The sequence below is a fragment of the Streptomyces ortus genome (assembly GCF_026341275.1).
GTDB classification, from domain to species: Bacteria; Actinomycetota; Actinomycetes; order Streptomycetales; family Streptomycetaceae; genus Streptomyces; species Streptomyces ortus.
The window spans coordinates 15,910-72,229 of the sequence record NZ_JAIFZO010000001.1 but is presented as its reverse complement, the minus strand read 5'-3'; the positions used below and the strand labels follow the sequence as shown (position 1 = coordinate 72,229).

Annotated in this window: 55 protein-coding genes, 3 pseudogenes and 1 riboswitch (1 of these 59 cut by a window edge); of the genes and pseudogenes, 35 read left to right on the top strand and 23 right to left on the bottom strand. The window is 71.5% G+C overall.

Annotation, left to right across the window (positions count from 1 at the left end; genetic code table 11):
* The 5 genes from K3769_RS00385 to K3769_RS00365 form a co-directional block, all read left to right on the top strand.
* Positions 1-253 carry the 3' end of an ABC transporter permease gene (locus K3769_RS00385; RefSeq protein WP_267024378.1) on the top strand. Its footprint begins 800 nt before the window's first position, so only the last 253 of its 1,053 coding nucleotides appear in the window; its start codon lies beyond the left edge, outside the window; its stop codon occupies positions 251-253.
* Positions 250-1,275 carry an ABC transporter ATP-binding protein gene (locus K3769_RS00380; protein ID WP_267024377.1) on the top strand — a complete coding sequence of 342 codons (1,026 nt, stop codon included), beginning with the start codon at positions 250-252 and terminating at the stop codon, positions 1,273-1,275. The genes K3769_RS00385 and K3769_RS00380 overlap by 4 nt, the downstream gene beginning before the upstream one ends.
* 7 nt (positions 1,276-1,282) lie before the next feature.
* A complete protein-coding gene (locus K3769_RS00375; RefSeq protein ID WP_282566025.1) occupies positions 1,283-2,332 on the top strand; it encodes an ABC transporter ATP-binding protein in 1,050 nt (349 codons plus the stop codon).
* Positions 2,333-2,431: 99 nt separating this feature from the next.
* Complete coding sequence (locus K3769_RS00370; protein ID WP_267024375.1) at positions 2,432-2,806, top strand: DUF779 domain-containing protein; 375 nt, start codon at positions 2,432-2,434, stop codon at positions 2,804-2,806.
* An 83-nt stretch (positions 2,807-2,889) separates the two neighbouring features.
* Positions 2,890-4,134, top strand: coding sequence for a phosphodiester glycosidase family protein (locus K3769_RS00365; RefSeq protein ID WP_267024374.1), 1,245 nt, complete (start codon positions 2,890-2,892; stop codon positions 4,132-4,134).
* A 40-nt stretch (positions 4,135-4,174) separates the two neighbouring features.
* Here K3769_RS00365 and K3769_RS00360 read toward each other — a convergent pair whose 3' ends face one another.
* The 6 genes from K3769_RS00360 to K3769_RS00335 form a co-directional block, all read right to left on the bottom strand.
* Positions 4,175-4,369 (bottom strand): hypothetical protein, encoded by a 195-nt coding sequence (locus tag K3769_RS00360; RefSeq protein ID WP_267024373.1) that lies wholly within the window; start codon positions 4,367-4,369, stop codon positions 4,175-4,177.
* A 144-nt stretch (positions 4,370-4,513) separates the two neighbouring features.
* Positions 4,514-5,380 (bottom strand): phosphatidylinositol-specific phospholipase C/glycerophosphodiester phosphodiesterase family protein, encoded by an 867-nt coding sequence (locus tag K3769_RS00355; RefSeq protein ID WP_267024372.1) that lies wholly within the window; start codon positions 5,378-5,380, stop codon positions 4,514-4,516.
* A gap of 223 nt (positions 5,381-5,603) precedes the next feature.
* On the bottom strand, positions 5,604-6,713 hold the full coding sequence (locus K3769_RS00350; RefSeq protein ID WP_267024371.1) for an acyl-CoA dehydrogenase family protein: 1,110 nt from the start codon (positions 6,711-6,713) through the stop codon (positions 5,604-5,606).
* Positions 6,710-7,891 (bottom strand): acyl-CoA dehydrogenase family protein, encoded by a 1,182-nt coding sequence (locus K3769_RS00345; protein WP_267024790.1) that lies wholly within the window; start codon positions 7,889-7,891, stop codon positions 6,710-6,712. Before K3769_RS00345 ends, K3769_RS00350 begins: the two co-directional genes overlap by 4 nt.
* Before the next feature lie 23 nt (positions 7,892-7,914).
* On the bottom strand, positions 7,915-8,916 hold the full coding sequence (locus tag K3769_RS00340) for an NADPH:quinone oxidoreductase family protein (RefSeq protein WP_267024370.1): 1,002 nt from the start codon (positions 8,914-8,916) through the stop codon (positions 7,915-7,917).
* A gap of 236 nt (positions 8,917-9,152) precedes the next feature.
* Positions 9,153-9,818: a helix-turn-helix domain-containing protein gene (locus K3769_RS00335; RefSeq protein WP_372514836.1), complete on the bottom strand. Its 666-nt coding sequence runs from the start codon at positions 9,816-9,818 to the stop codon at positions 9,153-9,155.
* Positions 9,819-9,914: 96 nt separating this feature from the next.
* Between K3769_RS00335 and K3769_RS00330 the strand changes: the two genes are divergently transcribed.
* From K3769_RS00330 to K3769_RS00295, 8 genes are all read left to right on the top strand, one after another.
* On the top strand, positions 9,915-10,853 hold the full coding sequence (locus tag K3769_RS00330) for an NAD(P)/FAD-dependent oxidoreductase (protein ID WP_267024368.1): 939 nt from the start codon (positions 9,915-9,917) through the stop codon (positions 10,851-10,853).
* Between the two features lie 94 nt (positions 10,854-10,947).
* Positions 10,948-12,504, top strand: coding sequence for an ATP-dependent DNA ligase (locus K3769_RS00325; RefSeq protein ID WP_267024367.1), 1,557 nt, complete (start codon positions 10,948-10,950; stop codon positions 12,502-12,504).
* Entirely contained in the window at positions 12,501-12,995 is a 495-nt protein-coding gene (locus K3769_RS00320; RefSeq protein WP_267024366.1) for an NUDIX hydrolase, read from the top strand. The genes K3769_RS00325 and K3769_RS00320 overlap by 4 nt, the downstream gene beginning before the upstream one ends.
* Positions 12,996-13,112: 117 nt before the next feature.
* Positions 13,113-14,498: an NADP-dependent succinic semialdehyde dehydrogenase gene (locus tag K3769_RS00315; protein ID WP_267024365.1), complete on the top strand. Its 1,386-nt coding sequence runs from the start codon at positions 13,113-13,115 to the stop codon at positions 14,496-14,498.
* Between the two features lie 25 nt (positions 14,499-14,523).
* Entirely contained in the window at positions 14,524-14,763 is a 240-nt protein-coding gene (locus K3769_RS00310; protein ID WP_107018811.1) for a DUF6213 family protein, read from the top strand.
* A gap of 285 nt (positions 14,764-15,048) precedes the next feature.
* On the top strand, positions 15,049-16,113 hold the full coding sequence (locus tag K3769_RS00305; protein ID WP_267024364.1) for a type III polyketide synthase: 1,065 nt from the start codon (positions 15,049-15,051) through the stop codon (positions 16,111-16,113).
* 1 nt (position 16,114) lies between these two features.
* A complete protein-coding gene (locus tag K3769_RS00300; RefSeq protein ID WP_372514835.1) occupies positions 16,115-17,377 on the top strand; it encodes a cytochrome P450 in 1,263 nt (420 codons plus the stop codon).
* Positions 17,374-17,904, top strand: coding sequence for a cupin domain-containing protein (locus K3769_RS00295; RefSeq protein ID WP_267024363.1), 531 nt, complete (start codon positions 17,374-17,376; stop codon positions 17,902-17,904). The genes K3769_RS00300 and K3769_RS00295 overlap by 4 nt, the downstream gene beginning before the upstream one ends.
* A gap of 115 nt (positions 17,905-18,019) precedes the next feature.
* Here K3769_RS00295 and K3769_RS00290 read toward each other — a convergent pair whose 3' ends face one another.
* On the bottom strand, positions 18,020-19,249 hold the full coding sequence (locus K3769_RS00290) for an acyl-CoA dehydrogenase family protein (RefSeq protein WP_267024362.1): 1,230 nt from the start codon (positions 19,247-19,249) through the stop codon (positions 18,020-18,022).
* Positions 19,250-19,418: 169 nt separating this feature from the next.
* Between K3769_RS00290 and K3769_RS00285 the strand changes: the two genes are divergently transcribed.
* Positions 19,419-20,063 (top strand): TetR/AcrR family transcriptional regulator, encoded by a 645-nt coding sequence (locus tag K3769_RS00285; protein ID WP_267024361.1) that lies wholly within the window; start codon positions 19,419-19,421, stop codon positions 20,061-20,063.
* Positions 20,064-20,277: 214 nt separating this feature from the next.
* On the opposite strand, the gene def is transcribed toward K3769_RS00285, so the two are convergent.
* Positions 20,278-20,817, bottom strand: a complete 540-nt coding sequence (def, locus tag K3769_RS00280; RefSeq protein ID WP_267024360.1) for a peptide deformylase — start codon at positions 20,815-20,817, stop codon at positions 20,278-20,280.
* A 143-nt stretch (positions 20,818-20,960) separates the two neighbouring features.
* Here def and K3769_RS00275 point away from each other — a divergent pair, with 143 nt between their 5' ends.
* The 7 genes from K3769_RS00275 (at position 20,961) to K3769_RS00245 (ending at position 28,744) form a co-directional block, all read left to right on the top strand.
* Positions 20,961-22,199, top strand: a complete 1,239-nt coding sequence (locus tag K3769_RS00275) for a MurT ligase domain-containing protein (protein WP_267024359.1) — start codon at positions 20,961-20,963, stop codon at positions 22,197-22,199.
* Positions 22,200-22,218: 19 nt separating this feature from the next.
* Positions 22,219-22,947 (top strand): type 1 glutamine amidotransferase, encoded by a 729-nt coding sequence (locus tag K3769_RS00270; protein WP_055617073.1) that lies wholly within the window; start codon positions 22,219-22,221, stop codon positions 22,945-22,947.
* A 165-nt stretch (positions 22,948-23,112) separates the two neighbouring features.
* Positions 23,113-24,138: a 6-phosphofructokinase gene (locus K3769_RS00265; protein ID WP_267024358.1), complete on the top strand. Its 1,026-nt coding sequence runs from the start codon at positions 23,113-23,115 to the stop codon at positions 24,136-24,138.
* A 90-nt stretch (positions 24,139-24,228) separates the two neighbouring features.
* Positions 24,229-25,179, top strand: coding sequence for a cytochrome c oxidase assembly protein (locus tag K3769_RS00260; protein ID WP_267024357.1), 951 nt, complete (start codon positions 24,229-24,231; stop codon positions 25,177-25,179).
* A gap of 162 nt (positions 25,180-25,341) precedes the next feature.
* Entirely contained in the window at positions 25,342-26,628 is a 1,287-nt protein-coding gene (locus tag K3769_RS00255) for a DUF6777 domain-containing protein (RefSeq protein ID WP_267024356.1), read from the top strand.
* A gap of 33 nt (positions 26,629-26,661) precedes the next feature.
* Positions 26,662-28,572, top strand: a complete 1,911-nt coding sequence (locus tag K3769_RS00250) for a serine/threonine-protein kinase (protein WP_267024355.1) — start codon at positions 26,662-26,664, stop codon at positions 28,570-28,572.
* A gap of 13 nt (positions 28,573-28,585) precedes the next feature.
* Complete coding sequence (locus tag K3769_RS00245) at positions 28,586-28,744, top strand: hypothetical protein (protein ID WP_267024354.1); 159 nt, start codon at positions 28,586-28,588, stop codon at positions 28,742-28,744.
* 83 nt (positions 28,745-28,827) lie between these two features.
* Here K3769_RS00245 and K3769_RS00240 read toward each other — a convergent pair whose 3' ends face one another.
* From K3769_RS00240 to K3769_RS00225, 4 genes are read right to left on the bottom strand one after another with little or no spacing between them, the layout of a single operon-like run.
* Positions 28,828-30,042 (bottom strand): sensor histidine kinase, encoded by a 1,215-nt coding sequence (locus tag K3769_RS00240; protein ID WP_267024353.1) that lies wholly within the window; start codon positions 30,040-30,042, stop codon positions 28,828-28,830.
* Positions 30,039-31,793 (bottom strand): sodium/solute symporter, encoded by a 1,755-nt coding sequence (locus K3769_RS00235; protein ID WP_267024352.1) that lies wholly within the window; start codon positions 31,791-31,793, stop codon positions 30,039-30,041. Before K3769_RS00235 ends, K3769_RS00240 begins: the two co-directional genes overlap by 4 nt.
* Before the next feature lie 53 nt (positions 31,794-31,846).
* On the bottom strand, positions 31,847-32,221 hold the full coding sequence (locus K3769_RS00230; RefSeq protein ID WP_267024351.1) for a hypothetical protein: 375 nt from the start codon (positions 32,219-32,221) through the stop codon (positions 31,847-31,849).
* Positions 32,222-32,231: 10 nt separating this feature from the next.
* Positions 32,232-32,987, bottom strand: coding sequence for a LytR/AlgR family response regulator transcription factor (locus K3769_RS00225; RefSeq protein WP_267024350.1), 756 nt, complete (start codon positions 32,985-32,987; stop codon positions 32,232-32,234).
* Positions 32,988-33,132: 145 nt separating this feature from the next.
* On the opposite strand from K3769_RS00225, the gene K3769_RS00220 reads away from it, so the two are divergent.
* From K3769_RS00220 to rocD, 3 genes are all read left to right on the top strand, one after another.
* The gene (locus K3769_RS00220) at positions 33,133-33,621 is read left to right on the top strand and encodes an Lrp/AsnC family transcriptional regulator (RefSeq protein WP_267024349.1); all 489 of its coding nucleotides are present in this window, start codon (positions 33,133-33,135) and stop codon (positions 33,619-33,621) included.
* Positions 33,622-33,796: 175 nt separating this feature from the next.
* A complete protein-coding gene (ddaH, locus tag K3769_RS00215; RefSeq protein WP_267024348.1) occupies positions 33,797-34,618 on the top strand; it encodes a dimethylargininase in 822 nt (273 codons plus the stop codon).
* Complete coding sequence (gene rocD, locus K3769_RS00210) at positions 34,615-35,847, top strand: ornithine--oxo-acid transaminase (protein ID WP_267024347.1); 1,233 nt, start codon at positions 34,615-34,617, stop codon at positions 35,845-35,847. Before ddaH ends, rocD begins: the two co-directional genes overlap by 4 nt.
* Positions 35,848-35,990: 143 nt before the next feature.
* On the opposite strand, the gene K3769_RS00205 is transcribed toward rocD, so the two are convergent.
* A complete protein-coding gene (locus K3769_RS00205) occupies positions 35,991-37,175 on the bottom strand; it encodes an alcohol dehydrogenase catalytic domain-containing protein (RefSeq protein WP_267024346.1) in 1,185 nt (394 codons plus the stop codon).
* 187 nt (positions 37,176-37,362) lie between these two features.
* Here K3769_RS00205 and K3769_RS00200 point away from each other — a divergent pair, with 187 nt between their 5' ends.
* Positions 37,363-38,532, top strand: a complete 1,170-nt coding sequence (locus tag K3769_RS00200) for an aromatic acid exporter family protein (RefSeq protein WP_267024345.1) — start codon at positions 37,363-37,365, stop codon at positions 38,530-38,532.
* 223 nt (positions 38,533-38,755) lie between these two features.
* Positions 38,756-39,487: a lysophospholipid acyltransferase family protein gene (locus K3769_RS00195; RefSeq protein WP_267024344.1), complete on the top strand. Its 732-nt coding sequence runs from the start codon at positions 38,756-38,758 to the stop codon at positions 39,485-39,487.
* 101 nt (positions 39,488-39,588) lie between these two features.
* Here K3769_RS00195 and K3769_RS00190 read toward each other — a convergent pair whose 3' ends face one another.
* The 7 genes and pseudogenes from K3769_RS00190 to K3769_RS00160 all read right to left on the bottom strand — a co-directional run bounded on the left by K3769_RS00190 (position 39,589) and on the right by K3769_RS00160 (position 46,090).
* Positions 39,589-41,175: an alpha/beta hydrolase gene (locus K3769_RS00190; protein ID WP_267024343.1), complete on the bottom strand. Its 1,587-nt coding sequence runs from the start codon at positions 41,173-41,175 to the stop codon at positions 39,589-39,591.
* 158 nt (positions 41,176-41,333) lie between these two features.
* On the bottom strand, positions 41,334-42,098 hold the full coding sequence (locus tag K3769_RS00185) for an urease accessory protein UreD (protein WP_267024342.1): 765 nt from the start codon (positions 42,096-42,098) through the stop codon (positions 41,334-41,336).
* Entirely contained in the window at positions 42,086-42,769 is a 684-nt protein-coding gene (gene ureG / locus K3769_RS00180) for an urease accessory protein UreG (protein WP_267024341.1), read from the bottom strand. The genes K3769_RS00185 and ureG overlap by 13 nt, the downstream gene beginning before the upstream one ends.
* Before the next feature lie 215 nt (positions 42,770-42,984).
* Positions 42,985-43,656: pseudogene (locus K3769_RS00175) on the bottom strand (urease accessory protein UreF).
* 89 nt (positions 43,657-43,745) lie between these two features.
* Positions 43,746-45,467 carry an urease subunit alpha gene (locus tag K3769_RS00170; RefSeq protein ID WP_267024340.1) on the bottom strand — a complete coding sequence of 574 codons (1,722 nt, stop codon included), beginning with the start codon at positions 45,465-45,467 and terminating at the stop codon, positions 43,746-43,748.
* Positions 45,460-45,771, bottom strand: a complete 312-nt coding sequence (locus K3769_RS00165; protein ID WP_267024339.1) for an urease subunit beta — start codon at positions 45,769-45,771, stop codon at positions 45,460-45,462. The genes K3769_RS00170 and K3769_RS00165 overlap by 8 nt, the downstream gene beginning before the upstream one ends.
* 16 nt (positions 45,772-45,787) lie before the next feature.
* The gene (locus tag K3769_RS00160; protein ID WP_267024338.1) at positions 45,788-46,090 is read right to left on the bottom strand and encodes an urease subunit gamma; all 303 of its coding nucleotides are present in this window, start codon (positions 46,088-46,090) and stop codon (positions 45,788-45,790) included.
* A gap of 313 nt (positions 46,091-46,403) precedes the next feature.
* Between K3769_RS00160 and K3769_RS00155 the strand changes: the two are divergent.
* Positions 46,404-46,883: pseudogene (locus tag K3769_RS00155) on the top strand (ABC transporter permease); the annotation flags it as partial.
* 279 nt (positions 46,884-47,162) lie between these two features.
* Here K3769_RS00155 and K3769_RS00150 read toward each other — a convergent pair.
* Positions 47,163-47,438, bottom strand: a pseudogene (locus K3769_RS00150) (type II toxin-antitoxin system Phd/YefM family antitoxin); the annotation flags it as partial.
* A 219-nt stretch (positions 47,439-47,657) separates the two neighbouring features.
* On the opposite strand from K3769_RS00150, the gene K3769_RS00145 reads away from it, so the two are divergent.
* The 3 genes from K3769_RS00145 to K3769_RS00135 all read left to right on the top strand — a co-directional run bounded on the left by K3769_RS00145 (position 47,658) and on the right by K3769_RS00135 (position 49,596).
* A complete protein-coding gene (locus tag K3769_RS00145; RefSeq protein ID WP_267024337.1) occupies positions 47,658-47,966 on the top strand; it encodes a hypothetical protein in 309 nt (102 codons plus the stop codon).
* Between the two features lie 378 nt (positions 47,967-48,344).
* Positions 48,345-48,500: riboswitch (cyclic di-AMP (ydaO/yuaA leader) on the top strand.
* Between the two features lie 3 nt (positions 48,501-48,503).
* A complete protein-coding gene (locus K3769_RS00140) occupies positions 48,504-48,977 on the top strand; it encodes a C40 family peptidase (protein WP_267024336.1) in 474 nt (157 codons plus the stop codon).
* A 124-nt stretch (positions 48,978-49,101) separates the two neighbouring features.
* Positions 49,102-49,596, top strand: coding sequence for a DUF6328 family protein (locus tag K3769_RS00135; RefSeq protein WP_267024335.1), 495 nt, complete (start codon positions 49,102-49,104; stop codon positions 49,594-49,596).
* A gap of 38 nt (positions 49,597-49,634) precedes the next feature.
* Here the strand turns inward: K3769_RS00135 and K3769_RS00130 are convergent, their stop codons facing one another.
* On the bottom strand, positions 49,635-50,081 hold the full coding sequence (locus tag K3769_RS00130; protein ID WP_267024334.1) for an ATP-binding protein: 447 nt from the start codon (positions 50,079-50,081) through the stop codon (positions 49,635-49,637).
* A 260-nt stretch (positions 50,082-50,341) separates the two neighbouring features.
* Here K3769_RS00130 and K3769_RS00125 point away from each other — a divergent pair, with 260 nt between their 5' ends.
* Positions 50,342-51,199 carry a helix-turn-helix domain-containing protein gene (locus K3769_RS00125; RefSeq protein ID WP_267024333.1) on the top strand — a complete coding sequence of 286 codons (858 nt, stop codon included), beginning with the start codon at positions 50,342-50,344 and terminating at the stop codon, positions 51,197-51,199.
* 9 nt (positions 51,200-51,208) lie between these two features.
* Positions 51,209-51,445, top strand: a complete 237-nt coding sequence (locus K3769_RS00120) for a DUF397 domain-containing protein (protein ID WP_267024332.1) — start codon at positions 51,209-51,211, stop codon at positions 51,443-51,445.
* On the opposite strand, the gene K3769_RS00115 is transcribed toward K3769_RS00120, so the two are convergent.
* Positions 51,426-52,628, bottom strand: a complete 1,203-nt coding sequence (locus K3769_RS00115) for an 8-amino-7-oxononanoate synthase (RefSeq protein WP_267024331.1) — start codon at positions 52,626-52,628, stop codon at positions 51,426-51,428. The two genes, K3769_RS00120 and K3769_RS00115, sit on opposite strands and share 20 nt — an antisense overlap.
* A 242-nt stretch (positions 52,629-52,870) precedes the next feature.
* Between K3769_RS00115 and bioB the strand changes: the two genes are divergently transcribed.
* Genes bioB through bioD form a run of 3 tightly spaced genes read left to right on the top strand, consistent with a single transcriptional unit; the run spans position 52,871 to position 56,142 of the window.
* Positions 52,871-54,109 carry a biotin synthase BioB gene (gene bioB, locus K3769_RS00110; RefSeq protein ID WP_267024330.1) on the top strand — a complete coding sequence of 413 codons (1,239 nt, stop codon included), beginning with the start codon at positions 52,871-52,873 and terminating at the stop codon, positions 54,107-54,109.
* Entirely contained in the window at positions 54,102-55,421 is a 1,320-nt protein-coding gene (locus tag K3769_RS00105; protein WP_267024329.1) for an adenosylmethionine--8-amino-7-oxononanoate transaminase, read from the top strand. The genes bioB and K3769_RS00105 overlap by 8 nt, the downstream gene beginning before the upstream one ends.
* A 1-nt stretch (position 55,422) precedes the next feature.
* Entirely contained in the window at positions 55,423-56,142 is a 720-nt protein-coding gene (gene bioD / locus K3769_RS00100; RefSeq protein ID WP_267024328.1) for a dethiobiotin synthase, read from the top strand.
* Positions 56,143-56,320: the final 178 nt, after the last annotated feature.

The following is a 56,320-nucleotide window of genomic DNA, read 5'->3' as shown; positions in this document are numbered from 1 at the left end:
CTTCCTGGGCATCGGCATCCAGCCGCCGGACGTCAGCTGGGGCCTGATGGTCGCCCAGGGCCGGCAGTACCTCCAGACCGCCTGGTGGATCACCGTGCTTCCGGGGCTCGCCATCGTGTTCACGACCGTGTCCGCCACGGTGCTCGCGGCCTGGGTCCGCATGGCCACCGACCCCGCGCAGCGCTGGCGACTGACGCTGCCCACGAAGCGCCGCGGTGCCTCCGCCGCCGTACCCCCGGAGCTGATCCCGTGACGACCACCGCCGCGCCCTCGCCGTCCGCCGCCGACACCCCCGACGACTCCCCCGCCCTCGACGTCGAGGGGCTCCGCGTCGACCTGAGCACACCCGCCGGGCGGGTACGCGCCGTCGACGGCGTCAGCTTCAGCGTCCGCCGTGGCCGTACCCTCGCCCTCCTCGGCGAGTCGGGCTGCGGCAAGTCGATGACCGCGCTGTCGGTCGTGGGGCTGCTGGACCCCGCGGCCGAGGTGACCGGAGGTGCCGTCCGGGTCAGGGGCAACGACACCTTGCGGATGAGCCCGGCGGAGCGCAGGAAACTCGCCGGTCCCGTGCTGTCGATCGTGTTCCAGGACGCCCTGACCGCCCTCAATCCGGTGCAGCCGGTCGGCCGGCAGATCGGTGAGCCGTTCCGCATCCACCGCGGGCTCTCCCGGCGCGAGGCACACGAGAAGGCGATCGAGCTGATGACCCGGGTGGGCATCCCGGAGCCGCGGCAGCGGGCCCGTTCCTACCCGCACCAGTTCTCCGGCGGTATGCGGCAGCGGCTGCTGATCGCGATGGCCGTCGCCCTCGATCCCGACGTCCTCATCGCCGACGAACCCACCACCGCGCTCGACGTGACCGTGCAGGCGCAGATCATGCGGCTGCTGCGGGACCTCCAGGACGAGCGGGAGATGGCACTCGTCCTGATCACCCACGACCTGGCCGTGGTGGCGCAGCGCGCGGACGACGTGGTCGTCATGTACGCGGGCACGGTCGTCGAGAACGGCCCGGTGCGCGAGGTCTTCGCCGCTCCCCGCCACCCCTACACCCGAGGGCTGCTCGACTCGGTGCCGGAACACGCCGTGCGCGGGCGTCCGCTGCCCGCCGTGCCCGGCAGCCCGCCCGAACTGAGCGCGGTGCCGGCCGGCTGCGTCTTCCAGGACCGCTGTCCGCTGGTGCGCGAGCGCTGCGTCCGGGAACGGCCGTCCCTGCGCGCGTCGGGCGACGGACGCTCGGCCGCCTGCCATTTCTCCGAGGAGCTCGACCGTGCCTGAACGTCCCATGCCTGAGAGCCGCACGTCCGAAACCCGCGCCACCACTCTCGTCGAGGGCCACCCCGCCGGCCCACCGGAGGAGTCCGCGCCCCTGCTGGAGGTCACTGGGGTCACGAAGACCTTCGGTCACGGCCGCCGCCGGCTGACCGCGCTGGACGGGGTGGACCTCCGGCTCGGCCGGGGCGAGACCCTCGGGCTCGTGGGCGAGTCGGGCTGCGGGAAGTCCACACTCGCCCGGGTGCTGCTCGGCCTGGAACGGCCCGACGCGGGCACCGTACGGTTCGACGGCACCGACCCGTTCGCCCTGCGCGGCAAGGACCTGCTGGCCTGGCGCCGCCGCGTGCAGATGGTCTTCCAGGATCCCTTCGCCTCGCTCAACGCACGGATGTCGGCCGCCGACCTGATCGGGGAGCCCTGGCGCACCCACCGGGACGTCGTACCGGACGCGAAGGCCAGGGAGAAGCGCGTCCGCGAGCTCCTCGCCCTGGTCGGGCTGCGCGCCGGCGACGCCCACCGCTACCCCAACGAGTTCTCCGGCGGACAGCGCCAGCGCATCGGCATCGCCCGCGCACTGGCGCTGGACCCGGACCTCATCGTCTGCGACGAGCCGGTCTCCGCGCTGGACCTGTCGGTGCAGGCCCAGGTCCTGAACGTGCTGTCGGAACTCCGGGAACGCCTCGGCGTGGCCTATGTGTTCATCTCCCACGACCTGTCCGTGGTGCGGTACATCTCCGACCGGGTGACCGTGATGTACCTGGGCAAGGTCATCGAACACGGAGCCACCGACGATGTCTTCGAGCGTCCGCAGCACCCGTACACCGCCGCCCTGATGTCGGCGGCGCCGGTCCTGGACGCGTCCCGGGCCTCCGGTGACCGGGAGATCCAGCTCAAGGGGGAGATCCCCTCGCCCTTCGACATCCCGTCGGGGTGCCGGTTCCGCACGCGGTGCCCGCGGGCCGAGGAGCTGTGCGCGGTGCAGGCGCCGCCGGTGGTCGAGCGGGGCTCCCACACCGCGCTGTGCCACTTTCCCCTGGAGGAGGGCGCCGCGCGGACATGAGCGGGCGGCGCATCGGCTGCGGGCCGGTGGGGGGCACCCGCCCGCGGCCGGCGGTAGGGTCCGCGGCAGTGTCCTCGAAGCGATGAGGAGTGATGCCCGGTGTCCTCGACGACCGACCCCGACTCCGCCCCACACGTGGAACTCACCCCCGCCGCGGCCGAGCTGCTGCGCAAACTGCGGGACGCGCACGGGCCGCTGATGTTCCATCAGTCCGGCGGCTGCTGCGACGGCAGCGCGCCCATGTGCTACCCGGCGGGTGAGTTCAGGACCGGCGACTCCGACGTACTGCTCGCCTCGCTGGCGGTGGAGGGCGTCGAGGAACCGGTCACGTTCTGGATGTCACGCAGTCAGCACGAGGTGTGGAGCCACACCAGGCTGATCATCGACGTGGTGGCGGGGCGGGGCAGCGGCTTCTCGCTGGAGGCACCCGAAGGGGTACGTTTCCTGACGCGTTCGCGCCTCGTCGGCACGTAGTCATCGTCAAGGCACCCGCTCTGTGGTGAACTCCCCTGTGTCCTCGGCCATTTGAGGAGACAGCGGAGAGAGCAGGGGCCACCGTGACACTACGCACCGGACGACTCAGAACCGCACTGACGGTCTTCGCCGCATGGAGCGCGCTGGCCGGTGCCGCCCTCACCGGGGCGGCACCGGCCAGTGGCGCGCCGAGCGGCGGCGCACCCGTCTTCAGCCGGATCGCGCCGGGTGTGCGCTATACGGAGTTCGACATCACGGCCGCGAAGGGTGTGACCCACGCCCATGTGCTCAGCGTCGATCTCGCCAACCCCGCGGTGAGCGTCGACCTGCTCACGCCGGGGGTGGTCGCGGCCCGCGCGACGGTCTCCCGGCTGGCCGACGACCAGGGTGCCGTCGCGGGCGTCAACGGCGACTTCTTCAACATCTCCGAGACCCAGCATCCGGGGGTGGAGGCGACCGGCGCGTCCGTCGGCCCGGCCGTCGCGAAGGGGCACACCCTCAAGGCGGCGGTACCGGACGGCCAGCGCTTCGGTCCCGCTCTGCCGCCGGGCACGAGCACCGAGGACGTACTCGGAGTCGGCACGGACCACCGGGCCCGCCTCGACAGCCTCGCTCTGGAGGGTACGGTCGGGACCACGGGGGCCACCCTGCCGCTCGGCGGTCTCAACCAGTACGCGCTGCCCGTCGGCTCCGTCGGAGCGTTCACCTCGGACTGGGGTCAGGTCTCGCGGGTGCGGGCCATCTGCGGGACGGACACCGACCGGGCCGCGCCCTGCAGCACGGACACCTACGAGGTGACCGTCCGGGACGGCCGCGTCGTGTCGTCGGCCGACACCCCCGGCAGCGGAACCATCGCCTCGGACACCACGGTCCTGGTCGGCCGGGAGGCGGGCGCCCAGCAGCTGCGCAAGCTGTCCGTGGGCGAGCGGGTCGTCGTGCGGCACCGGCTGGTGGCGGGCGCGTCGAAGACCCCGTACCGCTTCGCGATCGGCGGGTATCCGGTCCTGCGGGGCGGGCAGCCGCTCGCGGGGCTCGACGACGTGACGTCGGCGGTACGGACCGCGGCGGGCATCGCCGACGGCGGGAAGCGGCTGTTGCTGCTGGCGCTCGACGGGGCGGCGGAGTTCCGCACCGGCCTCACCATCGCGGAGGTGGCCGGCGAGATGAGGAAGCTGGGGTCGGTGGACGCGTTCAGTCTGGACGGCGGCGGCTCCACCACGCTGGCCGCCCGGGAGCTGGGGTCGGCCACCGCGACCGTACGCAACCACCCCAGCGGCGGGGCCGAACGCCCGGTGCCCAACGGGATCGGCGTGTTCTCCAAGACCTGAGATCCGCCAGAACCTCACGACCGCCGGAGCCTCAGGTCCGCTACGGCCTGAGGCTGCTGACGATGTCGGCCGTCGCCGTGACCCCGTCGTGGATGGTCGGCGCCATGCTGGTGCTCGCCAGATAGAAGCCGAGCAGGACGCAGACCACGGCGTGCGAGAGCTTCAGCGCGCCGTTGCGCAGGAAGACCACCGTCAGAATCACCAGCAGCAGCACCACAGAGATGGAAATAGCCACCGTCAACCTCCTCCGCCACGCCACGCGACACCGCGGCTTTCGGCCGCAAGTGTGGCGTAGCGGGGGGTTCGTCCGTGCGGCTGACGTGTCCGCCGAACGTGTGTTGACTGCGCGTGACGGGGCCGGGCCGGACCCCCGCCCCCGTCATCCCCGCCGGTGGGCGTCCAGGAAGGCTTCCAGGCCCGCGAGGTCGTCGGTGTTGAGGTGATCGACGTCCGCGGCGAGGAGTTCGCTCCAGACCGCGTCCCGGGCGGGGCCCGGCAGGTCCGGGGTGGCCCAGAAGCGGATCTTCTGCCCCCGGGAGTGTGCGGCCAGGATGATTCCGCGCAGCTTCTGCCGCTCGGCCTCGGGGAACGTGCCGACGCCCTGCCAGGTGAAGTTGAGCGTCCAGTTGTCGCTGATCAGCGGGATGAAGGAGGCCGGGGCCGGGGTGGGGGCCAGCAGGTCGAGGAGGCGGCCGTCGTAGAAGGCGTGCCGTACGGTCTGGGCCTCCATGGGCACCCGGGCGGCCCGGTCGCCGGAGATCACGGCGGTCACCGCGCCGGGGTGGACGCGGCCTTGGGCGTACGTCGTGAACAGGTGCCGGTAACGCCGCAGTCGGCGGTCCAGTTCGAGGTACGTGGCCGAGCCCTCGGTCTTGATGTCGATCAGCAGCTGGAGCGGCTTGCGGTAGCCCCGGTACACCGAGCCGCCGTTGGCCTTCACCCGGGCGGCGAGGGGCCTGAGGTAGAGGGATTCGAGGGTGCGGGCCGGGTCCAGCTCCACCGGGTCGTGGGCGACGAGGAGTTGGCCGTCGACGAGGTAGATGTCGGCCTCGACGCTGCCGAAGCGGTGGTCGAGCGCGTCGAAGAGGGGCCGGGGGTGGAGGTAGTCGTTGTGGGCGTGGGCCCGCCACAGCGGGCGCGGACGGTGCCGGTCCTCACTCGCCTGCGCGTAGGCGGGCAGGGCGATCCCGCCCGCGAGTCCGGCGGCGAGGGTGGTGAGGGCTCTGCGACGGGTGGTGAGGGCCATGTCTGCCTCCCTGGGCATGCCGTACGAAGCCGTGGTCCGCCCCGGCCGGGAAGCCGGGACTGGGGAGAGTATGCGGCGTGGACATGCCCAAGGAGCAGGGTCGTGCGGGGAGTTGGCCGGACTGACGTGGCGCGTTCACTTCACCGGCCCACCCGTGGGTCGGTGAGCCGGTGAGCCGGTCGGTCGGTGAGCCGGTCGGTGGAACGGTGGGTCGGTGAGCCGGTCAGGGAGCCTGGAGGTCCACCAGTTCGGCCAGTGCCTGGCGGTGGCTGCCCGCCGTGCCGTACGCGATCGAGTCGGCCTTGGCCCTCTTCAGGTAGAGGTGCACCGGGTGCTCCCAGGTCATACCGATTCCGGCGTGCAACTGGAGCGCCTCCTCGGCGGCATGCACGGCGACCGGCGCCGCGTACGCCTGGGCGAGGGCCACCGCCACGTCCACGTCCGCGTCCGCGCTCGCACCGGCCAGCGCGTCGGCCGCGTTGCGTGCCGCGGCGCGGGTGTGGACGGTCTCCAGCCAGAGCTGGGCGAGCCGGTGCTTGAGCGCCTGGAAGCCGCCGACCGGGCGGTTGAACTGCTTGCGCTCCTTCAGATAGCGGACCGTCTCCGTCAACGACCAGTCGGCGAGGCCGAGTTGCTCGGAGGCGAGCAGTCCGGCACCGGCCCGCAGGGCACGCCGTACGGCGGGGGCGGCCTCGCCGATCCGGCGGGCGGCCACTCCGTCCAGGACGACCTTCGCGACCGGCCGGGTCAGGTCGAGGGACACCTGCGCGGTGACGCTCACGGCGTCCGCGTCGACCGCGTACAGGCCGCCGTCCTCGGCGGGAACGAGCAGCACATCGGCGGCGACGGCGTCCGCGATGCCGGTCAACTCTCCGCGCAGCAGCCCGTTCTCGATCCGTACGCTCCGGTGGGCGCCGCCGGGCGCGGTGTTCAGGGCGACGGCCAGGGCGCCGATACGGCGGCCGGACGCCAGCTCGGCCAGGAGATCGCCGGCGTCGCAGGCCAGCAGCGCCTCGGTGGCGACGACCGCGCTGGTCAGGTACGGCACGGGAGCGACCGCGCGGCCCAGCTCCTCCAGGACGACTGCGGCTTCGCGGTGCGTGGCGCCCTGGCCGCCCAGCGCCTCGGGCACCAGCAGACCCACGAGGCCCATGCCCTCGGCGAGGGCCTTCCACGTCTCGCGGTCGTGCGGCGCGCCGGACTCCGTACGGGCGATCACGGCCGCCGGATCGCAGTGGTCGGCGAGCAGGTCGCGGACGGCGGCGCGCAGCGCCTCTTCCTCCTCCGAGTACAACAGGTCGGGTTCCGCGCGCTGCGTGGTCTGCGCCTTCATCGGGCCAAGTCCTTCCAGGCGACGTCCTTGTCGGTGCGCGGCTCGGAGGGCAGCCCCAGCACACGTTCGGCGACGATGTTCAGCAGGACCTCGCTGGTCCCGCCCTCGATGCTGTTGCCCTTGGAGCGCAGATAGCGGTAGCCGGCGTCACGGCCGGTGAAGTCGACCTTGTCGGGCCTGCGCATCGTCCAGTCCTCGTACAGCAGGCCCTCCTCGCCGAGGAGTTCGACCTCCAGGCCGCTGATCTCCTGGTTGAGGCGGGCGAACGCGAGTTTCATGCCGGAGCCCTCGGGGCCCGGCTGTCCCGCGACCATCTGCTGGCGCAGGCGTTCGCCGGTGAGCCGGGCCACCTCGGCCTCGACCCACAGCTTCAGCAGGCGCTGGTGGAGGTCGTGGGTGCGCAGGTCGGGGCGTTCGCGCCAGGTCCTGGAGACCGGACCGATCATCCCGCCCTCACGCGGGATGCGCATGCCGCCGATGGAGACCCGCTCGTTCATGAGGGTGGTCTGCGCGACCCGCCAGCCGTCGCCGACCTCGCCGAGACGGTGTGCGTCGGGGATACGGACGTCGGTGAGGAAGACCTCGTTGAACTCGGCCTCGCCGGTGATCTGGCGCAGTGGCCGCACCTCGACACCGGGGTCGGTCATGTCACAGACGAAGTAGGTGATGCCGCGGTGCTTGGGGACGTCCGGGTCGGTGCGGGCGATGAGGATGGCCCAGCGCGCGAGGTGGGCGCTGGACGTCCACACCTTCTGCCCGTTGACCACCCAGCTGTCGCCGTCCCGGACCGCGCGCGTGCCGAGGGCCGCCAGGTCGGAGCCCGCGCCGGGCTCGCTGAACAGCTGGCACCAGACCTCCTCGCCGACCCACAGGGGCCGCAGGAAGCGGTTCTTCTGCTCCTCGGTGCCGAAGCCGAGGACCGTCGGCGCGGCCATGCCGAGGCCGATGCCGATGCGCCGCGGGTCGTTGTCGGGAGCGCCCGCGGCCTCCAGTTCGGTGTCGACGACGGCCTGGAGGGAGCGCGGCGCGCCGAGGCCGCCGAGACCTTCCGGATAGTGCACCCAGGCGAGCCCGGCGTCGAAGCGGGCCTTGAGGAAGTCCACCCGGTCCGTCGTGGCGACCGGGTACGCGGCCAGCAACTCCTCGGTGCGGAGGCGCAGTTCGGACGCGTCGACCACTCCGCCCCCGTTCGTGGTGTCCGTCATGCCACGGCTCCGTTCTCACTCGTGCCCTCGGGGGTGGTCCCGAGGGCGGGCAGCACGGCGACGCGGCCCGTGGTGACGCCGTCGGCGACCCGCTGGACGGCGTCGGCGGCACCGGCCAGGGAGACGCGCTCGCTGACCAGCGGCCGGATCGCCCCGCGGGCGGCCAGTTCGGTGAGCTGCTCGTGGCAGCGCAGCACCAGCTTCGGGTCCTTGGTGTTGTAGAGGCCCCAGTGCAGGCCGAGGATCGAGTAGTTCTTCACCAGGGCGTGGTTGAGCGCCGGGCTGGGGATCGTGCCGCTCGCGAAGCCGACGACCACGATGCGGCCCTCGAAGGCGACCAGCTTGGCGGACTGCGTGTAGGCGTCCCCGCCGACGGGGTCGTAGATCACGTCGGCGCCCCGGCCGCCGGTGGCTGCCTTGACGGTGGCGACGACGTCCTCGGCGCGCCGGTCCACGACGAGATCGCAGCCCAGCTCGCGGGCGACGGCGGCCTTGTCCGCGCCGCCCACGACGCCGATGACGGTCGCCCCCGCCGCCTTCCCGAGCTGCACCGCCGCGCTGCCGACCCCTCCTGCGGCAGCGTGCACGAGCAGCGTCTCGCCGGCTTCGAGCCGGGCCCGCCGGTGCAGGCCGAACCAGCCCGTCTGGTAGCCGATGTGCAGCGCGGCGGCCTCGGCGTCGTCCAGCGCCTCGGGCGCGGGCAGCAGGGCGGCGGCGTCCGCGACGGCGTACTCGGCGAAGCCGCCGTACGGCAACGCCGGGTTGGCCATGACCCGCCGGCCGTCCTCGGTCTCGCCGCAGATCTCCACCCCGGGCGTGAACGGCATGGGCGGCCTGACCTGGTACTGCCCGCGGCACATCAGGGCGTCCGGGAAGTTGATGTTCGCCGCGCGCACCTTGAGCAGGACCTGGCCGTCACCGGGGACGGGCCGCTCCACCTCCGCGAGCCGCATCACCTCGCCGGGCTCACCGTTCTCGTGCACTTGCCATGCCTGCATGCGGGCCCTCCACGGGACTGTGTCTGTTCTGTTCGCACCTCGGGGTCAACCGCATACTAAGCGGTCGCTTGCCCTCCAGGGAACAGCTGGGGCTCCCTCATCCCGGGAGCGCCCCGGCAGTCCCAGGGGCGCGAGGAACCGCGCACGCTGACACCAACTGGGCCCCACACCTCCAGGCCCACAGCACCCACACACCCCCAAGGGGCGCGAGGAACTGCGCAACCGACGTAAGCGGGTCACCCCTCCTGCCCCCCACCCCGCTTCGGCCGCGCCCGCACATGCATCCGCTCCCCCTGCCGCCCGAAGAGGCTGAGGAACTCGACCGGCCCCTCCCCCGTCGAGCCGAACCAGTGCGGCACACGCGTGTCGAACTCGGCGGCCTCCCCCGCCCCCAGCACGACGTCGTGCTCCCCGAGCACGAGCCGCAGCCGCCCGGAGAGCACATAGAGCCATTCGTAGCCCTCGTGCGTACGCGGCTCCGGCTCGTCCTTGCGCTTCGGCTCCAGCACCTTGTAGGCCTGCAGGCCGCCGGGCTGCCGAGTCAGCGGCCAGTGCGTACGACCGTGCATGACGATCGGCTTCGCCGCCCGGACGCGCGGGTCGCCGACCTGCGGCGCCCCGACCAGTTCGTCGAGCGGCACCTGGTGGGCCCGCGCGATGGGCAGCAGCAGTTCCAGGCTGGGCTTGCGCAGGCCGGACTCCAGGCGGGAGAGGGTGCTCACGGAGATACCGGTGGCGGTGGACAGACCCGCGAGGGTGGCACCGCGCTCCTTGCGGACGCGGCGCAGCCGGGGCCCGACCTCCGCGAGGACGCCCTCGGTGTCACGGTCGCCCGGCTCACCCGACTCCCCCGACTCCCCGGGCTCGTCGTGGTCCTCATGGCCCCTGTGCTCACGCATCACTGCCCCTGTGCTCGTTCATGCCCTTATTGCAGTTTCGGCAAAGCCATTTGTCAATACGGCCACCGTGGGGCGACCTTGTCGGTGGAGGTGGTCACCATGACCGATACGTACGAAGTGATCGTCGTCGGCGGGGGCGCGGCCGGGCTGTCCGCGGCGCTCGTCCTGGGGCGCGCACGCCGGAGTGTGCTCGTGATCGACGGGGGCGATCCGCGCAACGCGCCGGCCGCCCACATGCAGGGCTATCTGTCCCGGGACGGCATGTCACCGGCCGAGTTCCTGGCCGTGGGACGCGAGGAGATCGCGCGGTACGGCGTCGAGCTCGTCCGGGACCTCGCGGTGGACGTGGCGCGGGACGCGGACGGCGAGTTCGACGTGACGCTCGGCGGCGGGCGCCGGGTGCACGGGCGCCGGCTGGTCGTCGCCACCGGCCTCGCGGACGAGCTGCCGTCCGTGCCGGGGGTCGCCGAACGCTTCGGCCGGGACGTCCTGCACTGTCCGTACTGCCACGGCTGGGAGGTGCGTGACCAGGCCTTCGGCGTGCTGGCCACGACCCCGATGGCCGTACACCAGGCACTGATGGTCTCCCAGTGGTCCAAGGACGTGACCCTGTTCCTGCACACGGTCGCGGAGGCGGAGCTGTCGGACGAGGATCTGCGCAGGCTCGCGGCGGCCGGGGTCGCCGTGGTGCCCGGTGAGGTCGCGGGGCTCGACGTCGTCGACGACCGGCTCACCGCGGTCCGGCTGGCGGACGGCACGGCCCACGAGCGCTCGGTGCTGTTCGTCGCGCCCCGGGCGGTCCCCCGCACCGGCCTGCTGGAACAGCTGGGCGCCGCACTCCAGGAGACCCCGTTCGGCTCGTACGCCGTGGTCGACCCCACGGGCCTGACCAGCGTGCCCGGCGTCTGGGCCGCGGGCAACGCGATCGGCTTCGGCGAGCAGGTCGTGAACGCGGCGAGCGGCGGCTACCGGGCAGGCGCCACGATCAACGGCGACCTGCTGTTCGCGGACCTGGACGCGGCGGTGGCGGTGCGCTGAGGCACCCGTCCTGGCCGGGCGGTACGACCCCGTCCGGGCCCGTGGGTCCGCCCGCCCAGGTGTAGAGGGGGCTTCTCCGTAGCACCATGACTTCATGCTGCTGTCCCGGCTCGCCAACGTGTCCCAAGAGGTCGCCGCCACCTCGGCGCGGTCCCGGAAGGTCGCTCTGCTCGCGGAGCTGTTCCGGGACGCGGAGGCGGACGACGTACCGATCGTCATCCCGTATCTGGCGGGCCGGCTGCCCCAGGGGCGGCTCGGGGTCGGCTGGAAGATCCTCGGCGCGGCCGTCCCGCCGGCCGCAGAGCCGAGCCTGACCGTGCGGGAGGTGGACGGCCGGCTGACCGCTCTCGGTGCCGTCTCCGGCGCGGGCTCGCAGGCGGAACGGGCGCGGCTGGTCGGGGAGTTGATGGGCGCGGCCACCGAGCCCGAGCAGAGTTTCCTGCGGGCGCTGATCGGCGGTGAGGTACGGCAGGGCGCGCTCGACGCCGTCGCGATCGAGGGCCTGGCCCTGGCGACGGAGGCGCCCTCCGCCGATGTGCGCAGGGCCGTGATGCTGGCGGGTTCGCTGCAGACCGTGGCCGAGCGGCTGCTGGCCGACGGTCCGCCGGCGCTGGAGGCGTTCCGGCTCACCGTCGGGCGGCCCGTGCTGCCGATGCTGGCCCACAGCGCCCCCTCCGTCACCGAGGCGCTCGACAAGCTCGGCGCCTGCGTGGTCGAGGAGAAGCTCGACGGCATCCGCGTCCAGGTGCACCGCGACGGCGACGAGGTACGCGTCTACACGCGCACCCTCGACGACATCACCGACCGGTTGCCCGAGATCACGCGCGCCGCCAGGGAGCTGAAGGCCGAGCGCTGCATCCTGGACGGCGAGGTCATCGCGCTGGACGCGAACGGGCGGCCCCGGCCCTTCCAGGAGACGGCGGGCCGCGTGGGCTCCCGGGTGGACGTGGCGAGCGCCGCCGAGGCCGTGCCGGTCTCCCCCGTCTTCTTCGACGCCCTGTCCGTGGACGGCCGGGATCTGCTGGACCTGCCGTTCGCCGACCGCCACGCGGAGCTGGCCCGGCTGGTCCCCGAGCCGATGCGGGTACGGCGTCTCCTCGTGCCGGATCCCACGGACGAGCCGACGCGGGCCGCCGCCGAGGAGTTCGCCGCCGACACGCTCGCGCGCGGCCACGAGGGCGTCGTCCTCAAGTCCCTGGACGCCCCCTACAGCGCGGGCCGGCGGGGGGCCTCCTGGTTGAAGGTGAAGCCCGTCCACACGCTCGACCTGGTGGTGCTGGCCGCCGAATGGGGCAGCGGGCGGCGCACCGGCAAGCTCTCCAACCTGCATCTGGGCGCCCGCAGACCGGACGGCTCGTTCGCCATGCTGGGCAAGACGTTCAAGGGGCTCACCGACGTGATGCTGGCCTGGCAGACCGAGCGGCTGCGGGAACTCGCCGTCGGCCCCGTCGAGGAGAGCGGCTACGTGGTGACCGTCCGCCCGGAACTGGTCGTGGAGATCGCGTACGACGGGCTGCAGCGCTCCACCCGCTATCCGGCGGGCGTAGCCCTGCGCTTCGCCCGGGTCGTGCGCTACCGCGAGGACAAGACACCGGCGGAGGCGGACACCGTCGAAACGGTGCTCGCGGCGCACCCGGGGGTCGCCTCGTGACTCCGGCCGCCGCCGCGAAACGCAGCGCGGGCCTCCTGCTGTTCCGCCGCACCGGCCGCGGCGGCGGTACCGATCCCGGCATCGAGGTGCTGCTGGGTCACATGGGCGGCCCGTTCTTCGCGCGGCGCGACGCCGGGGCGTGGACCGTGCCGAAGGGCGAGTACGAGCCCGACGAGCCGGCCTGGGACGCCGCGCGCCGCGAGTTCCAGGAGGAACTGGGCCTGCCACCGCCCGACGGCGTGCCCGTCCTGCTGGGCGAGGTCACCCAGACGAACGGCAAGATCGTCACGGTCTGGGCCGTCGAGGCGGACCTCGACCCGGCGGCCATGGTCCCCGGCACCTTCACGATGGAGTGGCCGCGCGGCTCGGGCCAGGTCCGGGAGTTCCCGGAGCTGGACCGGGTGGAGTGGCTGGACACGGACCGCGCCAGAGCGCTGCTGATCAAGGGCCAGGCCGAGTTCCTGGACCGCCTGGACGCACATATGCGCTGACGAGAGGGGCACGCGCCCTGGAGACGCGGAACCACCGCGACATACGGCTCCGCCGTGGCGCGCGACCAGCCACGACGAGCCCGTACCCGACACACACCGCACCAGGAGGACAGAGCAATGCCCATCGCAACCGTGAACCCGGCAACGGGCGAGACCCTGAAGACCTACGACGCGCTCGGTGACGCGGAGATCGAACACCGCCTCGCGACCGCGGAGGCGGCGTTCCGGACGCACCGCACCACCTCGTTCGAGGAGCGTGCCCGGCTGATGCACCGGGCGGCCGACCTGCTGGAGAGCGACGCTCCGGAGATCGGCCGGACGATGACCGTCGAGATGGGCAAGCCCGTCAAGCAGGCCCGCGCCGAGGCGGCGAAGTGTGCCAAGGCGATGCGCTGGTACGCCGACCACGCCGAGGAACTCCTCGCCGACGAGGAGGGCGCGAAGAACGACGCGGAGGACTCCGGCGCCTCCCGCGTCCTCGTGCGCTACCGCCCGCTGGGCCCCGTCCTCGCCGTCATGCCCTGGAACTTCCCGCTCTGGCAGGTGATCCGCTTCGCCGCGCCCGCGCTGATGGCGGGCAACGTCGGTCTGCTCAAGCACGCCTCGAACGTCCCGCAGACCGCCCTCTACCTGGAGGACCTGTTCCGCCGGGCGGGCTTCGCGGAGGGCTGTTTCCAGACGCTGCTCGTCGGTTCGGGCGCCATCGAGGACATCCTGCGCGACCCGCGGATCAAGGCGGCCACCCTGACCGGCAGCGAACCGGCGGGCCGTGCGGTCGCCTCGGTCGCCGGGGACGAGGTCAAGAAGACCGTCCTGGAGCTGGGCGGCAGCGACCCCTACGTGGTGATGCCGTCGGCGGACATCGACAAGGCGGCGAAGACGGCGGTGACCGCCCGGGTGCAGAACAACGGCCAGTCCTGCATCGCCGCCAAGCGGTTCATCGTCCACACCGATGTCTTCGACGCCTTCGCAGAACGCTTCACCGAGGCCATGAAGGCCCTCACCGTGGGCGACCCGCTGGACGAGGGCTCGGACGTCGGCCCGGTCGCCACCGAGCAGGGCCGTGACGACCTCGTGGAACTCGTCGACGACGCCGTCGAGGGCGGCGCCACCGTGCTGTGCGGCGGTGAGCGGCCCGACGGGGACGGCTGGTACTACCCGCCGACCGTCCTCGCCGACATCACGCCCGAGATGCGTATCCACCACGAGGAAGCGTTCGGCCCGGTCGCCACGCTCTACCGCGCCGCCGACCTCGACGAGGCGGTGGCCATCGCCAACGACACGCCGTTCGGGCTGAGTTCCAACGTCTGGACCCGCGACGAGGCCGAGACCGACCGTTTCGTACGGGATCTGGAGGCCGGCGGGGTCTTCTTCAACGGGATGACCGCGTCCCACCCGGCGTTCCCGTTCGGCGGGGTCAAGCGGTCCGGCTACGGGCGTGAGCTGTCCGGCCACGGAATCCGAGAGTTCTGCAACATCACCACCGTATGGCACGGAGCGTGAGCCTTCCGCGGCTACGATCCCCCCTGTGAACCGCGAAGTGACCCTGCCCCTGATCGTCGACGACCGCGGGACCCTGCAGGTGGCTGCCGCCGATGTGAGCAAGCTGCTGCGCACGATGGGGGGACGGTGGCTGCATCTCGTCGAGGCCGGGGAGGACGGGCTCGACGAGGACACGGTGGCCGCGCTCACGATCGAGCTGGCGAAGCTGGCCGACCGGATCGATGTGGCGTGCATCGCGCACAGCAGCGGGGGCGCCTCCGGCTGAGGGGGCGTGTTTGAAAAGACTGCGCCGTTCCTCGCGCCCCTACAAGCGAAAAGATTGCGCCGTTCCTCGCGCCCCCGAAAGACAAAAGATTGCGCCGTTCCCCGCGCCCCTCAAAGACAAAAGACTGCGCCGTTCCCCGCGCCCCCAGAGGGTTGGGCCCTATGGCCCGGGTCCCCGGTCTGGAGTAGTCCGGCGCGATAAACGGGACTTCTCGGGTGATCGTGGTGGGACCACCCTTCCGTCCGGGAGAGGCAGTTCCCGGCGGGCGAGAGAAGGCGCAGGCACATGGCGACTTTGTGCAGACCCGCGGTCTCCGTTCCGGAATACGTGATCACGATGGAGGAGACGCTTGAGCTGGCGCGCTCCCGCCACCCCGATCACCCCCAACTGCCGCTCGCGCTGCGGCTGATCGAGAACACCGGGGTACGCACCCGACACATCGTGCAGCCCATCGAGGAGACCCTGAAGCACCCCGGCTTCGAGGAACGCAACAAGGTGTACACGGCCGAGGCCAAGGCCCGGGTGCCGGCCGTCGTCCAGCGCGCCCTCGACGACGCGGAGGTCCTGCCCACCGACATCGACGTAATCATCTACGTCTCGTGCACGGGCTTCATGATGCCCTCGATGACGGCCTGGCTGATCAACGCCATGGGGTTCAGCAGCGACACCCGCCAGATACCCATAGCGCAGCTCGGCTGCGCCGCCGGGGGCGCCGCGATCAACCGGGCGCACGACTTCTGCACGGCCTACCCCGAGGCCAACGCGCTCATCGTGGCCTGCGAGTTCTGCTCGCTGTGCTACCAGCCGACCGACCTCGGGGTCGGCTCACTGCTGTGCAACGGCCTGTTCGGCGACGGCATCGCCGCCGCGGTGGTCCGCGGACAGGGCGGCGAGGGCATCCTGCTGGAGCGCAACGGCTCGTACCTGATCCCCAAGACCGAGGACTGGATCATGTACGACGTGCGGGCCACCGGCTTCCACTTCCTGCTGGACAAGCGGGTGCCGGCCACCATGGAACCGCTCGCCCCCGCCCTGCACAACCTGGCGGGACTGCACGGCTGGGACGCCTCCGACCTGGACTTCTACATCATCCACGCCGGGGGTCCGCGGATCCTCGACGACCTCAGCAAGTTCCTCCAAGTGGCACCGGAGGCCTTCCGGTTCAGCCGGGCGACGCTCACCGAGTACGGGAACATCGCCAGCGCCGTCGTCCTGGACGCACTGCGCAGGCTGTTCGACGAGGGGGGCTCCACTCACCGGGCGCGCGGACTGCTCGCCGGCTTCGGGCCGGGGATCACGGCCGAGATGGCGCTGGGCCGCTGGCACCGCACGAGCGAAATGACGGCGTGACATGACTTCTGACCTGACCTCCGACCTGCCCTCCCGCCTGCCCGCCGACCCGGCCCTGAACCAGGAGACGGCCGCGGCGCCCCCGGTGCGGCACTGGCCCGCCCTGGATCTCACCGGGGTCGACTTCGACCCCGTCCTGTCCGAGCTGATGCGCGAGGGCCCCATCAACCGCATCCAGCTGCCCAACGGCGAGGGCTGGGCCTGGCTGGTCACGCGCTACGACGACGTACGGCTGGTGACCAACGACCCCCGGTTCAGCCGGGCGAAGGTGCTCGGCCGGCAGGTCACCCGGCTGGCGCCGCACTTCATCCCCGCCCCGGGCGCGATGAGCTTCGTCGACAAGCCCGACCACGCCCGGCTGCGCAGGGCGGTGAACGCGGCGTTCACCTCGCGCGGGGTCGAACGCCTGCGGGCGAACGCCCAGCAGACGTTGGACACCATGGTCGACGACATGCTCCGGGACGGTCCCCCGGCCGATCTGATCGACCGGGTCCTGGCCCCCTTCCCGATGACCGTCATCTGCGAGCTGATGGGGGTCCCGGCCGGCGACCGGCAGACCCTGCACACCTGGACGCAGTCGATCCTCTCCTCCAGCCGGGGTGCCGAGGCCAGCGAGCGGGCCAAACGGGACATGGAGGTGTACTTCGCGAAGCTGATCGCCGAGCGCCGCGGCGCGACCGGCGAGGACGTCACCTCGCTGCTCGGCGCGGCGGTCGGCCGGGGCGACATCAGCGAGGAGGAGGCGGTGGCGCTCGCGGGTCCGATCCAGATCGGCGGCGAGGCCGTCACCAACAACACCGGACAGATGCTCTACATCCTCATGACCAGGCCGGCGCTGTTCGACCGGCTGCGCGACGAGCCGTCGCTGCGCCCGCAGGCCCTGGACGAGCTGCTGCGCTACATCCCGCACCGCAACGCCGTCGGGCTGTCCCGGATCGCCACGGAGGACGTGATCCTGCACGGCGTACGGATCAGGAAGGACGACCCGATCTACGTGTCCTACCTGGCCGCCAACCGGGACCCGGACGTCTTCCCCGACCCCGACCGGATCGACTTCGACCGCGCCGCCAACCCGCATGTGGCGTTCGGGCACGGTCCGCACTACTGCGTGGGCGGCATGCTCGCCCGGCTGGAGTCGGAGCTGATGGTGAACACGCTCCTCGACCGGATTCCGACGCTGCGGCTGTCCGTCTCGGCGGACGAGGTGCCGTGGCGGCGCGGCGCCCTGATCCGCGGGCCCGAGGCCCTGCCCGTCACCTGGTGACCGCGCTCACGCCGCCCGAGGGTCTGCTGGTGCCACCGGGTCACGGCCGTACGGTACGCACGCCGTCCCAGCACGTGACCTTCAAGGTGACCGGTACGCACTCCCGGGCGGCGTCCAGCTTCGAGGTGGTGGTGCCGCCCGGCTTCGACGTCGGCGCGCACGTCCACGCGCGCAGCGAGGAGCTGTTCTACGTCCTCGAAGGGGAGCTGGACGTGCTCGCCTTCGAGCCGCTGGTCAGGACGCCCGACAACTGGCAGCGGTGGCAGTCGGGTTCGGGCAGCAGGGTGGTGCGGGCGACGCCGGGGACGGTGATCGTCGTGCCGCCGGGGTGTCCGCACGCGTTCGCGAACCCGACGGGCGCGCCGGCGAAGATGTTCTTCCAGGCGTCGCCGCCGCCGGACCACGAACGGTACTTCGACGAGCTTCTGCGGATCCTCGACGCGGGGGGTCCCCCGGACGTGGCGGCGATCGCGGAGCTGCGGTCGCGCTACGACATCGAGCAACTGACACCGCTGCGCCACGGGTGAGCGTCCGCTCGCTCACCGACACAGTGCGGGCCCGCTGTAGCCGGCCGCGCAGTTCCCCGCGCCCCTAAAAGCCAAAAGACTGCGTGGCCAGCCACGGCGGACCCGCACCTGCCCCCTACCTGATCGGCATCCCGGACAGTGTGCGGGCGATCACCAGGCGCTGGATCTCGCTCGTGCCTTCGAAGATCGTGTAGATCGCCGCATCCCGGTGCATCCGCTCGACCGGATACTCGCGCGTGTAGCCGTTGCCGCCGAGGATCTGGATCGCCTGACCCGTCACCTTCTTCGCCGTCTCGCTGGCGAACAGCTTCGACATCGAGCCCTCCGCGGAGGTGAACTGCTTGCCGCTCACCGCCATCCAGGACGCCCGCCACACCAGCAGCCGCGCCGCGTCGATCGACGTGCGCATGTCGGCGAGCTGGAAGGCCACGCCCTGGTTGTCGATGATCGGGCGCCCGAACTGCTCGCGCGTCTTCGCGTAGTCGAGGGCCACCTCGTACGCGGCCCGTGCCGTGCCGACCGCCATGGCGCCGACAGCCGGGCGGGACGCCTCGAACGTGGCCATCGCCGCGTTCTTCAGACGCTCGCCGTTGCCCGCCTTGGCCCGCTCACGGGCCCGGGCGAGACGCTCGTCGAGCTTCTCCTTGCCGCCGAGCAGGCAGGAGCCGGGCACGCGGACGTTCTCCAGGACGACCTCGGCCGTGTGCGAGGCGCGGATGCCGTGCTTCTTGAACTTCTGCCCCTGCGACAGACCGGGCGTGCCCAGCGGGACGATGAAGGACGCATGGCCCTTGGAGCCCAGCTCCGAGTCCACGACGGCGACCACGACGTGCACGTTGGCGATGCCGCCGTTGGTCGCCCAGGTCTTCGTACCGTTGATGACCCACTCGTCCTTGGCCTCGTCGTACACGGCCCGGGTACGCATCGAGGCGACGTCGGAGCCGGCGTCGGGCTCGGAGGAGCAGAAGGCGGCGACCTTGACGTCGTTGGCGTCGCCGTACATCTGGGGGATCCAGGTGCCGATCTGCTCCTCGGTGCCGTTGGCGAGGACGCCCACGGCGGCGAGGCCGGTGCCGACGATCGACAGGGCGATGCCCGCGTCGCCCCAGAACAGCTCCTCCATGGCCATGGGAATGCCGAGGCCGGTGGGGTCGAAGTACTGCTGGGCGTAGAAGTCCAGGGAGTAGATGCCGACCTTCGCGGCCTCCTGGATGACCGGCCAGGGAGTCTCTTCCCGCTCGTCCCATTCGGCGGCGGCGGGGCGGATCACGTCGGCGGCGAAGCCGTGGATCCAGTCCCGCACCTCCTTCTGTTCGTCGTTGAGCTCCATGGTGAACTCGGCCATGTCCCCTCCAGCGCTGCACTCACGTGTTACTTGCGGTAACGGTAGCCTGTTACCGGTCGGTAGTAAAAGTCAACTCCCCGTTCCGGGTCGGCAGCCCGTTCGAGGCGGGGCCGACGCATGGTGTTACGTTGCGCAGGCGTCACCGAATCAGCACGGGTGGGGAGAGATCATGGACACCACGCAGCGGACCGATCAGCAGAGGTCCGCCGACCGCCGACGGCGCGAGCTGCTGGAGGCCGCCGACCGGGTGGTGCTCCGCGACGGCCCGGGCGCCTCGATGAACGCCATCGCGGCGGAGGCCGGTATCACCAAGCCGATCCTGTACCGCCACTTCGGCGACAAGGGCGGACTCTACGCCGCTCTGGCCAAGCGTCACACCGACGCCCTCCTCGGAGCGCTGCGCGCCGCGCTCGACGCGCCCGCCGAGCGCCGGGAACGGGTGGAGGCCACGCTCGACACCTACCTCGCGGCGATCGAGGCCCGCCCGCAGGTGTACCGCTTCCTGATGCACCCGTCGGAAGGCGGCCCGCAGAACGACCAGGGGTTCGACATGGGGGCGTACTCGTTCCCCCTCCTGCGCCGCATGGGCGAGGAGTTGGCCGACGTCATCGAGGAGCGCGTCGATCTCGGCCCGAACAGCCAGCAGTTGGCGCGCGTCTGGGGTCACGGCATCGTCGGCATGATGCACGCCGCCGGTGACTGGTGGCTCGGCGAACGCCCCTGCGCCCGCGCCGATTTGGTCCAGGCCCTGGCCGACCTCCTCTGGGGCCGCCTGGCAGCAGCAGGCGACAAAGCAGGCGGCCCAGGCTTCTGACCAGCACTCATATCCGGGCCGGGGTCAGCCCCCCCCTGGGGGCGCGGGGAACGGCGCAGTCTTTGCGCCTTTAGGGGCGCGGGGAACGGCGCAATCTTTGATGCTTTTCGCCTTTAGGGGCGCGGGGAACGGCGCAATCTTTGATGCTTTTCGCCGTCAGGGGCCCGGGGAACGGCGCAACCGGCCCCCACCGCCACACAGCGGGCTGACCACCTCAACCACCCCACGCGGAACGCTTCGCCTGCCAAAGCACCTTCCGCCGACGCCACCCCGCGACCCGGTCCACGTACAACCCACCGTCAAGGTGATCGCACTCGTGCTGAAGGCACCGCGCGAACCACCCGCTCCCATGCACCCGCACCGGCGCCCCGTCGAGGGACACCCCCTCCACCACCGCGTGGTCATACCGCTCCGTGCCCGCCTCAAGCCCCGGCAGCGAAAGGCACCCCTCGGGTCCCCGCAGCACGACCCCGTCCGCCTCGACCAGCCGCGGGTTCACCACATGCCCCACATGCCGCACCTCGTCGTCGTCGGGACAGTCGTATACGAAGACCCGCGACGACTCACCGACCTGGTTGGCGGCCAGCCCGACCCCCTGCGCCGCGTACATCGTCGCGAACATGTTCTCGACCAGCCGGGCGAGTTGGGGACCGAACTCCGTCACTTCTTCACACCGTGTGCGCAACACGGGGTCGCCGAGCAAAGACAGAGGTAGGACGCGCCCTCGGGCGCCGGGGATCGAACCGTGTCGCATGGCGGCAAGGGTACGGTCCTCAAGGCCGCGTCCCCGCCGGAGTGGTGCCGCGGTTCGGGCCTGCGAGTGGATCTCGATAGGCTGAGGGCCAGACGTTGCCGGGGGCAGTGCGCGGCGCCGTACGCTAGGAGGATCGAGAACTGATGGCAGGCAACTCGGACCCGCTGTCACCGCGGGCCAAGCTCGCCGTGACAGCGGGCAAAGCGGTCGCGGCGGCATCACGTGCCGCCGGCCGTGGCAGCGGATCGGTGATCGGCGGCCGGGTGGCACTCAAACTCGACCCCGACCTGCTGGCCCGGCTCGCCCAGCACCTGGACGTCATCCTGGTGTCGGCCACGAACGGCAAGACCACCACGACGCGGCTGATCGCCGAGGCACTGCGGGCCGCCGGGCCCGTCGTCTCGAACGCGCTGGGCGCGAACATGCCCGCGGGTATCACCTCGGCGCTGGCCGGCGGCTCCGACTCGCGGTTCGCGGTCATCGAGGTCGACGAGAAGTACTTGTCCGGGGTGGCGCGGGACACGGCTCCCAAGTGCATCGCCCTGCTCAACCTCTCGCGCGACCAGCTCGACCGCGCGGCCGAGACCCGCATGATGGCCGAGCACTGGCGCGAGGGCCTGGCCGGTTCCAAGGCCGTCGTGGTCGCCAACGCCGACGACCCGCTGGTCGTCTGGGCCGCCTCCTCCTCACCGAACGTGGTGTGGGTGGCCGCCGGTCAGATGTGGAAGGACGACGCCTGGTCCTGCCCGTCGTGCGGCGGCGTGATGCAGCGCCCCGGCGACGACTGGTTCTGCGGCGACTGCGGTTTCCGCCGCCCGACGCCCAGCTGGGCGCTGTCCGGGGACCACGTCCTCGACCCGCACGGCTCGGCCTGGCCGATCCACCTCCAGCTGCCGGGCCGCGCCAACAAGGCGAACGCCGCCTCGTCGGCCGCCGTCGCCGCCGTGTTCGGCGTACCGCCGCAGGTCGCCCTGGAGCGCATGTACCAGGTGCAGGCCGTGGCCGGACGCTACGACGTCGTGCAGTTCATGCAGCGCGACCTGCGCCTGCTGCTCGCCAAGAACCCGGCGGGCTGGCTCGAAACGTTTTCCCTGATCGACCCGCCGCCGACCCCGGTGATCCTGTCGGTGAACGCGCGCGGCGCCGACGGCACCGACACCTCCTGGCTGTGGGACGTCGACTACACCCGGCTCACCGGCCACCCGATCTTCGTGCTCGGCGACCGCAAGCTGGACCTCGCCGTTCGTCTGGAGGTCGCGAACCAGCAGTTCCAGGTCTGCGAGAACCTCGACCAGGCCGTGCAGCAGGCACCGCCCGGCCGCATCGAGGTCATCGCGAACTACACCGCTTTCCAGGATCTGCGGCGTCGTGTCGGCAACTGAACCCCGAAGGACGAAGAGAATGAGTGACAACAGCCTTCGGCTGGTGTGGATCTACCCGGACCTGCTGAGCACGTACGGCGACCAGGGCAACGCGCTCGTGGTCGAGCGCCGGGCCCGCCAGCGCGGTCTGGACGTGGCCCGTCTCGACGTACGCAGCGACCAGCCGATCCCCACCTCCGGCGACATCTACCTCATCGGTGGCGGCGAGGACCGGCCGCAGCGGCTCGCGGCCGAGCGGCTGCGCCGCGACGGCGGTCTGCACCGCGCGGTCGGCAACGGCGCGATCGTGTTCTCGGTGTGCGCCGGCTACCAGATCCTCGGCCACGAGTTCATCAACGACCTGGGACAGCGCGAGCCGGGCCTCGGTCTGCTCGACGTGCACTCCACCCGCGGCGAGGGCGAGCGGTGCGTCGGCGACGTGCTGGGCGACATCGACGCGCGGCTGGGGCTGCCGCCGCTGACCGGCTTCGAGAACCACCAGGGCATCACGCACCTGGGCCCCACCGCCCGCCCCTTCGCCAACGTGCGCCTCGGCAAGGGCAACGGCACGGGCGACGGCACGGAGGGCGCGTACAACGACACGGTCTTCGGGACGTACATGCACGGGCCCGTGCTCGCCCGGAACCCGCTGATCGCGGATCTGCTGCTCAAGCTGGCCCTCGATGTGAACGCGCTGCCGCCGATCGACGACCGGTGGTACGAGGCGCTCCGCTCCGAGCGCATCGCGGCTGCTCAGCAGCCTGCCTGAGCAGGCAGGCACAGCCCATCCGGCGACGTGCCCGCTCACCTGTGCGGGCACGTCCAGCAGGCGGACGCAGAGTGCGGAGCCGCCCCCTGCCGCCGGTAGGGTGGCGGCGTCCTGCCGGACAGCGTGGTCCGGTTCACGGCCCACGTTGAGAAGGTATTCCGGACTATGCGCATTGGTGTCCTCACGTCCGGGGGCGACTGCCCCGGTCTGAACGCCGTCATCCGGTCCGTCGTACACCGCGCCGTCGTCGACCACGGCGACGAGGTCATCGGCTTCCGGGACGGCTGGAAGGGCCTGTTGGAAGGCGACTACCTCAAGCTCGACCTCGACGCGGTGAGCGGCATCCTGGCTCGCGGCGGCACGATCCTCGGCTCCTCCCGGGTCCAGCCCGCGCATCTGCGCGACGGTGTGGAGCGGGCCAGGGGCCATGTCGAGGAGCTGGGGCTCGACGCGATCATCCCGATCGGCGGCGAGGGCACGCTCAAGGCCGCCCGCCTGCTGTCGGACAGCGGTCTGCCGATCGTGGGCGTGCCGAAGACCATCGACAACGACATCGCCGTCACGGACGTCACCTTCGGCTTCGACACGGCCGTGGGGGTCGCGACCGAGGCCCTCGACCGGCTGAAGACCACCGCCGAGTCCCATCAGCGCGTCCTGATCGTCGAGGTCATGGGCCGCAACACCGGCTGGATCGCGCTGCACTCCGGCATGGCCGCGGGCGCCCACGCGATCGTCGTGCCGGAGCGGCCCTTCGACATCGCGGAGCTGGCCGCCAAGGTCGGGGAACGCTTCTCCGCGGGCAAGAAGTTCGCCATCGTCGTCGCCGCGGAGGGTGCGAAGCCCCGCGAGGGCACGATGAGTTACGACGAGGGCCGCAAGGACATGTACGGCCACGAGCGGTTCGCGGGCATCGCCCGGCAGCTCTCCATCGAGCTGGAGGAGCGCCTCGGCAAGGAGGCCCGCCCCGTGATCCTCGGACATGTGCAGCGCGGGGGGACGCCGACCGCGTACGACCGGGTGCTCGCCACGCGGTTCGGGTGGCACGCGGTGGAGGCCGTGCACCGGGGTGAGTTCGGCACGATGACCGCTCTGCGGGGGACGGACATCGTGATGGTGTCGCTCGCTGAGGCGGTCGAGACGCTGAAGACCGTGCCGGACGAGCGGTACGCGGAAGCGGAGTGTGTGCTGTAGGGACAGCCCCCGGTCGTAGGCACGACCGGGGGCGGTTCTAGTCTGTGGGGGACAGACAGCGCGCAACCCGTACGAAACAGGAGCCGGCGGATGGATCACAGCGGGCACGGCACGTCCATGGATCTGCCGCCGTTCACGCTGGGGCGGGGGCTCGAATGGTCCCCGGACCCGTTCTTCCTCGTCGCCTGCCTCGTGGGGCTCGCGCTGTACGGGTGGGGCGTGGCGCGGCTGGTGCGGCGCGGTGACGCGTGGCCGGTCGGGCGGACCGTGGCGTTCGTCGTCGGTGTCCTGAGCGTCATGCTCGTGCTGTGCACCGGGCTGAACGACTACGGCATGGTCATGTTCAGCGTGCACATGGTGCAGCACATGGTGATCAGCATGCTGTCGCCGATCCTGATCCTGCTCGGTGCGCCGATCACGCTCGCCCTGCGCGCGCTGCCGACCGCGGGCCGTGGCCGCAAGGGGCCGCGCGAGCTGTTGCTGATGCTGCTGCACAGCAGGTTCATGCGGGTGGTGACGCATCCGGCCTTCACGATCCCGCTCTTCATCGCCAGCCTGTACGCGCTCTACTTCTCGCCGATCTTCGACTTCCTGATGGAGTCGAGGACCGGGCACGTGGCGATGATGTGCCACTTCCTCGCCGTCGGCCTGGTGTTCTTCTGGCCGATCATGGGCGTCGACCCCGGTCCGCACCGGCCCGGGTATCTGATGCGGATGCTGGAGCTGTTCGCCGGTATGCCGTTCCACGCGTTCTTCGGGATCGCGTTGATGATGGCGTCGGAGCCGATGGTCGAGACGTACAAGAATCCGGCGGCGTCGCTGGGCATCGACGCGCTCTCCGACCAGAACGCGGCGGGCGGCATCGCCTGGGCGTTCAGCGAGATCCCGTCCGTGCTCGTCCTGCTGGCTCTGCTCTTCCAGTGGTACCGCTCCGAGCAGCGGCAGGCGCGGCGTTCGGACCGGGCCGCGGACCGTGACGGCGACAAGGAGCTTGAGGCGTACAACGCCTATCTCGCCTCATTGAACGCACGCGGTAACTGAATCCCTTTCGGCCACTTCGCGCACTGTGCCAATTCCCCTTGACTGAAAGGCTTTGCTCTTCAGTAGCATGGCGTGTGAGGCCCTGCTTCCGTTCTGCGGGGTTCGGGGGAACCGCCACCGGGGGGAGCGGTCATGACAATTCACGCATGTGTGCAAAGGACCATGAAAACAGTGGTCCGCAGGCTCGCCGTACTACTGGCCGCCGTGCTGATCCTCGGCGGATGCACCGAACAACGTCTGTTCGCGGTGCGCGCGGTCGCAGCCGGAATACCGTCACTCGCACCTTTCTTCGAAGAGGACGGGTCGCTGGGCAAGGACCGCAGAGGACTCGCTCCCGAGGAGGCGCACAGCGGACTGCAGCAGGGCAACACCCCTGGCCTGTACGGGGGTACGCGCAATCAGCGGGTCTGTGACATCGAACGGCTCAAGGATTTCCTCACCGATCCCGAGAACAGGCAGAAAGCCCGGGAATGGGCGCGGATCGTGGGCATTCCGCCCGCGCGGATCGGGGGTTACCTCGACGGCCTCACACCCGTACTGCTGCGTCACGACACTCTTGTGAGGAACCACGACTACAAGAAGGGAAAAGCGGTCCCCTACGACTCGTTGCTCGCGGCAGGGGTCGCGGTTCTCGTGAACGAGCGGGGACTTCCCGCCGTGAAGTGCTCCTGCGGAAATCCGCTGAAGTCCTTCGACAAGGATCCCGAGAAGATCTCGGTCACGTTCGAGGACGGCAACAGGAAATGGGCGGGCTACGAGAAGTCCGACGTGATCACGGTCGGGCCCGCGTCGCGGCCTCTGCGGCGGATCGCGCTCCTCGACGTGGACGATCCCGACACGGCCATCGACCGGCCCGTCGGCACCACGGGGGAAGAGGACAGCACGTTCGACGCGACGAAGCAGCACGCGGTGCCGACTCTGGCGGGGATGACCTTCGACCGGGCCGATCGGGCGCTGGCCCGGCTGGGCCTGGCCGTGGCGTACGCCGAGGACGGTCCGCCACCGGGTGACGCGACGGTGACCGGCTCCACGCCCGGGCCCGGGACGCCGCTGGCGTTCGGCGAGGCCGTGACGCTGAACGTGGACGCCGACTCCGGCGCGCCCACGGACTCGGGTTCGCCCACGGACTCCGGGTCGGCCACCGATTCCGGGTCACCCACGGATTCCGGGTCGGCGACGGATTCCGGGTCGGGTTCCGGCACGACGTCGGGACCGTCGGCATCGCCGTCCGGGAAGGCGTCCGGCAGGGCGACCGGGTCGGCTCCGGGCAAGGGGACCCCGTCGGACAGGACGTCGTCCACGCCCGGCGGCGGGACCTCGTCGGGCACGGGGTCGACGGCGTCCGGTGGCGGGACCGCCTCCTCGACCACCGCCACCACGCCCACCCTGGCCGAGTCCGCGTCGGCCGGGCCACCGGCCTCGTCGACCGCGGCCGAGAGCCCGGCGTAGGCCCACCAGGAGCGGAACCCCGGGAGTGACCGGATGGCATCAGGAACACCGCAGTCGGGAGTCGGCCGGGTCATCGCCGACCGCTACCTCCTGCTGAACCGGCTCGGCAGTGGCGGCATGGGCCACGTCTGGCTCGCGTACGACCAGCGGCTGGCCTGTGAGGTCGCGCTCAAGGAGATCGTGTTCCGCGACCCGGGCGAGGCGGACCACGACCGCTCGGCCCGGGTGGCCCGGGCCCGCGCCGAGGCCCGGCACGCGGCGGGGCTGCGCGGCCACCCGCACGTGGTGACCGTGCACGACGTCCTGGAGCACGAGGGCCTGCCCTGGATCGTGATGGAGTACGTGGCCGGGGCGCTGGACCTGAGCGCCCTGGTCGCGCAGCGCGGGGCCGTGGCCCCCGCCGAGTGCGCCCGCATCGGGCTCGCGGTGCTGGACGCGCTGACCGCCGGGCACGAGCGCGGGGTCATGCACCGGGACGTGAAGCCGGCCAACATCCTGCTGGCCCCGGACCGCACGGGATCGCCGTACGCCCGCGTCCTGCTCACCGACTACGGCATCTCCGTGCGGCCCGACGGCGACGAGACCCGGTACACGCTGACCTCCGCCCTGGTGGGCACCGCCGGTTATCTGGCGCCGGAGCGGGCCCAGGGCGGGCCGCCCACCGCCGCCGCGGACCTGTTCTCGCTGGGCTGCACGCTCTACTACGCGGTCGAGGGGTACGGGCCCTTCGACCGTGAGTCGGGCCTCGCGGCGCTGACCGCCGCCGTCATGGAGGAGCCGCGGCCCGTGCTGCACGCGGGCGCCCTGGAACCGCTGCTGTCCGCGCTGCTCACCAAGGACCCGGTCCGCCGGATCACCGCCGAGGGGACCGAGGCCGCGCTGTCCCTGATCCTGACGCCCCAACCGCATCCCCGGACCCGGCTCGACCCGGCCTCGGAGCCTCCGTGGGCGGGCGGGATCACCCGTACGGCCGCGCCCCGCACTCCGCCCGCGGCCGTGCCCCCGCAAAGCCACGGAGGCGCCCCGCAGTGGTACGCGCCGTCCGGACCGCCTTCGGGGCAGGCTCCTGGCCCGTGGTCCGGTGTGCGGGGCTTCGGCCCTCCCCCGGCGGCCCCCGGGCGGCGCCGCCGGCCACGCAACCGTGCCCGGACGGCCGTACTGGCGACCGCGCTGGGGCTGGCCCTCGCGGTCGGCGGAGCCTGGTTCGCCATGGCTAACCTGCCGGGGGACGGTGACGCCAAACCGTACGGGGACGCCGTCGGGCTGTCCCGGCCGCTCGCCGACGGGGACTGCGTCGCGACCCGGTGGACCGGCGCCCCCTTCGTCGGGGATCCGGAGCTCCGGGTCGTGAAGTGCCTCAGCGAGGAGCCGTACGGGCAGGTGATGGCCGTGTTCGGGACGGCGTCCGCCCAGGACGCCCGCTCGGCCGGCGCCACCCGGTGCGAGCGGCGCACCGAGGAGACCCGGAAGAAGCTCGCGGACGTCCGCTCGTACGCCGCCGTGCCTACCGCCGACGGCTTCGAGAGGGCCGGGCACCGTGTCGCCTGTCTGCTGCTCGACGCGCGCGGCAAGCCGCTGTTCGGGCCGATCGGAAACCGTCGTCCCGTCGGGATGCGGTTCAGCGACACGGCCACCATGCAGAAGGGGGACTGCCTGGACCGTGTCAACGACAACATCGCCGAACTCGTCTCGTGCCGGGGCCCGCACCAGGAGCAGGTGCTCGATTTCCACCGGATGAGCCCGGACACGACCCTCGCCCGGGCCAGGCGACAGGCCACCACGGTCTGCCGTCAGGAGGTGCCGCCCGACGACTACGGCTACGACCCGAACATCTATACGGGCTCGTCCTGGGTGGGCGACAGCGCCTGGGCCTCCGGCACTCATTTCGTGGTCTGTACTGCAATTCGCAGGGACGGGGGCACCATGGAGAGGGACGAACCATGAGGAGGGTGTTGCGATGCCCGGTTCCACGAAGACCATGGGAGTGCTCACCGTCGGCGGCCTGGTGATGGTCACGGCCTACACGGTGGCGCTCGGCAGCAACGGCTGGCTGTGGTTCGGCTGGGTGGTGCTCGGTCTGATCACGCTGGCGATGGTGGCTTCCCGGCCCACCTGAGGCACCGCGCGACCGGTCCCCCGGGGAGGCGCCGCGGCCCCTCCCCGGGGGATTCGTGCGTGCGGCATCCGGTCGGGGACGGCTCATTCGCGGTTCAGGCGCCCCGCGGAGTGCACGCCCGGCTGGTACTTCGGCAACCGCGCGGTGATCTTCATGCCCGCGCCCGGAGCGGTCTCGATGACGAGGCCGTAGTCGTCCCCGTAGACCTGCCGCAGCCGGTCGTCGACGTTCGACAGACCGATGCCGTCCGAGGGGTCGGTCTCCCCCGCCAGGATGCGGCGCAGCCGGCCGGGGTCCATGCCGGGGCCGTCGTCCTCGATGACGACGAGCGCCTCGGCGCCGGCGTCCTGCGCGGTGATGCTGATACGGCTCTTGTCGACCTTGACCGTGCCGCCTTCCAGACCGTGCTTCACGGCGTTCTCGACGAGCGGCTGCAGACAGAGGAAGGGCAGGGTCACCGGCAGCACCTCGGGCGCGATCTGCAGGGTGACCGAGAGCCGGTCGCCGAAGCGGGCCCGGACCAGGGCCAAGTAGTGGTCGATGGCGTGCAGTTCGTCGGCGAGGGTGGTGAAGTCGCCGTGCCGGCGGAACGAGTAGCGGGTGAAGTCGGCGAATTCGAGAAGCAGTTCGCGGGCCCGTTCGGGGTCGGTGCGCACGAACGAGGCGATCACCGCGAGGGAGTTGAAGATGAAGTGCGGGGAGATCTGGGCCCGCAGCGCCTTGATCTCGGCCTCGATCAGCCGGGTGCGGGACTGGTCGAGGTCGGCGAGTTCCAGCTGGACCGACACCCAGCGGGCGACCTCCCCGGTGGCCCGCACTAGGACGGCGGACTCCCGGGGCGCGCAGGCGACGAGTGCCCCGTACACCCGGTCGTCGACGGTGAGCGGGGCGACGACGGCCCAGCGCAGCGGGCAGTAGGGCTCGTCGCAGACGAGCCGGAAGGCCTCCCCGCGGCCGGTCTCCAGGGGGCCGCCGATCCGCTCCATGATCTGCTCCCGGTGGTGCTCGCCCGCGCCCTCCCAGGCCAGCACGGTCTCCTGGTCGGTGAGGCAGAGCGCGTCGGTGCCGAGCAGGGTGCGCAGCCGCCGCGCGGACTTGCGGGCCGTCTCCCCGGTCAGGCCCGCGCGCAGCGGGGGCGCGGCGAGCGACGCGGTGTGCAGGGTCTCGAAGGTGGCGTGCTCGACGGGGGTGCCGAGGCCGCCGGGGCTCGGGGAGTGCGCGGTGCGCCGGCCGAACCAGAAGCCGGCCGCCAGCAGGGGCAGCACGGCCACGCAGAGTCCCGCCAGGAATCCGCTCACGCCTTGATCTCCTTGCTCGCCGTGATCTCCTTGGCCTCCGCGCGTACCTGTCCCCCGGCGAGTTCCTCCGGCAGATGGAAGCGGGCGAGGATCGCCGCCGTCCCGGCCGGTACGCGCCGGGGGGTCGCCAGGGACACCAGCACCATGGTGAGGAAGCCGAGCGGCACCGACCACAGCGCGGGCCAGGCGAGCAGCGCGTGCAGGGAGCCCGTGCCGGGGAAGCCGGCCATGGTGGCCGCGACCGCGAGGAGCGCCGAGCCGCCGCCGACGAGCATCCCGGCCGCCGCGCCGGGCGGGGTGAGCCGGTGCCACCAGATACCGAGGACGAGCAGCGGGCAGAACGACGAGGCGGAGACCGCGAAGGCGAGCCCCACGGCGTCGGCGACCGGCAGTCCGCCCACGAGCATGCTCGCCGCGAGCGGCACGATCATCGACAGGACCGTGCCGAGCCGGAAGTGCCGTACGCCCCGGGAGGGCAGCACGTCCTGGGTGAGCACGCCCGCCACGGCCATGGTGAGGCCCGAGGCCGTGGACAGGAACGCGGCGAAGGCCCCGCCGGCCACCAGCGCGCCGAGCAGATCCCCGCCGAGCCCGCCGACGACCCGGTCGGGCAGCAGGAGCACGGCCGCGTCGGCGTCCCCGGTCAGGGTCAGCTCGGGGGCGTACAGGCGGCCCAGCGCGCCGTAGAGCGGTGGGAGGAGGTAAAAGAAGCCGATCATGGTGAGCACGACGACGGTGGTGCGGCGGGCGGCCACGCCGTGCGGACTGGTGTAGAAGCGCACGACGACGTGCGGCAGCCCCATGGTGCCGAGGAAGGTGGCGAGGATCAGCCCGTACGTGGCGTACAGCGGCCGTTCCTCGCGGCCCGCGGCGAGCGAGGTGGACATGCCGCCGTTGCTGACACGGTCGGCGACGGGCACGGGGTCGCCCTCGGCGAAGGTCAGCCGGGTGCCCCGCTCGATGCGGTGGACGCCCGTGGGCAGCCTGAGCCGCCGGTCCTCGTACCGGACGCCGTCGACGGTGCCGTCCGCGGTGACGGTCAGCGGTGCTTCGAGCTTCAGATCGAGTCCGGCGTCGACGCGTACGACCCGGTGTTCGCGGAACGTGGCCGGTTCGTCGAAGGCGGGGCGCGGCGCGCCGTCGTCCCGCCAGGCGAGGGCGAGGAAGAGCACGGGGACGAGCAGGGCGGTGAGCTTGAGCCAGTACTGGAAGGCCTGGACGAAGGTGATGCTGCGCATGCCGCCCGCGGCGACGGTCGCCACCACGACGACCGCGACGATGACTCCGCCGAGGGACTTGGACGCCCCGGTGAGCACGTTCAGTGTCAGTCCCGCGCCCTGGAGCTGGGGCAGGAGGTACAGCCAGCCGACCCCCACGACGAACGCTCCGGCCAGCCGCCGCACGCCCTGCGAGGCGAGCCGCGCCTCGGCGAAGTCGGGCAGGGTGTACGCGCCGGAGCGGCGCAGCGGGGCCGCGACGAAGAGCAGCAGGACGAGGTAGCCGGCGGTGTAGCCGACCGGGTACCAGAGCATGTCCGGGCCCTGGACGAGGACGAGGCCCGCGATGCCGAGGAAGGAGGCGGCGGAGAGGTACTCGCCGCTGATGGCGGCGGCGTTCAGCCCGGGGCCGACCGTGCGCGAGGCCACGTAGAAGTCGGAGGTGGTGCGGGAGATGCGCAGGCCGAAGGCGCCGACGAAGACCGTCGCGACGACCACGAGGGCGACCGCGGGGACGGCGTAGTTCTCGTTCACGGGCTGCTCTCGTTCACGGGCTGTTCTCGCTCACGCTTTCCCGGCCCACGGGCTCAGCGGTCCTCGACGAGGCGGACGAAGTCCTTCTCGTTGCGGTCGGCACGGCGCACGTACCAGGCGGCGAGCAGCACCAGCGGCGGATAGACGCAGAAGCCGAGCACGGTCCATTCGAGGCTGGAGCTGTCTCCCAGCACGGTGAACACCAGCGGCAGCGGGCCCACCAGGAGGATGAGTACGGCGAAGACGGTGAGCGCGGCCCGCAGTTGGCTGCGCATCAGGGAGCGGACGTAGGTGTGGCCGAGCGTGGTCTGCTCGTCGATCTCGGTCCGCGGCCGGGAGCGGCTCAGCGGGCGCGTACGGCGCGGCGGGCCGGTGACGACGACCCGGCGGTCGGTGGGGACACGCCGCTCGGTGGGGTCGTGGGGCAACTCCGCCTCCTCAGCTCGCGGTCCGGCGCATCAGCAGGTCCCGCAGCTCCCGTGCGTGGCGGCGGCTGACCTGGAGTTCGACCGAATCGACCAGGACGCTCACCGTACCCGCGTCCAGGCGGAGTTCGCTGATGTGGCCGAGAGCGACGAGATGGCGGCGGTGGATACGGACGAAACCGCGGGAGCGCCAGCGCTCCTCAAGGGTGGACAGGGGGATGCGGACGAGGTGGCTGCCCTGGTCGGTGTGCAGCCGGGCGTAGTCGCCGTGGGCCTCGACGTGGGTGATGTCCTCGACGGCGACGAAGCGGGTGACTCCGCCGAGTTCGACCGAGATGTGGTCCGGGTCGGGTTCGTGGACGGGGATCAGCGGGGCCGCGTCCATCTGCTCGACGGCCCGGCGCACGGCCTCGGCGAGGCGTTCCCTGCGGACCGGCTTGAGGACGTAGTCGACGGCCTTGAGGTCGAAGGCCTGTACGGCGAATCCCTCGTGGGCGGTGACGAAGACGACGAGCGGCGGCTTGGCGAACCCGGCGAGCAGCCGTGCCATGTCGAGTCCGTCGAGCCCCGGCATATGGATGTCGAGGAAGACGACGTCGATGCCCTCGTCTCCGTCGGGGCCGCTGTCCAGGGCCCGGTTGATCCGCCGCAGCGCCGCCGTGGCGTCGCTCGCGCCCTCGACGCTGCTCACCCGTGGATCGGCGTCCAGCAGATAGAGCAGCTCTTCGAGGGAGGGCGGTTCGTCGTCGACGGCGAGGGCGCGCAGCATGAACCCGGAGTGTAGGAGCAATCCACGCCCCTGCACATGCGGCGGGCAAGGTCGTCGGCGCCGGCACCTCGTCGGATCGTCGCCGGCCACAGCGCCCGGCCGGCGCAGGCCGCAGTGCCCGGCCCACGCTGGATACAGTGCCCGCATGAGACCCGTGTCCGCGCCCTTCGACGATCTCGACCGGAAGATCGTCACGGCTCTGATGGCGAACGCCCGCACGAGTTTCGCCGAGATCGGCGCGACGATCGGGCTGTCCGCCACCGCCGTCAAGCGCCGGGCCGACCGGTTGCGCGAAACGGGGGTGATCACGGGCTTCACGGCGACGGTGAAACCGGCGGCCCTGGGGTGGCGTACGGAGGCGTACGTGGAGGTGTACTGCGAGGGCGCGGCGCCGCCGCGACGGCTCGCGGAGGTGGTGCGCAACCATCCGGAGATCACGGCGGCGATGACGGTGACCGGCGGGGCGGACGCGCTGCTGCATGTACGGGCCCGGGACGTGGAGCACTTCGAGGAGGTGCTGGAGCGGATCCGGGTGGAGCCCTTCATCCGCAAGACGGTCAGTTTCATGGTGCTGTCGCATCTGCTGCCGGAGAGCCCCGAGGCGGGGGCGAACCAGCCCGCTCCGGAAGCCTGAACCCGGCGTTCCTTCACCCGTTCGGGCCAATCACGCACTGATCGTGCGCCGAAGGGCCCCTAGACGCAGCATTTCTTCGGCAGCGCGCAATTCCTGATTCTTGTGGCGGCTCTTCCCCGTTTTCTACCGTTGAGGCATCCCACCCGACACCTCAGGAAAGCGGAGGAACCCCTCTGTGCCCATGAGTCGTGTGCCCCGTCCCAGGCGGTTCCTGGTCTGCGAACCCAGACACTTCGCCGTGCGGTACGCCATCAATCCCTGGATGCGTGCGGACACGCGGGTCGACGTCGATCTGGCCCGGGGCCAGTGGGCGGAGCTGGTCTCCGCGTACCGCGCCCACGGTCACACCGTCGACAGCGTGGAGCCGGTCGCCGGTCTGCCGGACATGGTCTTCGCCGCGAACTCGGCGCTGGTCGTGGCCGGCCGGGTCTTCGGCTCGCTCTTCCACGCGCCGCAGCGCCGCCCGGAGTCGACCGCGTACGAGACGTGGTTCAAGAGCGCAGGTTTCGACGTCCGCCGGCCCGAGTCGGTGTGCGAGGGCGAGGGCGACCTGGTGTTCGCCGGCCGCCATCTGCTGGCCGGCACCGGGTTCCGTACGGCCCGGTCCGCCCACCACGAGGTGCAGGAGTACTTCGGTGTGCCCACGGTCAGCCTCACGCTGGTGGACCCCCGCTTCTACCACCTCGACACCGCGCTGTTCGTGCTCGACGACGGCCCCGAGGCGAACATCGCGTACTACCCGGAGGCGTTCTCCGCGGGCAGCCGCGAGGTGCTGCGCCTGCTCTTCCCGGACGCGGTGGTCGCCACCCACGAGGACGCGATGGTGTTCGGCCTGAACTCCGTCTCGGACGGCCGCCACGTCTTCATCGCGCCGCGCGCCGAGGCCCTCGCGGGCGAGCTCGACCGCCACGGCTATGTTCCCGTCCCCGTCGACCTGTCGGAGTTCCAGAAGGCCGGCGGCGGCATCAAGTGCTGCACACAGGAGATCCGCTCATGACTGTCGCGACCGGCCGTTCCCTGCGCTCGTCCGCCGAGCTGATCCGCGCCGAGGAGCCCGTCCTCGCGCACAACTACCATCCGCTGCCCGTGGTCGTGGCCCGCGCCGAGGGCGCCTGGGTGGAGGATGTCGAGGGCCGCCGCTATCTCGACATGCTGGCCGGTTACTCGGCGCTCAACTTCGGGCACCGCCACCCGGCCCTGGTCGAGGCCGCGCACCGGCAGCTCGACCAGCTGACGCTGACCTCGCGCGCCTTCCACAACGACCGGCTGGCCGCGTTCGCCGAGTCGGTGGCCGCGCTGACCGGCCTGGACATGGTGCTGCCGATGAACACCGGCGCCGAGGCCGTGGAGAGCGCCGTCAAGGTGGCCCGTAAATGGGCCTACGAGGTGAAGGGCGTCCCCGACGGCCGGGCGACGATCGTCGTGGCCGCCGACAACTTCCACGGCCGTACGACGACCATCGTCAGCTTCTCCACCGACGAGACGGCCCGCGCGGGGTTCGGCCCCTTCACACCCGGCTTCCGGGTGGTCCCGTACAACGACCTCGCCGCGCTCGAAGCGGCGGTCGACGAAACGACCGCGGCCGTGCTGATCGAGCCGATCCAGGGCGAGGCGGGAGTCGTCATCCCGGACGACGGCTATCTGCGGGGCCTGCGCGAGGTGACCCGGCGAGCCGGGTGCCTGTTCATCGCCGACGAGATCCAGTCGGGGCTCGGCCGCACAGGGCGCACGCTGGCCGTCGAGCACGAGGACGTCGTCCCGGACGTGGTGCTGCTCGGCAAGGCGCTCGGCGGCGGCATCGTGCCGGTCTCCGCGGTGGTCGCGCGGCGCGAGGTGCTGCAGGTGCTGCGTCCCGGCGAGCACGGCTCGACGTTCGGCGGCAATCCGCTGGCCGCGGCGGTCGGCTCCGCCGTGGTGGAGCTGCTGGAGACGGGCGAGTTCCAGCGCCGGGCGCAGGAGGCGGGCGTGCTGCTGCGGGACGGCCTGTCGGCCCTCGTGGGCAAGGGCGTGCGCGGCTTCCGGGCACGCGGGCTGTGGGCGGGCGTGGACATCGATCCCGCCCTCGGCACGGGCCGCGAGATCAGCGAGTCCCTCATGCGCGAGGGCATCCTGGTGAAGGACACCCACGGCTCCACGATCCGCCTGGCCCCACCCCTGACCATCACGAACGAGGACCTGCAGATGGCGCTCGGCACCCTGGAGAGCGTCCTCCGAAAAGGCGCCTGAACCGCAGCCCCCCTAGGGGCGCGGGGAACGGCGCAGTCTTTGCGCTTTTGGCCTTTGAGGGGCGCGGGGAACGGCGCAGTCTCTGGCCGTACAGGGCCGCGGGGAGCCATTCGCACAGTTCCCCGCGCCCCGGAAGGGGATGGTTACGGCTTCAAAAGGGTCTTGACCATCCCATCCTCCTTCGCCTGGAACATCGCATACGCCTTCGGCGCATCCTCCAACGGCATGGAGTGCGTCTTGAACGTGTCCACACCCAGCGGATCCTCGTCCGTCAGCAGCGGCAGGATGTCGTCCACCCACCGCCACACGTTCGCCTGCCCCATCCGTACCTGGATCTGCTTGTCGAACATCGTCAGCAGCGGCATCGGGCTGACGGCGCCGCCGTAGACCCCGGAGATGGACAGCGTCCCGCCACGGCGCACCAGCTCGATCCCGGCGTACAACGCGCCCAGCCGGTCGATCCCCGCCTTCTCCATCATCGGCTGCGCCACCGCGTCGGGCAGCAGCCCGGTGACCCACTGGGCCGCCTTGGCGAACGGGGTGCCGTGCGCCTCCATGCCGACCGCGTCGATGACCGCGTCGGTCCCGCGCCCGTCGGTGAGGTCCCGGACGGCGGCCACGAGGTCCTTGCCGTTCATCCGGGCGTCGAAGCAGGTCACCCCGTGGGCACTGGCACGGGTCAGGCGCTCCTTGACCAGGTCCACGCCGATGACCAGGCCGGCGCCGCGCTGCTTCGCGATCCGGGTGGCCATGTCACCGATGGGTCCGAGGCCCAGCACGGTGACGCTGCCGCCCGGCGGGATCGCCGCGTACTCGACCGCCTGCCAGGCCGTGGGCAGGACGTCCGACAGGTAGACGAAGCGGTCGTCGGGCGGGCCCTCCGGCACCTTGATGGGCAGTTTGTTGCCGAACGGCACCCGCAGGAACTCCGCCTGCCCGCCCGGCACCTGCCCGTACAGCTTGGTGTAGCCGAACAGGGAGGCGCCGCAGCCGCGCTCGCGCACCTGGGTCGTCTCGCACTGCGAGTGGAGCCCCTGGTCGCACATGTAGCAGTCGCGGCACGAGACGTTGAAGGGGATGACCACCCGGTCGCCGGGGGCCAGCGCGGTCACGTCCGGCCCCACCTCCTCCACGATGCCCATCGGCTCGTGGCCGAGGATGTCGCCGGGGTCGATGAAGGGTCCGAAGAGTTCGTAGAGGTGGAGGTCGGAACCGCAGAGGCCGGTGGAAGTGATCCTGACGATGATGTCGTCGGGCTTCTCGATGCGCGGATCCGGCACCGTCTCCACCCGGACGTCCCGCTTTCCCTGCCAGGTCAGTGCGCGCATGGTATGACTCCTCCAGCGATCGTGAGTGTGATCCACTGCCACCGCCCGAGTCCCCTTTCCTCGCATTCCGACACACCTCAGCCCCACCCTCCGGTAGGCCGCCCCGCACGCCGTTCGCGGAGGAGTGACTGTTTCCGTGCCCGGGTACCTGGGTCGGGCTGAACGGCGTAGAGAAAGGGACCGTCACGTGTGGAACGCCCTCGTCAGGGAGGCCGCCGCCGTCGGGCGTTCGGTGCGCAGCTGCTTCACCGAGTCCGGACCCGAGCGCGACACGGCGATCCAGTCCCTCAAGGCGGCGGGCGCCGCCCTGCTGGCCTGGGCGCTCGCCGGCTGGTGGTGGAACGCGCCGATGGCGCTGCTGGCCCCGTGGACCGCGCTGTTCCTGGTGCAGAGCACGGTCTACCGCTCGCTGCTGACCGCCTTGCAGCAGGTCGTGGTGGTCGTCACCGGCACCCTGCTCGCCACTGCCGCCCTCGCGCTGACCGGCGACACGATGGCCGCGATGGCGCTGGCCCTGCCGCTGACCGTGCTGCTCGGCAACTACACGCGGCTCGGCACGCAGGGCCTCTACGCGCCGACGGCCGCGCTGTTCGTCCTCGCCTACGGCTCCTACAGCGGCTTCGACATCCTGCACCGGCTGCTGGAGACCTTGCTCGGAGCGGCCATCGGAATCGCCGTGAACGCGACTGTCCTGCCGCCGGACCACGCCGGCCACGTCCGTCGGCTGCGCGCCCGACTGCCGCAGGACAGCGCCTCCTTGCTGTACGAGGTCGCCGACGGCATCGAGACGCCGTACGACGAGAAGCGGGCCCGCGGCTGGTACGACAGCGCGGTGCGGCTGGCCGACGTGGTGACGGAGCTGCGGACCGCGCGCCGGTGGTCGGACGAGAGCCGCCGCTTCAACCCGGGGCGCAGACTGCGCCGTTCGGCCGTGCCGCCGCCGGCCGCCGAATGGGACTTCACCTGGGACCGGATCACGGAGCACATCAGGGCGATCACGCGTTCGCTGTCCGAGGCGGTCTCGTACCCGGAGTCCGCACTCGGCGTGCAGAGCATCCTGTCGCCGCTCCTGCGGGCGGCCGGTGACGTCCTCGACTGCCGCAACGGCACGGCCGACGAGCGCCACCGGGCCCGCGAGGCGCTCAGGACGGCCCTCGCGGCGCACGGCCGGCTGGCCTCCGTGCTCGCGGACGACCGACGGGCGGTGGCGCCCGCACTCGGTGGTCTGACCGCGGACACCGAGCGGCTGCTGGACGACCTGAGCACGGTGGTCGACTCATGGGACGACGAGACCTCACCGGCCGACGCCTCGCGGACGGGCGCCTCACAGGCCGGCACTTCACCGTCCGGCACTTGACCGTCCGACCGGCGGGCGAACCGCCGGTGAGCGCGAGGGGCCGTCGGGAACGAGCCACCCGGCGCCCCGGCGGCTGGTGCGCAAAGGCCGAACCGGTCCAGCATGAGTCCGATCAGGGACGGTTACAGGGGACGAGACCTGCACTTACACTGACGTCCCGCAGCACACGTGTTTGACCAGCCAGGACCTGTCCGGTCGATCCGGCGAAGCGAGGAGCGACCCGTTGTTCTACTACGTTCTCAAGTACGTGATCCTGGGACCGCTGTTGCGGCTGGTCTTCCGGCCCCGGATCGAGGGTCTGGAACACGTACCGGCGAGGGGGGCGGCCATCGTCGCGGGCAATCACCTGTCGTTCTCGGACCACTTCCTGATGCCCGCGATCCTCAAGCGGCGCATCACGTTCCTCGCCAAGGCCGAGTACTTCACGGGCCCCGGCATCAAGGGCCGGCTGACGGCGTTCTTCTTCCGCAGCGCCGGACAGATCCCGGTGGACCGCTCCGGCAAGGAGGCGGGCAAGGCGGCGATCCGTGAAGGACTCGGCGTCCTGAGCAAGGAGGAACTGCTCGGCATCTACCCGGAGGGGACCCGCTCGCACGACGGCCGTCTCTACAAGGGCAAGGTCGGCGTCGCGGTGATGGCGCTCAGGGCCGAGGCGCCCGTCATCCCGTGCGCGATGATCGGCACCTTCGAGGCCCAGCCCCCCGGCCGGAAGATCCCCAAGATCCACCCGGTGGCGATCCGCTTCGGTGAACCCCTCGACTTCTCCCGCTACGCGGGCATGGAGAACGAGAAGGCGATCCTGCGCGCCATCACCGACGAGATCATGTACGCGATCCTCACCCTCTCCGAGCAGGAGTACGTGGACCGGTACGCGGCCGATGCGAAGGCGGAGGAAGCCGCCGAGAAGGCCGCGCTGGCGAAGAACCGCAAGTTCCCCCGCCTGCCCCAGCGTTGACCCTCGCGCCGTCGCGTCCCCCCGTGCCCGGGGCACCGGGACATTGAAGGGGGGGCGGCCGTCGGACGGCCGCCCCCCCTTTTTTTCGCCGTGGCCGGTTGCTACGGCTTGGGCGTGGCGTGCGGCGCGCACGTCACGTCGGCCGCGTCGACCTTGCCGGTGAGCAGGTAGGTGTCCACCTTCTCGTTGATGCACGGGTTGGTCAGCCCCGTCACGCCGTGCGAGCCCGCGTCCTTCTCGGTGATCAGACGGGAGCCCTTGAACCGCTTGTGCAGTTCGACGGCGCCGTCGTACGGGGTGGCGGCGTCACGGGTGGACTGCACGATCAGGACGGGCGGCAGGCCCTTGCCGGTCTTCACGTGCACCGGGGTCTGCTGCTTGGCGGGCCAGGTCGCGCACGGCAGGTTCAGCCAGGCGTTGGCCCACGTCATGAACGGGTAGTTCTTGTGCAGCTCGCTGTTGTCGCGGTCCCACTTCTTCCAGCTGGTGGGCCACTTGGCGTCGGTGCACTCGACGGCCGTGTAGACGGCGTTACCGTTCTCCGAGGCGATGTTGCCCGCGGTGTCGGTCAGGTCGGGCGCGGCGGCGTCGACGAGCGCCTGGGTGTCCCCGGCGACGTACTTGCTGAAGACGGTGGCGACCGGCACCCACGACGAGTCGTAGTAGGGCGCGCTCTGGAAGAAGCCGATGAGCTCGGCGGGGCCGACGACACCGCCGATGGGGTTCTTCTTGGCGGTGGCGCGCAGCTTCAGCCACTGGTCCTGGACCTTGGCCCGGGTGTCACCGAGGTGGAAGGCCGCGTCGTTCTTGGCGACCCAGTCCTGCCAGTCCTTCCAGCGCATCTCGAAGGCGACGTCCTGGTCGAGGTTGGCCTCGTACCAGATCTTCTCGCGCGACGGGTTGACGACGCTGTCCGCGATCATGCGGCGTACGTGGTTCGGGTAGAGCGTGCCGTAGACGGCGGCGATGTACGTGCCGTACGAGACACCGAGGAAGTTGAGCTTCTTCTCGCCGAGCGCGGCCCGGATGACGTCCAGGTCACGGACGGTGTTGGGAGTCGTCATCTGCGGCAGCATCTCGCCGCTGCGCTCGGCGCAGCCGTCCGCGTACTCGGCGGCGAGCTTGCGCTGGGCGCGCTTGTCGGCCTCGGAGTCCGGCACCGGGTCCATCTTGGGCGCCTTCACGAACTCCTGCGGGTCGATGCAGGAGATGGGTGCCGAGTGGCCGACACCGCGCGGGTCGAAGCCCACGAAGTCGTACGCCTTCGAGGTGTTCACCCACAGCGGGTTCTTGTTGGTGACCCGGGTCGGGAAGCGCAGTCCGGAGCCGCCGGGGCCGCCCGGGTTGTAGACGAGGGCGCCCTGGCGCTCCGCCTTGGTGCCCGTGTTGCCGATGCGGTCGACGGCCAGCTTGATCTTCTTGCCGTTGGGCTTCGCGTAGTCGAGCGGCACGGTGACCCAGCCGCACTGGATGGGCTTCGCGATCCCCCAGTCCGCCGGACAGTCCTGCCAGTCGATGCCGGCCTTGGCCGCGCGGGCGGCGGCGATCTCGGCGCCGCGTGTCTGGCTGACGTGACTGTTCTGACCGTGGCGGGATTCCGCGTTGGCCGTCGGGGCCGCGACGGCACCGGCTATGAGTGTCGCGGTGACGAGCGCTCCGGCCGAGCCGAACGCCGTCACCTTTCTCATACCTCTCAAGAGAGTTCTCCCCCTACTGTCGTCGTGGTCAGTACGGGGGATCCTTTCGGCTGTGAGGTACCTGAGGACAGGGGCGATGTGTCTTTTTTGCCAATCCGATAACCGGAACATCTCTGTCCGTTGAGCGGTGAGGTCACTTCGTGGGCGCTTCAGCCCAGTAGGCGCAGGGCTTCGTCGAGGGTGCGGCGCAGCTGGAGCGCGTCGGCGGCGACGGCGGTCACCAGGGCGCCCGGCCCGGCGAGCGGGGTGAGCGCGGCGTACTCCCCCAGCAGCCGCGGCTCGACCGGCCGCGTCGCGTACTCGGGCCGTACGACGAGGAGCTGGCCGAGCGCGCGATGCCCGCCGAGCACGGCGGGCCCGTCCCACCCACCGGGCGCCCCGGGCCCGCAGGAGAGCTCCTGGTCGAACAGCGGCCGTCCGCCGAGCAGGACGGTGAGCCGGCTGCTGAGCCGCCCGGGCTCCTCACCGGCACGCCCGAGCACCTGCTCCTCCCGCAGGGTGAGCCGCGCCCCGGCCGCGAGCTCGACCCGAGTGGCGAGGCGCAGATCGCTCCCCTCGGCGGAGATCAACTGCTCCGGGAGCCAGCACAGTTCACCCCCGTCATCGACTGTGAGACACACGTCGTAACGTGCTTCGCCCTTGGCCTGTCCCGGCAGTGCGAGGGTGGCGGCGGCCGAACCGACGTGCAGGCGCGCCCCTGCGGCCACCTCGGCCGTCACGGTGAAGTGATCACCGCCCAGCGGCCCGCTCATCGCACCGACCAGCATGACGCGGGCCTCGGAACCGCTCGCCCGCGTCCGCCGCAGGGCGAGCGGCCCCCCGCTCTCCAGGGTGGGGAGCGCGGTGCCGCCGCGCCCGTCCGGCCGGGCCCGGATCCGCGCGGCGGCCCGGACCCCGGACGTCACGCCGCCCACGCGGCAAGCCGCGCCCGCACCCACGCGGCGACGTCCTTGACCCCGTCCTCGGCGCGCAGCGACTGGAAGACGACCGGCAGTTCGGCCCGCTGCGCCTTCGCGTCGGCGGCCATCCGCCCGAGATCCGACCCGACGTAGGGCGCGAGGTCGGTCTTGTTCACCACGAGCAGGTCGGCGGTGGTGACCCCGGGCCCGCCCTTGCGCGGGATGTCGTCCCCGCCCGCGACGTCGATCACGAAGATCTGCGCGTCGACGAGCCCCTTGGAGAAGGTCGCCGTCAGGTTGTCGCCCCCCGACTCGACGAGGATCAGCTCCAGCGGCCCGACCTCGTCCTCCAGATCCTCGACCGCTTCGAGGTTCGCGGAGATGTCGTCCCGGATCGCCGTGTGCGGGCAGGCCCCGGTCTCGACGGCGGTGATCCGCTCGGGCGGCAGCACGGCTTCCCGCAACAGGAACTCGGCGTCCTCCCGCGTATAGATGTCGTTGGTGACCACGGCCAACGACCACTCGTCGCGCAGGGCCCGGCACAGCGCGGCCACGGTAGCGGTCTTCCCGGACCCCACGGGCCCCCCGAGCCCGATCCGCAGAGCCCGCCGCCGCCCATCGGCCCGATGAGCATCGGCACTCAGCGCAGAGCCCCCACCATGAATGTGATCCTGATCAAGATGCATGACTACAACTCCAAGTCTTGTCCCACAACCGACTCGCGACCCTCCAGCCGACTCACGACCCTTTCAGCCGACTCGCGCCCCTCTCAGCCCGTCCGCGAACACCTCAGCCTGTCCGGCGTTTGAGGACGAGCGCGCAGCGCGATACGGGGGGCGAGGGGGCGCAGCCCCCATGCAGTGACGGGAAGGGCAGGGGCGGCGGGGGCGAGGAAAACCCCTTACGACGCAAACAACCGCACGGCCCAAGCAGCATGCACCTCCCCCGACCTCCAACAGCGGAGCGCCCCCCGCCGGCAACACCCCCACCCCACCCCCCACCGCCTCCCGCGCCCCTCGACAGCCCGCCCCACGACGACATCGACCTCAGGAGCCAACCCCGCCAACACCCCCGTCGCCTCGAACGGATCAAGGCTCAGCAACCGCACCACCGCACTCGCCGGCCCACTGACACACTCGTACAAGGAGCAGTACGCCGCATCCTCCGCCCCGAGCCCGGCGGCCCGCGCGACCACCCCGAGCACCACCGGCTGATGCGCCCCCTTGGGAAACCGCCCCGCCAGCGCGTCGAGCTCGGCGGACGGCCAGGTCGCCCGCCCGGCCCGCATCAGCTGCCGCCCGAGCTTGCGCGCGGCGACCCGGAGAGCGGCCGAGGGCGTACGGGCGTCCGCGGCCCCGTCCAGCTCCACCGGATCGATCCCGAGCGCGGCAGCCGCGGCGAGGGAGGCGGCCACCAGCCCGGCCGTGTGCAACCGCCCCCGGCAGAACTCCTCCAGGTCCGCCGCCCCGGTGATCCGGCCGGCCTTGACCGCCGCCTCGGCCCCGCCGGAGTGGGCGTGCCCGCCGGCGGGAAACCGGCCGTCGGCCAGTACGAGCAGAGCAGCACGCGACATGACGAACCTCAGAACGCTGAGCCAGGATCGGACCGGGACCGGATGCCGAGGCCGGACGCCGGGGCCGATACAGGCCCCGGCATCCGCCCTCAGAACAGGAAATACCTCTGCGCCATGGGCAGTTCGGCCGCAGGCGTCGCCTCCACCAGCTCCCCGTCGATGGTGACGGCGAAGCTGTCGGGATCGACCCGTACCTGCGGCCGGGCGTCGTTCTCGCGCATGTCCGCCTTGGTCACCCCGCGTGTCGACTCGATCGGCACGAACCGCTTCCCGAGACCGAGCCGCTCCGGCAGCCCGTCCTCGATCGCGATGGGCGCCACGAAGTTGAACGAGTTCGAGGCGGGGGCCCGGCCGATCGCCCCGAACATGGGCCGCGGCAGGATCGGCTGAGGCGTGGGGATGGACGCGTTGGCGTCGCCCATCTGCGCGTACGCGATCTGCCCGCCCTTGACCACGAGATGCGGCTTGACCCCGAAGAACGCGGGTTCCCACAGCACGAGGTCGGCGAGCTTGCCGGTCTCCACCGACCCGATCTCACGGGCGAGACCCTGGGCGACGGCCGGGTTGATCGTGTACTTGGCGACATAGCGACGTACGCGGTGGTTGTCCGCGCGCCCGTCCCCCGGCAGCGCCCCCCGGCGCCGCTTCATGACGTGCGCGGTCTGCCAGGTCCGCATGATGACCTCGCCGACGCGTCCCATCGCCTGGGCGTCGGAGGAGATGATCGAGATCGCGCCGAGGTCGTGCAGGATGTCCTCGGCGCCGATCGTGGTGGGCCGGATCCGGGACTCCGCGAAGGCCAGGTCCTCCGGCACGGCGGCGTTCAGGTGGTGGCAGACCATAAGCATGTCGAGGTGTTCCTCGGCGGTGTTGACGGTGTAGGGCCGGGTCGGGTTGGTCGAACTGGGCAGCACATGCGCCTCGGAGACCACGGTCATGATGTCCGGCGCGTGCCCGCCCCCCGCACCCTCCGTGTGGTACGCGTGGATCGTGCGCCCCGCGATGGCGGCGAGCGTGTCGGCGACGAACCCGGCCTCGTTGAGGGTGTCCGTGTGGATGGCGATCTGCGCGCCGGTGCGGTCCGCGACGGTGAGCGCGGCGTCGATGACGGCGGGCGTGGAGCCCCAGTCCTCGTGGAGCTTGAGGCCGAGCGCGCCCCCGCGCAGCTGCGACAGCATCGCCTCCTCGGAGACGGTGTTGCCCTTGCCGAGCAGCCCGAAGTTGAGGGGGTACTGCTCCATCGCCTCCAGCATCCGGGCGAGGTGCCAGGGGCCGGGCGTGACGGTCGTCGCCTTGGACCCCTCGGCCGGTCCGGTTCCGCCGCCCACGAGGGTGGTGATCCCGGAGGCCAGCGCCTCGTCCGCGATCTGCGGGCAGATCAGATGCACATGGGCGTCGATGGCGCCGGCCGTCAGGATGCGGCCGTTGCCCGCGATGATCTCGGTCTCCGGGCCGATGACCAGGTCCGGGTGGACGCCGTCCATGGTGTCGGGGTTCCCGGCCTTGCCGATGCCGGTGATCCGGCCGTCGCGGATGCCCACGTCGGCCTTGATGATCCCCCAGTGGTCGACGATCACCGCACCCGTGACGACGGTGTCCGGGGTGCCGTCGGCGCGCGTAGCCCGGGCCTGCCCCATGGACTCCCGAATGACCTTGCCGCCGCCGAACACGGCCTCGTCGCCCGCGCGTCCGGGCCCGCCGGAGCGGTCCTCCTCGATCTCGATCAGGAGGTCGGTGTCGGCGAGCCGGATCCGGTCGCCGGTGGTGGGGCCGAACAGGTCGGAGTAGGCGGCACGAGAGATCTCAGGCATCGAGGGGTCCTCCGGTCTCGCCGCGCAGCCCCGGCACGACGCGGGCGCCGGCGATCGGAACAAGTTCGACTTCCACGGGGATGCCGGGCTCGAAGCGCACGGCGGTGCCGGCGGCGACGTTGAGCCGGAGGCCGCGTGCGGCGGCGCGGTCGAAGTCGAGGCCGGGGTTCGCCTCGGCGAAGTGGTAGTGGGAGCCGACCTGGACGGGCCGGTCGGCGGCGTTCAGGACGGTGAGCCGGGTGACGGGGAGGCCTTCGTTGAAGGCGACCGGCCCGTCGGCGAACAGGATCTCTCCGGGAATCATGGCTGCCGCTCCCCCGTCAGACGATCGGGTCGTGGACGGTGACGAGCTTGGTGCCGTCGGGGAAGGTCGCCTCGACCTGTACGTCGTGGATCATCTCGGGGATGCCCTCCATGACGTCCTCGCGGGTGAGGATCTGGCGGCCGGAGGCCATGAGTTCGGCCACCGTGCGGCCGTCCCTGGCTCCTTCGAGGATGTGCGAGGTGATCAGGGCGACGGCCTCGGGGTGGTTCAGCCGCAGCCCCCGGGCCCGGCGCTTCTCGGCCACGTCGGCGGCCACATGGATGAGCAGCCTCTCCTGCTCGTGCGGCGTCAGTTGCACGGCTCTCCACCTCACAGTCCTCGCTCCGGACCGTGCGGGGTCCGGCTGCCGCAGCCACCATGCCGGATCCGACCGCAGTACGTATCTGCCGTGACTGCGGCCCGCGGCCGGAACGCACGCCTCGACGCGCCTTCCGCCCCGAAAACCCCTGGTGACGTGGTGGTGCAGGCTAGTTGCGCAGAGTTTCAGACACGTTAACCGCCCCGGAGGACGGCGCGGTCGGCCGCAGGCGCCCCGCATGGGGCCCAGTCGCTAAAACGAACGATCCTTCTTCTTAACGCGCCCCCTCCGAATCGCGAATCGAGGAAAAAGCATGTCCGCCGACACGTCCGCCACGCCGCGCACGCCAACTTCCGGGTCCACGCCATCGGCGGCGGCGGCCGCGTCGGCACAGCACACTTCGCCGCAGCCGTCGCACCGCCGCGACATCGCAGCCGTCGTCCTGCTGGTCCCGGCCCTGGCGGCCCTCGCCCTGTGGGCCTTCGCCTGGCCCGCGGCCCGTACCGCTCCCCGTGACCTGCCGCTCGGCGTGGCGGGCCCGGGGACCGCGACCGCCCAGGTGCAGAAGCGACTGGAGACCCACGAGGGCGCCTTCGAGATCCACCGCTACGCCGACGAGGCCGCCGCCCGGGACGCCATCGAGGACCGGACCGTATACGGCGCGGTCGTCGTCACCGAGCGGGGCCCCAAACTGCTCACCGCCTCGGCGGCGAGCCCACTCGTGGCGCAGACGCTCCAGCAGGCCGTGACGCAGCGGGCGGACGGCGCCGCGATGGAGACCGTCGACGTCGTGCGCGATTCCCCGCGTTCCTAGGCGAGCGACGGCCGGGCGAGTCACCCACCGACCCCGGACCGGGGCTCGGGTGCGCGGTTCCCCGCGCCCCTGGGTGAGTGGTCGGTGAGGCGGGCTTCCGGCTGGGGGGGTGGGGAACTTGATATGTGCCGTCGGGCGTCCCACCTGGGGGCGCGGGGAACTGCGCACCCGAGCCCCACCGGACCGCACCCCCGGACTGACCCCACCCACCCCAGGGCCGTAGGGAACCGCCCCCCGACGGACCTCGGACCTACGACGCCCCCGACCCCGACGCTCCGCCGCGATCCCGAACCTCTGCCGTTCGGCGGTCGCGGGACCGGGTGCCGGCCCGCCCACCCCGGACACCGAGCTGACCACCCGCTCGTCCCCCACCGCGTCCAGCTTCTCAAGCCGCTCCAGGTCGGCCGCGGACACCAGGGCGACGAGGGGCTTTCCGTGACGCGTCACCACGACGCGTTCCGCGCCGTACACCACGCGGTTGATCAGGTCGGCGAGCTCAGCCCTGGCTTGCGTCACCGGAATCTCGTAGGCCATGCTCCCCATCATAACGTCATGTACGTCCTGTACATTTTTTACAGAACCTCTTCCGGAGGAGGCGTATGCCGTGACCCGACAGCCCGCACGACCGTCCACCCGGCAGGCGCTGGAGTGCCGCCCGGCCGACCGACCGGATCGCCCCCAGCCGCGGAACCACCCTCTGCGCATCCCGCGCGTCCCGTACCGCCGACACACCCGGCGCGGGGTGAGCCGTCGATGCCGCCCCCCGAACTGCCCCCGCTGCCGGCCCTGACGCGGGCCGAGGGCGAGTTGATCGACCGCTATCTGGAGGTGGTCGACCTGCTCGGCCGGATCAATCCGGCCCACTCCGGCGACACCTACCGCGGACTGCGCGCGGCCCAGGCGCTGGTGAGCAGGGCCGCCGCGCTGCGCGACGCCCTGACGCTGATGCACCAGCGGGGAGAACACGAGCTGCACGCCGCAACCCTGACCCGGGCCCTGCGCGTCCTCGACGGTGAGCGCAGGGCGGCCCGGGTCGCCCTGCCGCCCGGCTCCGACACCTGACGTACACCCACCGCCCCGGCCTCACGCAGGCACTTGACGAGGCGTCCGCACCAGAGTTGAAACGGACCAGAAGAGGTACCCCCGGTTGGCGTAGCCGGACCCGCTCCCACCGGCCCCCGGGAGTTGCGCAACGCGCGTACCTCCGGGGTGGAATCAACCATTCCGGTGCTGGTGCGGGGGTCCTTGAGGTAGTCGACGCCCACCCGTAGAAAGGGCTGTCCACCCGAACGGGTGAGTGGTGAGTAAGACCACAAATCGCCGATTCCGCTCGGCTTTTGGGACATCAGTGCGTCAAGATCCCTGCGACGACAAGCCCCCGCCACAAGCGGCGGGGCGGTCCGGGCGGACGCCGAGTCCTGCCGCTGCCCGGATGACCGGTCGACAGAAGTGCATCGGCAGGAGTGGAGGACCCAGGCACGACGGGCCGCCGGAGAGATCCGAGTGGCCCTTGGGGTGAAGCCGCAGCAGCGGCCGGGCAACTTCGCCAGCCCGAATCCGACAGGTCATCCTTCACAGGCGGCTGACGAAGGGTTGCGCATGACTGCGCTCAATCGTGTCCCGTCGCTGTTCAGCAGGGCCGGTACCGCATCGGTCCTGACCATCGCCGCCGTCGGCGGCGGCATAGTGGCCCCCGGCTTCGCGGCCGAAGCGGAAGCGGCCACTCCCGCGACGAAGGCACTCAAGGTGGCGGCCTCCAAGAAGGGCTCCCCGTACAAGTACGGGGCCGTGGGGCCCAAGCGCTTCGACTGCTCCGGCCTCACGCTGTACTCGTTCAAGAAGGCGGGCAAGAAGCTGCCGCGCACGGCCGCGGCCCAGTACAACAAGACGAACCACGTCTCCTCCTCGAACCGCAAGCAGGGGGACCTGGTCTTCTTCCACTCGGGCCGGAACGTCTACCACGTGGGCATCTACGCCGGTAAGGGACGCATCTGGCACTCCCCGAAGACCGGGGACGTGGTGAAGCTCCAGAAGATCTGGACGAAGAGCGTCTGGTACGGCCGGGTCAGGTGATCCGCGCACGGGGTGGCCGCGGCGAGCGCCGCGGCCACCCCGTGCGGGACCCGGCCGTGCCGCCCCCCATGAGGGGCCCCGCCGGACGCGTGATTTCGGCGGCTGAATGGTTACTCGTTCACTCATGGCCGATCCGCACCACCACGAGGAGCGCAACGAGACCCGTCTTGAGCGCGCCGACCGGAACTTCCTCGAACTGCTCCAGGAGCTTCGGGTCACCCAGACGGGCGTCCAGATCCTCTTCGCCTTCCTGCTGACCCTCGCCTTCACCCCGCGGTTCCCGTCCCTCGACGCCGTGCAGCGCACCACGTATGTCGTGACTCTGCTGCTCTCGGTGCTGGCCGCCGCCCTCTTCGTGACCCCCGCGGCCCTGCACCGCCGGCTGTTCCGGCAGGGCGCCAAGCCGCAGGTGGTGAATGTGTCGTCCCGCCTCGCGCAGGCCGGTCTGGCGGTGCTCGCGCTCGCGCTGGCCGGTTCCGTACTGCTCGTGGTGGACGTGGCGGTGGACCGGACCGAGGGGATCGTGGCCGGGGCGACCACTCTGCTTCTCTGCGTCGGTCTGTGGGAGGTCCTGCCGTACCTGCTGAAGCGGGCCATCAACAAGACCCTGGACGACTGACGCTCCACCGGGCGTCAGTCCGGGGCCCCGGTCGTGGGTCAGTCGGCGGCCGGAACCGGCTGTGCCGGCGCCGTCCAGGGCAGCGTGATCGACACGGTCTTTCCGCCCTCCCTGGTGGGCCGGACCGTGAGCTTGCCTCCGGATTCCGCGGTCAGCCAGCGGATGATCACCATGCCCCGGCCGTTGTCCTGCTGGACGGCGGCCGGCAGTCGCTTCGGAAAGCGCGGATGGCTGTCGGTCACCCCGATGCGCAGTTGTTCGTCACGGTCGAGCTCGATGTCCACCGTGAAGGTGGGTGACAGCCCGAAGGTGTGCTGTACCGCGTTCGTGGCGAGTTCGGAGACGATGAGCCGTACCGTGTCAGCGGTCTCCGAGTCGGACGGCAGTCCCCATTCGGCCAGGACGTCGGTGACATACGTACGGGCGGCGGAGACCGAGGCGGGATCGCTCGGCAGCGTGACGGATGCTTCCTGGTGATCTGCCATGCGACGTCGTCCCTTTCCCACGGGACCGGGGTCCGACCGAAGCGGATGACTTCGGGACGGTCCCGGACTGGTGCTTGCGCCAGAGTGCCACTACCTCGGCGTTCACGGTGCCGATCCACCAAGATATGCATATATCTGTCGCTCGAAGCGGTGAACTCTGCGACCGTCGACCGTATTTGGGCGGGCGACTGGTTTGTCCTCTACCGTCGGCGTGACGCCGGGCGCCCCAGCGCCCGCGCGACGGTCGGAAGGAGACGGCCATGCGGTACGGCCCCGCGGTGCGCAGACGCAAGCTCGGCGCCCAACTGCGCGCCCTGCGCGCCCACGCGGGCCTCACGAGCGGTGAGGCGGCGCGTCTGGTGGGCTGGCACCAGTCGAAGGTAAGCCGGATCGAGACCGGCCGCAGCGGGGTCAAGCCCGCTGACGTACGGCGGCTCTTGGACGCGTACGACGTCCGGGACCCGGAACTGCACGAGTTGCTGGTCGTGCTGGCGGGCTCGGACGGCGACGGCCGGCGCCACTGGTGGCACGCCTACCGGGGCCTCCTGCCGTCGACGTACAGCGATTTCATCAGTCTGGAGGCGCAGGCGGACTCGATGCGCACGCTGGAGAACTCCGTGGTGCCGGGCCTGCTGCAGACACCGGAGTACGCACGCGAGGTGACGCGTGCGGTGGTGGGCGGGACGCACGGTGGCAAGGTGGACACCCTCGTGGAGGTGCGCCTCGCACGTCAGGCCGTGCTGCGTTCGAACAAACCGCTCCGGCTGAGTGCCGTTCTGGACGAAGCGGTGCTACGGCGGAACGTAGGCGGACCCGAGGTCATGGCAGGGCAGATGGCCTGGCTGCAGGAGGCCGCACGCCTCCCTCACGTGCGGATTCAGGTGCTGCCGTTCGGAGTTGGGGCGCACATCGGAGTCTCAGGCCCCTTTGTTATTTTTTCGTTTACGAACAGATCTGATCTGGATGTGGTTGTTCTCGACCACTTGACGAGTAGCCTTTATCTCGAACAGAAGGACGACCTCCAGTTGTACGAGGCGGCCTTCGACTCGGCCCGAGGCCAGGCCCTTTCGCCCGGGGACACATTGGACTTCATCGCCGGTCTGGCTGACGGCGCATAAGGAGGCACCATGCCCGCCCCGCGTCGGTACGTACCTTCCAGCACGCGTCCCAGCGGTCGGCTGCGCGGTGTGCGATGGCAGCGCAGCAGCCGCAGCACCGGTATGAACAACTGCGTCGAGACGGCCCGGCCGGACTCCGGTCCCTGGGCCGGACTGCTCGCGGTGCGCGACTCCAAGAACGCGTCGGGCCCCGCCCTCGTCTTCGCCCCGGCGGCCTGGGAAGGCTTTATCGACGCGCTTCGGTGAGTACGTTGACGGCCCGGTCGAGCTGCTCGTCGGTGAGATCCGCCCGGGCCGTCAGCCGCAGCCGGGATACGCCGTCCGGCACCGAAGGGGGGCGGAAGCAGCCGACGGCCAGCCCCGCGGCACGGCACCGCGCGGCCCAGCGCAGCGCCTGCTCCGGGGAGGGGGCGCGTACGGAGACGACCGCGGCGTCGGGCCGTACGGCTTCGAGGCCCTCGGCCGTCAGGCGTTCGTACAGCGCGGTGGCCACCGCACGCGCGCGTGCGGCCCGCTGCGGTTCCCCGCGCAGCAGACGCAGGGCCGCGAGGGCCGCGCCCGCCGCCGCGGGGGCCAGACCCGTGTCGAAGATGAAGGTGCGGGCCGCGTTCACCAGGTGGTCGATGACGTGGGCCGGTCCGAGGACGGCACCGCCCTGGCTGCCGAGCGACTTGGACAGGGTGACGGTGGTGACGACGTCGGGCGCGCCCGCGAGCCCCGCCGCCCACGCGGCGCCCCGCCCGCCCTCGCCGACGACGCCCAGCCCGTGCGCGTCGTCCAGGAGCAGCCCCGCCCCGGACCTGCCGGACGCACCGGACGCACCGGGCTCACGGGTCCCGTCGGCCTCTCCGGGGGGCGTGCCCGCTTCGCGGCAGGCGGCGGCCAGGGCCCGCAGTGGGGCCGCGTCGCCGTCCACCGAGAAGACCGTGTCGGAGACGACGATCGCGGGTCCGGTGCGCGTGTCCAGCGCCTTGCGGACCGCGTCCGGGTCGGCGTGGGCGACGACCTGGGTGGTGCCCCGTGCGAGACGGCAGCCGTCGATCAGCGAGGCGTGGTTGCCCGCGTCGGAGACGATGAGCGAGCCGTGCGGCGCGAGCGCGGTGACGGCGGCGAGGTTGGCCGCGTAGCCGGAGGAGAGGACGAGGGCTGCCTCGAAGCCGCAGAACTCGGCCAGTTCGAGTTCGAGTTCGGCGTGCAGTTCCGTGGAACCGCTGACGAGCCGGGAGCCGGTGGCGCCGGCGCCCCAGGTCCTGGCGGCCCGCGCGGCGCCCTCCGTGACCTCGGGGTGCCGGGCCAGGCCCAGGTAGTCGTTCCCGGCGAGGTCGAGGAGCGCGGAGTCCGCGGGGCGCGGGCGCAGGGTACGGACGAGTCCGGCGCGGGCACGCGCCCGTGCCTGCTCCTCGATCCACTCGAACGGCGATCGGGGCATGTGTCCTCCGGCCATGAGGGGGTGTGGGTGCGGGTGTCCCGTGGGGCCCCGACACACGACGTTCAGCCCGGCCGTCCCGCCTGCCCTGTGCGGACAACGCACAGCCGCCTTTTGTAGGCAACGCACAGACCATAGCCGGACCACCAGCCACCCATGATGTGGCAATGCCCACACGTCGGCCGCTCTCTGTTGTCCGGTTCCTCCTTGGCCCGGTGCGGTCGGATAGGCCAGGATCGGACCTCATGGACCTGCTGAACACGCTGCTGGACAAGGGGCTTCGGCGCGAGCTGCCGACCCGCGACGAGGCGCTGGCCGTGCTGGCCACCTCCGACGACGAACTCCTCGATGTGGTGGCCGCGGCCGGCAGGGTACGCCGGCAGTGGTTCGGCCGACGGGTGAAGCTCAACTACCTCGTCAACCTCAAGTCGGGTCTGTGCCCCGAGGACTGCTCCTACTGCTCGCAGCGGCTCGGTTCGAAGGCCGAGATCCTCAAGTACACCTGGCTGAAGCCCGACCAGGCGTCCGAGGCGGCGGCTGCGGGCCTCGCGGGCGGCGCCAAGCGGGTGTGTCTGGTGGCGAGCGGACGCGGTCCCACCGACCGTGACGTCGACCGGGTCTCGGACACCATCAAGGCCATCAAGGACCAGAACGAGGGCGTCGAGGTCTGCGCCTGTCTCGGCCTCCTCTCGGACGGCCAGGCCGAGCGGCTGCGCGACGCGGGGGCCGACGCCTACAACCACAACCTCAACACGTCCGAGGGAACGTACGGGGACATCACCACCACCCACACGTACGCCGACCGGGTGGACACGGTCCGGAAGGCCCACGCGGCGGGGCTGTCCGCCTGCTCCGGTCTGATCGCGGGCATGGGGGAGAGCGACGAGGACCTCGTCGACGTCGTCTACGCGCTGCGGGCCCTCGACCCCGACTCGGTCCCGGTCAACTTCCTGATCCCCTTCGAGGGCACCCCGCTCGCCAAGGAGTGGAACCTCACCCCGCAGCGGTGTCTGCGCATCCTCGCGATGGTGCGGTTCGTCTGCCCGGACGTCGAGGTGCGGATCGCGGGCGGTCGCGAGGTCCATCTCCGGACGATGCAGCCCCTCGCCCTGCACCTCGCCAACTCGATCTTCCTCGGCGACTACCTCACCAGTGAGGGCCAGGCGGGCAAGGCGGACCTGGACATGATCGCGGACGCCGGTTTCGAGGTGGAGGGCACGGGCGAGGTGACGCTCCCGGAGCACCGGGCCACCGCGCACGCCGGATGCGGCTCGCACACGGGCGCGAGTGCCGAGGCGGGCGCCGACGCGGGCGCGGGGTGCGGTTCGCACGGGGGCGGTGGTTGCGGTCCCTGCGGCTCGACCGTGCGGGAGGCGGCCCCCGAGGAGCTGGTCCAGGAGGCCGCGCGGGGCTCCGAGGCGCGCACGGACCTGGTCGCGGTACGCCGTCGGGGCGCCGGAACGGATCTCGCACCCAATGCCTGAGCTGCTCCCGCCCGGCTCCGCCCTGGATGCCGGGGCCGCCGATCAGGTCCGTGAGCTGCTCGAACTCGACCGGCGGCACGTGTGGCATCCGTACGGGCCGATGCCGGGGCGACAGGAGCCGATCGTCGTGGAGTCGGCGAGCGGGGTGCGGCTGCGGCCGGCCGGCGGAGGCGACGAGCTGATCGACGGCATGTCGTCCTGGTGGTCCGCGATCCACGGGTACAACCACCCGGTCCTCAACGAGGCGGCGCGCGACCAGCTCGGCCGGATGAGCCATGTGATGTTCGGCGGGCTCACGCACGAGCCCGCCGTACGACTGGCGAAGCGCCTTGTCGACATGTCGCCCGAAGGGCTTGAGCATGTCTTCCTGGCCGACTCCGGCTCGGTGTCCGTCGAGGTCGCCGTCAAGATGTGTCTGCAGCACTGGCGTTCGCTCGGCCGTCCGGGCAAGCAGCGGCTGCTGACCTGGCGGGGCGGCTATCACGGCGACACCTGGCAGCCGATGTCGGTGTGCGATCCCGAGGGCGGGATGCACGAGCTGTGGCAGGGCGTGCTCCACCGTCAGGTCTTCGCCGACGCGCCACCGGTCGCGTACGAGGAGGAGTACGCCGAACACGTACGCGCGCTGATCGAGCGGCACGCGGACGAGCTGGCGGCGGTGATCGTGGAGCCGGTGGTGCAGGGCGCGGGCGGGATGCGGTTCCACTCCCCCGCGTATCTGCGGGTGCTGCGCGAGGCGTGCGACGCGCATGACGTGCTGCTCGTGTTCGACGAGATCGCGACGGGTTTCGGGCGTACCGGGGCGTTGTTCGCGGCGGAGCACGCGGGCGTGACCCCGGATGTGATGTGCGTCGGCAAGGCGCTGACCGGCGGGTATCTGACGATGGCGGCGACGCTGTGCACCTCGCGGGTCGCGGAGGGCATCTCCCGGGGCGAGGTGCCGGTCCTCGCGCACGGCCCGACCTTCATGGGCAATCCTCTCGCCGCGGCGGTGGCCTGTGCCTCGATCGACCTTCTCCTCGGCCAGGACTGGCGGACCGAGGTCAAGCGGATCGAGTCGGGGCTGCGGGAGGGGCTCGCGCCGGCGGCCGAACTGCCGGGGGTCCGGGACGTACGCGTCCTCGGTGCCATCGGGGTGGTGCAGTTGGACCACGAGATCGACATGGCGGCGGCGACCCGGGCGGCGGTGCGCGCGGGTGTGTGGCTGCGCCCGTTCCGGGACCTCGTCTACACGATGCCGCCGTACGTCACCGGTGACGCCGATCTGGCGCGGATCACGGCGGCCGTGTGCGCGGCGGCACGGGAGGGCTGAGATGACGGTATGGGTGATCACGGGGACCGGCACGGAGGTCGGGAAGACCGTCACGACGGCCGCCGTCGCCGCGGCGGCCGTCGCGGCCGGGCGGTCGGTGGCGGTGCTCAAGCCCGCGCAGACGGGGGTGCTGCCGGGTGAGCCCGGGGACGCCGAGGAGGTGGCGCGGCTCGCGGGGGCGGTCACGGCCGTCGAACTGGCCCGCTATCCCGAGCCGTTGGCGCCCGCCACGGCCGCCCGGCGCGCCGGGCTCGCGCCGGTGCGGCCCGAGCGGGTGGCGGAGGCCGCGGCGAAGCTGGCCGCCGGGCACGATCTCGTGCTGGTGGAGGGCGCGGGCGGGCTGCTCGTACGGTTCGACGACGAGGGCGGCACGCTCGCGGACGCGGCGCGGTTGTTGGGGGCGCCCGTGGTGGTGGTCGCGTCGGCCGGGCTGGGGACGCTGAACACGACGGAGCTGACGGGGCGGGAGCTGCGGTCGCGCGGGCTCGACCTGCTCGGCGTCGTGATCGGCAGCTGGCCGGACGAGCCGGATCTGGCGTCGCGCTGCAACGTCGTGGATCTTCCGGTGGTGGCGGGGGCGGGGTTGCTCGGCGCGTTGCCCGCGGGGGCGGGTGGGGTTCCGGTGGCGGCCTTCCGCGCCGCGGCGGGTGGGTGGTTGGCGCCGGAGCTGGGGGGGACGTGGGACGCGGACGGGTTCGTGGCCGAGCACGCGGGGGCGTGAAGGGGGCCGGCGTGCGGTCGGGCGCCGCCCGTTGCGCAGTTCCCCGCGCCCCTAACTGTCTCTAACAAAAGCCGTTGATCATGTGACTATCGGTGCGGTCTGTCGTTGGTCTGGTCGTGGGGAAACGTCAGTCGCGACCGTGGATCGTGTCGGATGAACTGTGGGCACTGATCGAGCC

Coding starts and splice junctions, on each gene's coding strand:
- K3769_RS00375 (WP_282566025.1), top strand. CDS start 1,283: ATGCCTGAGAGCCGCACGTCCGAAACCCGCGCCACCACTCTCGTCGAG.
- K3769_RS00355 (WP_267024372.1), bottom strand. CDS start 5,380: ATGGCCCTCACCACCCGTCGCAGAGCCCTCACCACCCTCGCCGCCGGA.
- K3769_RS00350 (WP_267024371.1), bottom strand. CDS start 6,713: ATGAAGGCGCAGACCACGCAGCGCGCGGAACCCGACCTGTTGTACTCG.
- K3769_RS00340 (WP_267024370.1), bottom strand. CDS start 8,916: ATGCAGGCATGGCAAGTGCACGAGAACGGTGAGCCCGGCGAGGTGATG.
- K3769_RS00330 (WP_267024368.1), top strand. CDS start 9,915: ATGACCGATACGTACGAAGTGATCGTCGTCGGCGGGGGCGCGGCCGGG.
- K3769_RS00325 (WP_267024367.1), top strand. CDS start 10,948: ATGCTGCTGTCCCGGCTCGCCAACGTGTCCCAAGAGGTCGCCGCCACC.
- K3769_RS00315 (WP_267024365.1), top strand. CDS start 13,113: ATGCCCATCGCAACCGTGAACCCGGCAACGGGCGAGACCCTGAAGACC.
- K3769_RS00305 (WP_267024364.1), top strand. CDS start 15,049: ATGGCGACTTTGTGCAGACCCGCGGTCTCCGTTCCGGAATACGTGATC.
- K3769_RS00300 (WP_372514835.1), top strand. CDS start 16,115: ATGACTTCTGACCTGACCTCCGACCTGCCCTCCCGCCTGCCCGCCGAC.
- K3769_RS00290 (WP_267024362.1), bottom strand. CDS start 19,249: ATGGCCGAGTTCACCATGGAGCTCAACGACGAACAGAAGGAGGTGCGG.
- K3769_RS00285 (WP_267024361.1), top strand. CDS start 19,419: ATGGACACCACGCAGCGGACCGATCAGCAGAGGTCCGCCGACCGCCGA.
- def (WP_267024360.1), bottom strand. CDS start 20,817: ATGCGACACGGTTCGATCCCCGGCGCCCGAGGGCGCGTCCTACCTCTG.
- K3769_RS00275 (WP_267024359.1), top strand. CDS start 20,961: ATGGCAGGCAACTCGGACCCGCTGTCACCGCGGGCCAAGCTCGCCGTG.
- K3769_RS00270 (WP_055617073.1), top strand. CDS start 22,219: ATGAGTGACAACAGCCTTCGGCTGGTGTGGATCTACCCGGACCTGCTG.
- K3769_RS00265 (WP_267024358.1), top strand. CDS start 23,113: ATGCGCATTGGTGTCCTCACGTCCGGGGGCGACTGCCCCGGTCTGAAC.
- K3769_RS00260 (WP_267024357.1), top strand. CDS start 24,229: ATGGATCACAGCGGGCACGGCACGTCCATGGATCTGCCGCCGTTCACG.
- K3769_RS00255 (WP_267024356.1), top strand. CDS start 25,342: ATGAAAACAGTGGTCCGCAGGCTCGCCGTACTACTGGCCGCCGTGCTG.
- K3769_RS00250 (WP_267024355.1), top strand. CDS start 26,662: ATGGCATCAGGAACACCGCAGTCGGGAGTCGGCCGGGTCATCGCCGAC.
- K3769_RS00245 (WP_267024354.1), top strand. CDS start 28,586: ATGCCCGGTTCCACGAAGACCATGGGAGTGCTCACCGTCGGCGGCCTG.
- K3769_RS00225 (WP_267024350.1), bottom strand. CDS start 32,987: ATGCTGCGCGCCCTCGCCGTCGACGACGAACCGCCCTCCCTCGAAGAG.
- K3769_RS00220 (WP_267024349.1), top strand. CDS start 33,133: ATGAGACCCGTGTCCGCGCCCTTCGACGATCTCGACCGGAAGATCGTC.
- rocD (WP_267024347.1), top strand. CDS start 34,615: ATGACTGTCGCGACCGGCCGTTCCCTGCGCTCGTCCGCCGAGCTGATC.
- K3769_RS00205 (WP_267024346.1), bottom strand. CDS start 37,175: ATGCGCGCACTGACCTGGCAGGGAAAGCGGGACGTCCGGGTGGAGACG.
- K3769_RS00190 (WP_267024343.1), bottom strand. CDS start 41,175: ATGAGAAAGGTGACGGCGTTCGGCTCGGCCGGAGCGCTCGTCACCGCG.
- ureG (WP_267024341.1), bottom strand. CDS start 42,769: ATGCATCTTGATCAGGATCACATTCATGGTGGGGGCTCTGCGCTGAGT.
- K3769_RS00170 (WP_267024340.1), bottom strand. CDS start 45,467: ATGCCTGAGATCTCTCGTGCCGCCTACTCCGACCTGTTCGGCCCCACC.
- K3769_RS00165 (WP_267024339.1), bottom strand. CDS start 45,771: ATGATTCCCGGAGAGATCCTGTTCGCCGACGGGCCGGTCGCCTTCAAC.
- K3769_RS00145 (WP_267024337.1), top strand. CDS start 47,658: ATGCCGCCCCCCGAACTGCCCCCGCTGCCGGCCCTGACGCGGGCCGAG.
- K3769_RS00140 (WP_267024336.1), top strand. CDS start 48,504: ATGACTGCGCTCAATCGTGTCCCGTCGCTGTTCAGCAGGGCCGGTACC.
- K3769_RS00135 (WP_267024335.1), top strand. CDS start 49,102: ATGGCCGATCCGCACCACCACGAGGAGCGCAACGAGACCCGTCTTGAG.
- K3769_RS00130 (WP_267024334.1), bottom strand. CDS start 50,081: ATGGCAGATCACCAGGAAGCATCCGTCACGCTGCCGAGCGATCCCGCC.
- K3769_RS00125 (WP_267024333.1), top strand. CDS start 50,342: ATGCGGTACGGCCCCGCGGTGCGCAGACGCAAGCTCGGCGCCCAACTG.
- K3769_RS00120 (WP_267024332.1), top strand. CDS start 51,209: ATGCCCGCCCCGCGTCGGTACGTACCTTCCAGCACGCGTCCCAGCGGT.
- K3769_RS00115 (WP_267024331.1), bottom strand. CDS start 52,628: ATGCCCCGATCGCCGTTCGAGTGGATCGAGGAGCAGGCACGGGCGCGT.
- bioB (WP_267024330.1), top strand. CDS start 52,871: ATGGACCTGCTGAACACGCTGCTGGACAAGGGGCTTCGGCGCGAGCTG.
- K3769_RS00105 (WP_267024329.1), top strand. CDS start 54,102: ATGCCTGAGCTGCTCCCGCCCGGCTCCGCCCTGGATGCCGGGGCCGCC.
- bioD (WP_267024328.1), top strand. CDS start 55,423: ATGACGGTATGGGTGATCACGGGGACCGGCACGGAGGTCGGGAAGACC.